52 protein-coding genes and 2 pseudogenes (2 of these 54 only partly in view) are annotated in these 57012 nt (G+C 72.7%); 28 read left to right on the top strand and 26 right to left on the bottom strand.

The window, feature by feature from the left end; genetic code table 11:
- The 3 genes from QP939_RS08735 to QP939_RS08725 all read left to right on the top strand — a co-directional run.
- Positions 1-601, top strand: partial view of a GMC family oxidoreductase gene (locus tag QP939_RS08735; protein WP_285456110.1) — the final stretch only. 1109 nt of this gene lie to the left of the window's left edge; only the last 601 of its 1710 coding nucleotides appear in the window; the start codon falls outside the window, past its left edge; the stop codon is at positions 599-601.
- Positions 602-611: 10 nt separating this feature from the next.
- On the top strand, positions 612-1322 hold the full coding sequence (locus QP939_RS08730; RefSeq protein WP_285456108.1) for a maleylpyruvate isomerase N-terminal domain-containing protein: 711 nt from the start codon (positions 612-614) through the stop codon (positions 1320-1322).
- Positions 1323-1415: 93 nt separating this feature from the next.
- The gene (locus QP939_RS08725) at positions 1416-2945 is read left to right on the top strand and encodes an FAD-binding oxidoreductase (RefSeq protein ID WP_285456106.1); all 1530 of its coding nucleotides are present in this window, start codon (positions 1416-1418) and stop codon (positions 2943-2945) included.
- Here the strand turns inward: QP939_RS08725 and QP939_RS08720 are convergent.
- Positions 2942-4387, bottom strand: a complete 1446-nt coding sequence (locus QP939_RS08720; protein WP_285456105.1) for an aldehyde dehydrogenase family protein — start codon at positions 4385-4387, stop codon at positions 2942-2944. The genes QP939_RS08725 and QP939_RS08720 overlap by 4 nt on opposite strands.
- Before the next feature lie 54 nt (positions 4388-4441).
- On the bottom strand, positions 4442-5476 hold the full coding sequence (locus tag QP939_RS08715; RefSeq protein ID WP_285456104.1) for a zinc-dependent alcohol dehydrogenase family protein: 1035 nt from the start codon (positions 5474-5476) through the stop codon (positions 4442-4444).
- Positions 5477-5550: 74 nt separating this feature from the next.
- Here QP939_RS08715 and QP939_RS08710 point away from each other — a divergent pair, with 74 nt between their 5' ends.
- Positions 5551-6159 carry a rhomboid family intramembrane serine protease gene (locus QP939_RS08710; RefSeq protein ID WP_285456103.1) on the top strand — a complete coding sequence of 203 codons (609 nt, stop codon included), beginning with the start codon at positions 5551-5553 and terminating at the stop codon, positions 6157-6159.
- Between the two features lie 15 nt (positions 6160-6174).
- On the opposite strand, the gene QP939_RS08705 is transcribed toward QP939_RS08710, so the two are convergent.
- A complete protein-coding gene (locus tag QP939_RS08705; RefSeq protein WP_285456102.1) occupies positions 6175-6723 on the bottom strand; it encodes a DinB family protein in 549 nt (182 codons plus the stop codon).
- A 108-nt stretch (positions 6724-6831) separates the two neighbouring features.
- Here QP939_RS08705 and guaA point away from each other — a divergent pair, with 108 nt between their 5' ends.
- A complete protein-coding gene (gene guaA, locus QP939_RS08700) occupies positions 6832-8388 on the top strand; it encodes a glutamine-hydrolyzing GMP synthase (protein WP_285456101.1) in 1557 nt (518 codons plus the stop codon).
- Positions 8389-8436: 48 nt separating this feature from the next.
- On the opposite strand, the gene QP939_RS08695 is transcribed toward guaA, so the two are convergent.
- The gene (locus QP939_RS08695; RefSeq protein WP_285456100.1) at positions 8437-8676 is read right to left on the bottom strand and encodes a hypothetical protein; all 240 of its coding nucleotides are present in this window, start codon (positions 8674-8676) and stop codon (positions 8437-8439) included.
- Positions 8669-9952: a PspC domain-containing protein gene (locus QP939_RS08690; protein ID WP_285456098.1), complete on the bottom strand. Its 1284-nt coding sequence runs from the start codon at positions 9950-9952 to the stop codon at positions 8669-8671. The genes QP939_RS08695 and QP939_RS08690 overlap by 8 nt, the downstream gene beginning before the upstream one ends.
- A 125-nt stretch (positions 9953-10077) precedes the next feature.
- Between QP939_RS08690 and QP939_RS08685 the strand changes: the two genes are divergently transcribed.
- Both QP939_RS08685 and QP939_RS08680 read left to right on the top strand, forming a co-directional pair.
- The gene (locus QP939_RS08685; protein WP_285456096.1) at positions 10078-11382 is read left to right on the top strand and encodes an ATP-binding protein; all 1305 of its coding nucleotides are present in this window, start codon (positions 10078-10080) and stop codon (positions 11380-11382) included.
- A gap of 19 nt (positions 11383-11401) precedes the next feature.
- The gene (locus QP939_RS08680) at positions 11402-12070 is read left to right on the top strand and encodes a response regulator (protein WP_491624967.1); all 669 of its coding nucleotides are present in this window, start codon (positions 11402-11404) and stop codon (positions 12068-12070) included.
- A gap of 2 nt (positions 12071-12072) precedes the next feature.
- On the opposite strand, the gene QP939_RS08675 is transcribed toward QP939_RS08680, so the two are convergent.
- On the bottom strand, positions 12073-13041 hold the full coding sequence (locus QP939_RS08675; RefSeq protein ID WP_285456094.1) for a DMT family transporter: 969 nt from the start codon (positions 13039-13041) through the stop codon (positions 12073-12075).
- A 104-nt stretch (positions 13042-13145) separates the two neighbouring features.
- Between QP939_RS08675 and QP939_RS08670 the strand changes: the two genes are divergently transcribed.
- On the top strand, positions 13146-14048 hold the full coding sequence (locus tag QP939_RS08670; RefSeq protein ID WP_285456093.1) for a LysR family transcriptional regulator: 903 nt from the start codon (positions 13146-13148) through the stop codon (positions 14046-14048).
- On the opposite strand, the gene QP939_RS08665 is transcribed toward QP939_RS08670, so the two are convergent.
- The 7 genes from QP939_RS08665 to QP939_RS08635 form a co-directional block, all read right to left on the bottom strand.
- On the bottom strand, positions 14045-15127 hold the full coding sequence (locus QP939_RS08665) for a serine/threonine-protein kinase (protein WP_285456092.1): 1083 nt from the start codon (positions 15125-15127) through the stop codon (positions 14045-14047). The two genes, QP939_RS08670 and QP939_RS08665, sit on opposite strands and share 4 nt — an antisense overlap.
- 13 nt (positions 15128-15140) lie before the next feature.
- Positions 15141-16754, bottom strand: coding sequence for a serine/threonine-protein kinase (locus tag QP939_RS08660; protein WP_285456091.1), 1614 nt, complete (start codon positions 16752-16754; stop codon positions 15141-15143).
- A gap of 215 nt (positions 16755-16969) precedes the next feature.
- Positions 16970-17830, bottom strand: coding sequence for a hypothetical protein (locus tag QP939_RS08655; protein WP_285456090.1), 861 nt, complete (start codon positions 17828-17830; stop codon positions 16970-16972).
- 258 nt (positions 17831-18088) lie between these two features.
- Positions 18089-19255, bottom strand: coding sequence for a hypothetical protein (locus QP939_RS08650; RefSeq protein WP_285456089.1), 1167 nt, complete (start codon positions 19253-19255; stop codon positions 18089-18091).
- Between the two features lie 516 nt (positions 19256-19771).
- Entirely contained in the window at positions 19772-20086 is a 315-nt protein-coding gene (locus QP939_RS08645) for a hypothetical protein (protein WP_206787823.1), read from the bottom strand.
- Positions 20087-20150: 64 nt separating this feature from the next.
- Positions 20151-20447: a chorismate mutase gene (locus QP939_RS08640; protein WP_285456088.1), complete on the bottom strand. Its 297-nt coding sequence runs from the start codon at positions 20445-20447 to the stop codon at positions 20151-20153.
- Positions 20448-20608: 161 nt separating this feature from the next.
- Positions 20609-21034, bottom strand: a complete 426-nt coding sequence (locus tag QP939_RS08635; RefSeq protein ID WP_285456087.1) for a DUF1707 SHOCT-like domain-containing protein — start codon at positions 21032-21034, stop codon at positions 20609-20611.
- Between the two features lie 231 nt (positions 21035-21265).
- On the opposite strand from QP939_RS08635, the gene pcrA reads away from it, so the two are divergent.
- On the top strand, positions 21266-23677 hold the full coding sequence (gene pcrA, locus QP939_RS08630; protein ID WP_285456086.1) for a DNA helicase PcrA: 2412 nt from the start codon (positions 21266-21268) through the stop codon (positions 23675-23677).
- Positions 23678-24439: 762 nt separating this feature from the next.
- Here pcrA and QP939_RS08625 read toward each other — a convergent pair.
- The gene (locus QP939_RS08625) at positions 24440-25120 is read right to left on the bottom strand and encodes a M23 family metallopeptidase (protein ID WP_285459697.1); all 681 of its coding nucleotides are present in this window, start codon (positions 25118-25120) and stop codon (positions 24440-24442) included.
- Positions 25121-26204: 1084 nt separating this feature from the next.
- On the opposite strand from QP939_RS08625, the gene QP939_RS08620 reads away from it, so the two are divergent.
- The 5 genes from QP939_RS08620 to QP939_RS08600 all read left to right on the top strand — a co-directional run bounded on the left by QP939_RS08620 (position 26205) and on the right by QP939_RS08600 (position 31460).
- The gene (locus QP939_RS08620) at positions 26205-28016 is read left to right on the top strand and encodes a hypothetical protein (protein WP_434219641.1); all 1812 of its coding nucleotides are present in this window, start codon (positions 26205-26207) and stop codon (positions 28014-28016) included.
- Positions 28013-28303 carry a hypothetical protein gene (locus QP939_RS08615; protein WP_285456084.1) on the top strand — a complete coding sequence of 97 codons (291 nt, stop codon included), beginning with the start codon at positions 28013-28015 and terminating at the stop codon, positions 28301-28303. Before QP939_RS08620 ends, QP939_RS08615 begins: the two co-directional genes overlap by 4 nt.
- Positions 28304-28420: 117 nt before the next feature.
- Complete coding sequence (gene sucC / locus QP939_RS08610; RefSeq protein WP_285456083.1) at positions 28421-29590, top strand: ADP-forming succinate--CoA ligase subunit beta; 1170 nt, start codon at positions 28421-28423, stop codon at positions 29588-29590.
- Between the two features lies 1 nt (position 29591).
- Positions 29592-30482: a succinate--CoA ligase subunit alpha gene (sucD, locus tag QP939_RS08605; protein WP_285456082.1), complete on the top strand. Its 891-nt coding sequence runs from the start codon at positions 29592-29594 to the stop codon at positions 30480-30482.
- A 210-nt stretch (positions 30483-30692) separates the two neighbouring features.
- Positions 30693-31460 (top strand): DUF5336 domain-containing protein, encoded by a 768-nt coding sequence (locus QP939_RS08600; protein WP_285456081.1) that lies wholly within the window; start codon positions 30693-30695, stop codon positions 31458-31460.
- Between the two features lie 40 nt (positions 31461-31500).
- On the opposite strand, the gene wzt is transcribed toward QP939_RS08600, so the two are convergent.
- Positions 31501-32238 (bottom strand): galactan export ABC transporter ATP-binding subunit Wzt/RfbE, encoded by a 738-nt coding sequence (gene wzt, locus QP939_RS08595; RefSeq protein WP_285456080.1) that lies wholly within the window; start codon positions 32236-32238, stop codon positions 31501-31503.
- A 72-nt stretch (positions 32239-32310) separates the two neighbouring features.
- On the opposite strand from wzt, the gene QP939_RS08590 reads away from it, so the two are divergent.
- The 5 genes from QP939_RS08590 (at position 32311) to QP939_RS08570 (ending at position 37477) form a co-directional block, all read left to right on the top strand.
- Positions 32311-32961, top strand: coding sequence for a TetR/AcrR family transcriptional regulator (locus QP939_RS08590; RefSeq protein ID WP_285456079.1), 651 nt, complete (start codon positions 32311-32313; stop codon positions 32959-32961).
- 60 nt (positions 32962-33021) lie between these two features.
- Positions 33022-34482: a cell division protein PerM gene (locus tag QP939_RS08585; protein WP_285456078.1), complete on the top strand. Its 1461-nt coding sequence runs from the start codon at positions 33022-33024 to the stop codon at positions 34480-34482.
- Between the two features lie 77 nt (positions 34483-34559).
- A complete protein-coding gene (purN, locus tag QP939_RS08580; RefSeq protein WP_285456077.1) occupies positions 34560-35177 on the top strand; it encodes a phosphoribosylglycinamide formyltransferase in 618 nt (205 codons plus the stop codon).
- Entirely contained in the window at positions 35167-36726 is a 1560-nt protein-coding gene (gene purH, locus QP939_RS08575; RefSeq protein ID WP_285456076.1) for a bifunctional phosphoribosylaminoimidazolecarboxamide formyltransferase/IMP cyclohydrolase, read from the top strand. Before purN ends, purH begins: the two co-directional genes overlap by 11 nt.
- Before the next feature lie 25 nt (positions 36727-36751).
- Positions 36752-37477, top strand: coding sequence for a hypothetical protein (locus tag QP939_RS08570; RefSeq protein ID WP_285456075.1), 726 nt, complete (start codon positions 36752-36754; stop codon positions 37475-37477).
- On the opposite strand, the gene QP939_RS08565 is transcribed toward QP939_RS08570, so the two are convergent.
- The 3 genes from QP939_RS08565 to QP939_RS08555 are packed head-to-tail and all read right to left on the bottom strand — an operon-like array spanning position 37474 to position 39249.
- Positions 37474-37980 (bottom strand): GNAT family N-acetyltransferase, encoded by a 507-nt coding sequence (locus QP939_RS08565; RefSeq protein WP_285456074.1) that lies wholly within the window; start codon positions 37978-37980, stop codon positions 37474-37476. The genes QP939_RS08570 and QP939_RS08565 overlap by 4 nt on opposite strands.
- Positions 37977-38723, bottom strand: coding sequence for a hypothetical protein (locus QP939_RS08560; protein WP_285456073.1), 747 nt, complete (start codon positions 38721-38723; stop codon positions 37977-37979). Before QP939_RS08560 ends, QP939_RS08565 begins: the two co-directional genes overlap by 4 nt.
- Before the next feature lie 46 nt (positions 38724-38769).
- Complete coding sequence (locus QP939_RS08555; protein WP_285456072.1) at positions 38770-39249, bottom strand: GNAT family N-acetyltransferase; 480 nt, start codon at positions 39247-39249, stop codon at positions 38770-38772.
- 217 nt (positions 39250-39466) lie between these two features.
- On the opposite strand from QP939_RS08555, the gene imuA' reads away from it, so the two are divergent.
- The 4 genes and pseudogenes from imuA' to QP939_RS08535 all read left to right on the top strand — a co-directional run bounded on the left by imuA' (position 39467) and on the right by QP939_RS08535 (position 46119).
- Entirely contained in the window at positions 39467-40177 is a 711-nt protein-coding gene (imuA', locus tag QP939_RS08550) for a DnaE2-dependent mutagenesis accessory factor ImuA' (RefSeq protein WP_285456071.1), read from the top strand.
- Between the two features lie 556 nt (positions 40178-40733).
- Positions 40734-42344 (top strand): DNA polymerase Y family protein, encoded by a 1611-nt coding sequence (locus QP939_RS08545; protein ID WP_491624966.1) that lies wholly within the window; start codon positions 40734-40736, stop codon positions 42342-42344.
- Positions 42345-42346: 2 nt separating this feature from the next.
- On the top strand, positions 42347-42814 hold the full coding sequence (locus tag QP939_RS08540) for a hypothetical protein (RefSeq protein ID WP_285456070.1): 468 nt from the start codon (positions 42347-42349) through the stop codon (positions 42812-42814).
- Positions 42815-46119 (top strand): annotated as a pseudogene (locus QP939_RS08535) (error-prone DNA polymerase). It abuts the gene before it with no gap.
- On the opposite strand, the gene QP939_RS08530 reads toward QP939_RS08535, so the two are convergent.
- Genes QP939_RS08530 through QP939_RS08520 form a run of 3 tightly spaced genes read right to left on the bottom strand, consistent with a single transcriptional unit; the run spans position 46112 to position 48090 of the window.
- Positions 46112-46840 (bottom strand): class I SAM-dependent methyltransferase, encoded by a 729-nt coding sequence (locus QP939_RS08530; RefSeq protein ID WP_285456069.1) that lies wholly within the window; start codon positions 46838-46840, stop codon positions 46112-46114. The pseudogene QP939_RS08535 and the gene QP939_RS08530 sit on opposite strands and share 8 nt — an antisense overlap.
- 31 nt (positions 46841-46871) lie before the next feature.
- A complete protein-coding gene (locus QP939_RS08525; RefSeq protein WP_285456068.1) occupies positions 46872-47300 on the bottom strand; it encodes an acyl-CoA thioesterase in 429 nt (142 codons plus the stop codon).
- Positions 47269-48090: an AraC family transcriptional regulator gene (locus tag QP939_RS08520; RefSeq protein ID WP_285456067.1), complete on the bottom strand. Its 822-nt coding sequence runs from the start codon at positions 48088-48090 to the stop codon at positions 47269-47271. Before QP939_RS08520 ends, QP939_RS08525 begins: the two co-directional genes overlap by 32 nt.
- A 75-nt stretch (positions 48091-48165) precedes the next feature.
- On the opposite strand from QP939_RS08520, the gene QP939_RS08515 reads away from it, so the two are divergent.
- Both QP939_RS08515 and QP939_RS08510 read left to right on the top strand, forming a co-directional pair.
- Positions 48166-48627, top strand: a complete 462-nt coding sequence (locus QP939_RS08515) for a VOC family protein (protein ID WP_285456066.1) — start codon at positions 48166-48168, stop codon at positions 48625-48627.
- Between the two features lie 21 nt (positions 48628-48648).
- On the top strand, positions 48649-49236 hold the full coding sequence (locus QP939_RS08510) for a pentapeptide repeat-containing protein (protein ID WP_285456064.1): 588 nt from the start codon (positions 48649-48651) through the stop codon (positions 49234-49236).
- Positions 49237-49377: 141 nt separating this feature from the next.
- Here the strand turns inward: QP939_RS08510 and QP939_RS52180 are convergent.
- Positions 49378-49521, bottom strand: a pseudogene (locus tag QP939_RS52180) (TNT domain-containing protein); the annotation flags it as partial.
- A gap of 77 nt (positions 49522-49598) precedes the next feature.
- Positions 49599-52313: a glycohydrolase toxin TNT-related protein gene (locus QP939_RS08505; RefSeq protein WP_434219640.1), complete on the bottom strand. Its 2715-nt coding sequence runs from the start codon at positions 52311-52313 to the stop codon at positions 49599-49601.
- A gap of 228 nt (positions 52314-52541) precedes the next feature.
- Here QP939_RS08505 and QP939_RS08500 point away from each other — a divergent pair, with 228 nt between their 5' ends.
- Positions 52542-53396: a bifunctional methylenetetrahydrofolate dehydrogenase/methenyltetrahydrofolate cyclohydrolase gene (locus tag QP939_RS08500; RefSeq protein ID WP_285456063.1), complete on the top strand. Its 855-nt coding sequence runs from the start codon at positions 52542-52544 to the stop codon at positions 53394-53396.
- Positions 53396-53719: a DUF3017 domain-containing protein gene (locus QP939_RS08495; RefSeq protein ID WP_285456062.1), complete on the top strand. Its 324-nt coding sequence runs from the start codon at positions 53396-53398 to the stop codon at positions 53717-53719. Before QP939_RS08500 ends, QP939_RS08495 begins: the two co-directional genes overlap by 1 nt.
- A gap of 50 nt (positions 53720-53769) precedes the next feature.
- On the opposite strand, the gene QP939_RS08490 is transcribed toward QP939_RS08495, so the two are convergent.
- Together QP939_RS08490 and QP939_RS08485 are read right to left on the bottom strand one after the other, a co-directional pair.
- Positions 53770-54951: an MFS transporter gene (locus tag QP939_RS08490; protein WP_285456061.1), complete on the bottom strand. Its 1182-nt coding sequence runs from the start codon at positions 54949-54951 to the stop codon at positions 53770-53772.
- 172 nt (positions 54952-55123) lie between these two features.
- Positions 55124-55447: an ArsR/SmtB family transcription factor gene (locus QP939_RS08485; RefSeq protein WP_285456060.1), complete on the bottom strand. Its 324-nt coding sequence runs from the start codon at positions 55445-55447 to the stop codon at positions 55124-55126.
- A gap of 108 nt (positions 55448-55555) precedes the next feature.
- Between QP939_RS08485 and QP939_RS08480 the strand changes: the two genes are divergently transcribed.
- Complete coding sequence (locus QP939_RS08480) at positions 55556-56734, top strand: MFS transporter (protein WP_285456059.1); 1179 nt, start codon at positions 55556-55558, stop codon at positions 56732-56734.
- A 102-nt stretch (positions 56735-56836) separates the two neighbouring features.
- Here QP939_RS08480 and QP939_RS08475 read toward each other — a convergent pair whose 3' ends face one another.
- Positions 56837-57012: the 3' portion of a DUF1918 domain-containing protein gene (locus QP939_RS08475; protein WP_285456057.1), read on the bottom strand. The gene runs 13 nt beyond the window's last position; the window shows 176 of its 189 coding nt (coding positions 14-189); its start codon lies off the right edge, out of view — the gene reads right to left on this strand; its stop codon occupies positions 56837-56839.

The following is a 57012-nucleotide window of genomic DNA, read 5'->3' as shown; positions in this document are numbered from 1 at the left end:
GCAGGCCGTGAGCTTCATGGTCAAGCACCCCGTCCAGACGGCGAAGCTGCTCAACGGCTACCGCTGGTCCGAGCGCACGGTGATCCTGCTGGTGATGCAGAGCCTCGACAACTCGATCACGACGTACACCAAGCGCGGCCTGTTCGGGCGGCGCAAGTACACGTCGAAGCAGGGCCACGGCGAGCCGAACCCGAGCTTCATCCCGGCGGGGCACGAGGCGAACGAGCGCACGGCCGAGCACATCGGCGGCATCGCGGGCGGCACGTGGGGCGAGATCTTCGACATCCCGCTGACGGCCCACTTCATCGGCGGCGTCCCGATCGGCGCGACGGCCGAAGAGGGCGTCATCGACCCGTACCACCGGGTGTTCGGCTACCCGGGCCTGTCGGTGGTGGACGGCGCGGCGATCACGGCCAACCTCGGCGTGAACCCGTCCCTGACGATCACGGCGCAGGCCGAGCGGGCGTTCTCGTTCTGGCCGAACAAGGGCGAGCCGGACCAGCGGCCCGCGCAGGAGGCGTCGTACGTCCGGCTGGAGCCGGTGGCCCCGAAGAACCCGGCGGTCCCCGCGGCGGCCCCCGCGGCCCTTCGGCGGTCCTAAGATCGAGGCCGTGACGACGGCATCCGAGAAGGCGCACGCGCTGCTCGACGGGGTACGGAAGCTCGACGACGAATGGGCCAGGGCCATCGGTGCCCTCGGTGAGCCCGAACTGCGCGCGCCCAGCGCGTTGCCGGGCTGGTCGCGGGCGCACGTCCTCGCCCACCTCGCGCGCAACGCCGATGGCCTGCGCAACCTGCTGACCTGGGCGAACACCGGGGTCGAGACACCGATGTACCCCAGTCCCGAAGCCCGCGACGCCGACATCGAGGCCGGGGCCCAGCGCGGGGCCGCCGACATCCTCGCCGACTTCGTCGCCTCCGCCGGGCGGTTCGAGCAGTACGCCGCCGCCATGCCGGACGACGCCTGGGCGCGGGAAGCCCGCAACCGGCAGGGCCAGCCGGTCACCGGGGCCGTCATCGTGCGGATGCGGCTTTCCGAGCTGACCATCCACCTCGCCGACCTCGACCGCGGCTACGACCTCGACCGCGTGTGCGGCCTGCTCGGCCCGCTCACCGAGGACGTCGTGCAGCACGCGATCACCTCGCGTGCCGCGCACCTGCCCGCGCTTCGCCTGGCCGGTGGCGGGTTCGAGTGGACGATGGGTGCCGCGCCCGGCGAGACCGTCACCGGCACCGAAGGCGAGCTGCTGGCCTGGCTCAGCGGCCGCTCCGACGGGTCCGCGCTGAGCGGTTCCGTGCCGCGCATCCCGGCCTGGTCCTGAACGCCGCGCCGCCGGGTGCCGTGTCCACCTTGGGCGGGCGCGCCGACCTAGACTGGCCGGATCCGAGCGACCCACGGGCCGAGGGAGTCCGCTGTGGACAGTGAGCACCACCTGGCGCAACCACCCGGACGGCCGCACGTCCTCCACCACGTGGACAGAAGGACGTTCCTCCGGGTGGCGGGTGTGTCGGCCGTCGGTGCCGTCGCCGCCGCGTGCGGGCCGGGCAGTCCCTCGGCGCCCGCCGCTTCGACGAGCGCGCCCCCGGCGACGACGTCCGGGCCGCCCGCCACGCGGCTGCCCACGGGCCCGCCGAACTGGGACGACCTGCGCACCCAGCTGACCGGCGGCCTGCTGCGCCCGGGCGCCGACGGCTACGACGCGGCCAGCCACGCGTTCAATCCGCTCTTCGACACCAACAACCCGGTCGCCGTGGCGGCGACGGCGACCGTCCAGGACGTGCAGGCCTGCGTCAAGGCGGCCGCCGGGCGCGTGACCATCGCCGCCCGCAGCGGCGGCCACAGCTACGCCGGCTACTCGGTACCCGAGGGTGGCCTGGTCATCGACGTGGCCGCACTGAACAAAGTGGACATCCAGGGCGACAAGGCCGTGATCGGCGCGGGCGCGAAGCTCAAGGACGTCTACGCCGCGCTCGGCCGGGCCGGGCGCGCGCTGCCCGCCGGGTCCTGCCCGACCGTCGGGATCGCCGGGCTGACCCTCGGCGGCGGCATCGGCGTGCTCTCCCGCAAGTACGGCCTGACCTGCGACCACCTAGCTTCCGCGCAGGTCGTGACGGCCGACGGCACGGTGCTGACGGCGTCCGCGGACTCCGAGCCGGACCTGTTCTGGGCGCTGCGCGGCGGGGGCGGCGGCAACTTCGGCATCGTCACCGAGCTGACCTTCGACACCGACCCGGCCCCGAACCTGACGGTGTTCTCGCTGCACTTCCCGGCCGGGTCGGCCGCCGACGTGCTGACGGCGTGGCAGCAGTGGATCGCCGCGATGCCGCCGGAGCTGTGGGCGAACCTGGTGCTCTCGGGCGGCTCGCCGGTCCAGTGCCGCGTCGGCGGCTGCTACGTCGGCGGCGCGTCGGGGCTGAACACGCTGCTCAACAACCTGGTCACCAACACCGGTGCCCGGCCGACCCAGCGGACGGTGAAGAGCTTCGACTACCTCGGCGCCATGAACTACTTCTCCGGCAGCTCGGCGCGGCAGTCGTTCATCGCGTCCTCGCGGATCATCACCAGCCCGGTCGACGCCGCCAAAGTCGTCGCACTCGCCGACGGCAGGCCCGGCACGGACCTGCTCATCGACGGCCTCGGCGGCAAGGTCGCGGAACCGGCGAAGGACGCGACGGCGTTCTGGCACCGCGACGCGCTCGCGAGCGTCCAGGTCTACGCCCCGGCGACGCCGAAGAACCGCTCGAAGGTCGAGCAGTCCGTCGGCGACGTCGTCGCGGGCCTCGCCGCGGCGGGCGCGGGCGGCGGGTACGTCAACTACATCGACCCCGCCCTGCCCGACTGGAAGACCGCCTACTACGGCGACAACGCCAAGAGACTGCAGGAGGTCGGGAAGAAGTACGACCCCTTCAACGTCTTCCGGTTCGGGCAGAGCGTCCAGTCCTAGAGGTCGATGCCGGTGAAGACCGTGACGCGCTCCTCGGTCAGGTCGTGCATCGCGGCGAGGACGCCTTCGCGGCCGACGCCGGAGCCCTTCACGCCGCCGTAGGGCATCTGGTCGGCGCGGTAGGACGGGACGTCGCCGATGATCACGCCGCCGACCTCCAGCTCCGCCGACGCGTGGAACGCCAGCTGGACGTCGGTGGTGAAGACCCCGGCCTGCAGGCCGTACGCGGATTCGTCGACCGACCGGAACGCCTCGTCCACACCGTCCACAACGGACACCGCGAGCACCGGGCCGAAGATCTCCTCGGCCCACGCCTTCGTGTCCGGCGGGACGTCGGTGAGCAGGGTGGGGGCGACGGTCGCGCCGTCGCGGGTGCCGCCGGTGAGCACCTTCGCGCCCGCCGCGACGGCTTCGTCCACCCACGCGACGATCCGCTCGGCGGCGGCTTCGTCGACGACCGGGCCGACGTCGGTGTTGCGGTCGTACGGGTCGCCGGTCCGCTGCGCTTCGACGGCCTCGACCAATGCGGGGACGAACTCGTCGGCGATCGCGGCGTCCACGATCACCCGCTGCACCGCGATGCAGGACTGCCCGGCCTGGTAGTTGCCGAAGGTCGCGATGCGGTGCGCGGCGCCTTCGGGGTCGGGCCAGTCGCGCAGCACGACGGCCGCCGCGTTGCCGCCGAGCTCCAGCACGACGTGCTTGCGCGGCGCGGCGTCCTTGAGCGACCAGCCGACCGGGCCCGAGCCGGTGAACGACACGACGGGCAGCCGCGAATCGGCGACGAGCGCCTGCGTCTCCTCGTTTCCCAGTGGCAGCACGGAAAACGCGCCTTCCGGCAGGTCCGTCTCGGCCAGGAGCTCACCGAGGATCAGGGCCGACAACGGCGTCCGCGGCGCGGGCTTGACGATGATCGGCGCGCCGATCGCCAGCGACGGCGCCACCTTGTGCGCCACCAGGTTCAGCGGGAAGTTGAACGGCGCGATGCCGAGCACCGGCCCGCGCGGGACGCGGCGGGTCAGCGCCAGCCGCGCCTCGCCCGCCGGGTCGGTGTCGAGGCGCTGGACGTCGCCGGTGAACCGGCGCGCCTCCTCGGCGGCGATGCGGAACACCGACACCGCGCGCTTGACCTCGGCCTCGGCCCACTTGAGCGGCTTGCCGTTCTCGGCCGTGATCACCTCGGCGATCTCCTCGGCCCGCGCGGCGAGCCCGCGGGAGACGTGCTCGAGCGCGCCCGCGCGCACGTGCGCGGGGGTGCGGCGCAGCTCCTTGGCGACCGAGACGGCGGCGGTGACCGCGCGCTCGACCTGCTCCGGCCCGGGCACGGCGACCGTGGCGACCTCGCTGCCGTCGTACGGGTGGTGCACGACGAGGGTGGTGGCGCCCGGCTCGGGGCGGCCGGCGATCCAGGCGGGGCGCGGCTCGGGGGTGATCATGTCCATGCGTACCAACGTAATCCGGATGGGGGCGCGCCGGGCGACCCCCACCCGGACGGGTCACGGCTTGATGAGCACCTTCAGCGCTTCGCGGGCCGCCATCGCGCGGTAACCGTCCGGCACGCCCTCGACGTCGATGGTCCGGTCGAAGACACGACCCGGCTGGTACTTGCCGTCGAGGACGTCCGGCAGCAGCTCCGGGATGTAGTGCCGCGCCGGGGCGACGCCGCCGGTGACGGTGACGTTGCGGCGGAACACGCCCACGCCGACGGGCGCGTCTTCGTACTGCGGCAGGCCGACCCGGCTGACCGCGCCGCCCGCGCGGACGACGCCGACACCCATCTCGAACGCGCCGAGCGTGCCGACGCACTCGAGGACGGCGTGCGTTCCGCGGCCGTTCGTCAGCTCGCGCACCTTCTCGATGCCCTCCTCGCCGCGTTCGGCGACGACGTCGGTGGCGCCGAACTCGCGGCCGAGGTCGGTGCGCGCCTGGTGGCGTCCCATGAGGACGATCCGGTCGGCGCCCAGCCGCTTCGCCGCGAGCACGGCACAGAGGCCGACGGCGCCGTCGCCGATCACCGTGACGTTCTGCCCCGCGCGGACACCCGCCTTGACCGCCGCGTGGTGACCGGTCGAAAAGACGTCCGACAGCGTCAGCATCGAGGCGAGCAGGGCGTCGTCGTCGGTGTGCGGGAGCTTGACGAGGGTGCCGTCGGCCTGCGGCACGCGCACGGCCTCGCCCTGGCCGCCGTCGACGCCCTTCGCGCCCCAGCCGCCGCCGTGCAGACACGAAGTCTGCAGGCCTTCGCGGCAGAACTCGCAGGTGTTGTCGGACCAGACGAACGGCGCGACGGCGAGGTCGCCCTTCTTGAGCGTGGTGACGTCGGCGCCGGTCTCTTCGACGACCCCGAGGAACTCGTGCCCGATCCGGCGGCCGCGCTCGCTGGGCTGCATGCCGGCGTACGGCCAGAGGTCACTGCCGCAGATGCACGACCGCACGACCCGCAGCACGACGTCGGTCGGCTCGGCCAGTTTCGGGTCCGGCACCGTCTCGACCCGGACGTCGCCGGCGCCGTAGATGACTGTCGCTCGCATGCTGGGGCCTTCCCGTGGGGGTTCGTGACAAACGTCGGGGGTGCGACGGCGGTGGCGCGCCTAGATTTTCGGTCATGACCACGCGCCCCGCATCCCGCAACCCCTTCGCCGCACTGGCCACGCGGGCCCGCCGCCCGTACCTGACGGCCGCGGTGTTCGCGGTGACGCTGGCCTGCGGGATCGCGCAGCTGGTGCACCCGCCGCTGTACGACGCGGTGCACCGCGACGCCGCGCGGATCGACGCGGGCGAGTGGTACCGCCTGGTGACGGGCATGTTCTTCCAGGACGGCTGGGCGTTCGGCCTGGTCTCGAACCTGGTCTGGCTGGCGGTGTTCGGCACGCTCGCCGAGCGCGTGTTCGGCCGAGCCCGCTGGCTGCTGCTCTACTTCGGCTGCGGCCTCTTCGGGCAGGTCATGAGCTACCTCTGGCTGAACCCGGTCGGCGCGGGCAACTCGATGTGCGTCGCGGGCCTGATCGGCGCGCTCGCGGCGGTGGTGATGGTGGCTTCGCGGCGCTACGGCGTGGTGTTGCCGGTGCAGTTCCGGGTGCTGGCGTTCGCGGCACCGGTGCTGGCCGTGGCCGACACGCTGGCGCACGACAACCACGGCCTCCCGCTCCTGCTGGGCCTGGCCCTCACCTTGTGCAGTCTGCCGCGGCTTGTCGTGAGTGTTCAGGGCGGTTAGAACCGCCCTAAACACTCACGAGCGGTTGCGGTAGAGGTCGCGCAGCAGGAGGACCTCGGCGCAGTGGTGGATCATCTCGCGGTTGATGTGCAGCACCAGCGTCGCCATCGGGTATTCCGCGTACGGGCCCTCCGCTGGGCCGCACGGGCGCGCGAACGCTCCGTCGTCGAGGGTCCGCACGCCCGAGATCCACTGCGCGTAGAGGTCGTCGAGCTGCGCCATGGCCTCGTCGGCGGTGCCCGGGTAGGCGTAGGTCTCGTAGCCGATCGGCGCGCCGCCGAAGTGCGACCCGATCCGCGCGCCGAGGACGCCCACCAGGATGTGGCCGAGCCGCCAGGCGATCGTCGTGACCGGCGGCGGGGAGGGCTCCGGGTAGGCCCAGTCGATCGTGAACGGGCCGGTGCCCGGCTCGTCGTCGGACTTCCGCGGCCGCACGGTCCAGCAGCCCGCGACCGGCTCCCACAGGTACTCGTCGTCGGTGAGGCCCTCGAGCTTCGGGCGCGTGTGCACCTTCCAGTGGAAGTCGAGCTGGTCGGTCAGTTCCTTCGTCCAGTTCACAGCCATACCGGGCACCTAGGCCCGATCGCGGACAGCACCGGCCCTGAATCCCGGGTGACCGGGCCCACCTGGGACGATGGAGGGGAATCCCGCTTCTCGCCAGGAGGTCGCCAGGTGCCCAACCCCACCGGTCCGGTTCTCGTCGTGGACTTCGGGGCGCAGTACGCGCAGCTGATCGCCCGGCGCGTCCGCGAGGCGCAGATCTACTCGGAGGTCGTCCCGCACAGCGCGTCGACCGAGGAGATCCTCGCCAAGAACCCCGCGGCGATCATCCTTTCCGGCGGCCCGTCGAGCGTGTACGCCGAAGGCGCCCCGAGCATGGACCCGAAGCTCACCGAAGCGGGCGTGCCCATCTTCGGCATCTGCTACGGCCACCAGCTGCTGGCCAGCGCGCTCGGCGGCGTCGTCGAGCCGACCGGCGTCCGCGAGTTCGGCCGCACCGAGGTCCGGATCACCGGCGACGGCGGCGTCCTGCACGCGGGTCTGCCCGCGCACCAGCCCGCGTGGATGAGCCACAACGACAGCGTCACCAAGGCCCCGGAGGGCTCGGTCGTCACCGCGTCCTCCGACGGCGCCGAGGTCGCCGGCTTCGAAGACGTCGAGCGGCGCTTCGCCGGCGTCCAGTACCACCCGGAGGTCGCGCACTCGCCGCACGGCCAGGAGGTGCTGCGCCGGTTCCTGCACGACATCGCGGGCATCAAGCCGCAGTGGACGACGTCGTCGATCGTCGAGGACCAGGTCACCCGGATCCGCGAGCAGATCGGTGACGGCCGCGCGATCTGCGGCCTCTCCGGCGGTGTCGACTCCGCCGTCGCGGCCGCGCTGGTCCAGCGCGCCATCGGCGACCGGCTGACCTGCGTGTTCGTCGACCACGGCCTGCTGCGCGCGGGCGAGCGCACCCAGGTCGAGCGGGACTTCGTCGCCGCCACCGGCGTCAACCTGGTGACCGTCGACGCGCGTGAGCGGTTCCTCGACGCGCTCGCCGACGTCACCGACCCGGAGCAGAAGCGCAAGATCATCGGCCGCGAGTTCATCCGCGTGTTCGAGCAGGCCGAGCGCGACCTCAAGGCCGAGGGCGACTACCGCTTCCTCGTCCAGGGCACGCTCTACCCGGACGTCGTCGAGTCCGGCGGCGGCGAGGGCACGGCCAACATCAAGAGCCACCACAACGTCGGCGGCCTGCCGGACGACCTGCAGTTCGAGCTGGTCGAGCCGCTGCGGCTGCTGTTCAAGGACGAGGTCCGCCGCGTCGGCCTCGAGCTGGGGCTGCCCGAGACGATCGTGCACCGGCAGCCGTTCCCCGGCCCCGGCCTGGGCATCCGGATCATCGGCGCGGTCGACCAGGAGCGCCTCGACACCTTGCGCGCGGCCGACCTGATCGCCCGCGAGGAGCTGACGGCGGCCGGGCTGGACCGCGACATCTGGCAGTGCCCGGTGGTGCTGCTGGCCGACGTCCGCAGCGTCGGCGTCCAGGGCGACGGCCGGACCTACGGGCACCCGGTGGTGCTGCGGCCGGTGTCGTCGGAGGACGCGATGACCGCGGACTGGACGCGTCTGCCCTACGACGTCCTGGAGCGGATCTCCACCCGCATCACCAACGAGGTCGCGGAGGTCAACCGGGTCGTGCTGGATGTGACGTCCAAGCCGCCGGGCACCATCGAGTGGGAATAGGACTCGAGGCCCCGGCGTGGGATCCGGGGCCTCGAGAGTTCTTTTCGGTCAGCGGCGGCGCTTGCCGAACGACGCGCCGAGGAGCATCAGCCCCACGAACACCGCGCCGCCCGCGACCACCCAGCGGAAGTCGAACCGCGGGAGCCAGCTCGCGCCGTCGGAGAGGACGTAGGCCGACACGAGCAGCGTCGCGATCCCGACGATCAGGGTGAAGACGTCCAGGCCGCCGCGGCGGGCGGGCTGGGTGTCGGCCGGTTCGTCGTAGGCGTAAGGGTTGTGGTCAGTCACGCCGCACCTCCACGTTGCCCACACTGTTCGACACGTGCAGGGTGATCTTCTGGCCGCCGACGCCGTCGGTGCCGTAGTCGGTCCCGGCGAGCGCTTCCTGGCTGACGCCGTTGGTCTCGCGGTTGAAGCACGACGTCTCGCCCGCGCCGGTGCGGCAGTCGTAGGTGACGTCCGCGGTGTCCGGCACGATGACCGTGGTGTCGCCCGCGCCGTTCGACACGGTCGTCGTGATCGGCGCGCCGAGCGGCAGCTTGGTCAGGTCGAGGTCGATGTCGCCCGCCGCGTGCTGGTACAGCGGCTGCAGCTCGGTCACCGCGTGCGGCGTGGCCCGGAGGTCGCCGACGCCGCCGCGGACGTCGAAGTCCTTGAACGGCGCCGCCGTCAGGACCATCCCGGCGATCGCGAGGGGGATCGCGAGCCCGATCAGGCCGCGCCCGCCGCGGGCGAACGCCCCGGCGACCAGGCCGATCCCGACGACGCCGAGCACCAGGCCGATGATGTGCTGCGCGGAGAACCAGTCGGCCCCGTTGAGCGCGGCGAGCACCCCGCCACCAGCGGTCAGCACCGCGAGCGCGAACGTCGCCGAGCCGACCTTCGAGCGCGGACGTCGTCGCGGCGCCCCGTACGACGGCGGCGGCGTCGGCCCCGGCGGCTCTTGCACGGGCGGCACGTCGGGCAGGTCCCAGCCGGCCGGGTCGGCGGCGAGCGGGTCCCAGCCCTGCTTCGGTTCCGCGGTCGCGGTGTCGGTCATCGTGAAGGCTCCGTTCCCGGTGAAGGCCTCGGTCCGCGACCGCGCGGCGACCGGCGCGGGCCGGTTCTCGTGCCCGCGGCTGCGGTGCAGCAGGTAGAGGGCGGTGGTGATGAGGGCGAAGCCGATCAGGCCGCCGCCGTCGAACCACGTGCTGCTGAAGGTGCCCCCGGCGCTGACCACGGTGAGCACCGCCAGCACGACGGCGAAGGCGGGCGAGATCGACGACCGGCCGCGGCCGATGAGGCTTTCGAAGCCGGACACCTCGTCACTCTCGCCGGGCAGGAACAGCCAGGCCAGCAGGTAGAAGGTGAGGCCGAAGCCGCCGAAGACGGTCGCGACCACCAGCGCGATCCGCACGACGACCGGGTCGATCCCGTAGCGCCGCCCGATCCCGGCGGCGACGCCGGCGAGCTTCCGCCCGACGTGCGGCCGCCGCGGCCGGCTCGCCCAGAAGTCCTTCACGGTCTCCTCGAAGCCGTTCAACGGACCCGGCCGCGGAGCCCGGGTCTCACTCGCACCACTCATACCGAAGAGCATGCGGCACGCGCCGTCGCCGGACATCGGGGAAGGTCCCTGAGGTTTCCCGGAGACCGGCGCCGGACCCGGAATTGGATCAGGGGTTTCCCCGATGCCACCCCGCGCTCGCCCGTGTGACCATGGACGACGTGCAGGAGTCCCTCGACCACGTGTCCGCCGAATCGACGGTCCCGGCCACGACCGAAACCGCGCCCAAGATGTTCCGGCGCCGGTCCGGGCGGGCCATCGCCGGCGTCGCCGGTGGGCTCGCCGACCACCTCGGGGTGCCCGTCCTCTGGGTGCGGACCGCGTTCGCGCTGCTGGCCGCGCTGAACGGGGCCGGCCTGCTCGCCTACGGCCTGCTCTGGGTCTTCGTGCAGCAGCGGTCCGAAGAAACCTCGGCCGCGCCGACGTCGAAGGAACGGCAGCAGGCGTTCGGCCTCATCGCGCTCGGCGTCGGTCTCGCCGTCGCCTCCGGGACGCTCACCGGGTTCATCAGCGGCTGGGTCGCCGTGCCGCTCGCGGTCGCCATGCTCGGTCTCGCGGTCGTCTGGCGGGAGGCCGACGAGTCGCAGCGCCGCCGCTGGCGGGTCGGGGCCAAGGACGGCTTCGCGGGCGCGTTCCTCGGCGGGGGCGGCTGGTCGGCCGCGATCCGGATCGTCGCCGGCGTCGCGCTGGTGATCACCGGCATCACCGTCGTCGTGCTGCGCAGCGGCACCCTCGACCAGGTCCAGTTCGCGCTGATCGCGGTCCTCGCGACGCTGATCGGGGTCGCCGTCCTGACCATCCCGTTCTGGCTGCGGCTGGTCCGCGACCTCTCCGACGAGCGCAAGGCCCGCATCCGCACCGACGAACGCGCCGAGATCGCCGCCCACCTGCACGACTCCGTGCTGCAGACGCTCGCGCTCATCCAGAAGCAGAGCGAGCAGCCGCGCGAGGTCGCCCGGCTGGCCCGCAGCCAGGAACGCGAGCTGCGCGGCTGGCTCTACGGCCCCAACGGGTACGGCAAGCCCGCCGAGAAGGAAGAGGAAGCGACCGGCCAGCTGTCCGAGGCGCTGGCGACGGCGTGCGGCGAGGTCGAGGACACGTTCGCGATCTCGGTCGGCCAGGTCGTGGTCGGCGACGCCGAGCTCGACGACTCGCTGGTCGCGCTGGTCCAGGCCGCGCGCGAGGCGATCGTCAACGCCGCCAAGCACGCGGGTGTCGAAGAGGTCAGCGTCTACGCCGAGGTCGAGCCGACGTCGGTGACGGTGTTCGTCCGCGACCGCGGCAAGGGCTTCGACCCCGACCTCGTCCCGGACGACCGCCACGGCCTCGCCGACTCGATCCGCGGCCGGATGACCCGCCACGGCGGCACGTGCAAGGTCCGCACCGCGCCGGGCGAGGGCACCGAGGTGCAGCTCGCCATGCCGGTGAAAGCGGGCAAGGGAGCGGCGTGAGGCGGCTATGCTCGACGACGTGACGGATACCCAGCGCGAACCGGTCAAGGTGTTCCTCGTCGACGACCACGCGCTGTTCCGCGCGGGGGTCCGCACCGAGCTGGACTCGATCACCGACGAGGTGCGCGTGGTCGGCGAGGCCGGTTCGGTCGCCGAGGCGGTCGCCGGGATCGCGCGGACCAAGCCGCAGGTGGTGCTCCTCGACGTCCACATGCCCGACGGCGGCGGCGCCGAGGTCCTGCGCCGGGTGCGCCCGGAGCTGCCGGACGTCGTGTTCCTCGCGCTGTCGGTCTCCGACGCCGCCGAGGACGTCATCGCGGTCATCCGCGCCGGGGCCCGGGGTTACGTGACGAAGACGATCTCGTCGAAGGAACTGGTCCGCGCGGTGGTCCGCGTCGCGGATGGGGACGCCGTGTTCTCGCCTCGGCTGGCCGGGTTCGTCCTGGACGCCTTCGCCGACCGCCCGGGTTCGGCCCCGATCAACGACCCCGAGCTGGACCTGCTGACGCCCCGGGAGCGGGACGTCCTGCGCCTGCTCGCCCGCGGGTACGCGTACAAGGAGATCGCGTCCGAGCTGTTCATCTCGGTCAAGACGGTCGAGACGCACGTGTCCAGCGTCCTGCGGAAGACCCAGCTGTCGAACCGCTACGAGCTGTCCCGCTGGGCTTCCGACCGCCGCCTCGTCTGAGGTCAGTCCGCCAGGGGAGCGAGAGGCCGGGGCGCGCGCCCGGCGGTGTCGTCACCAAGCCCATCCGCCTGGTCACCGGGCACGTCCAGGGCCCCTCGCTCCGGCTTCTGGAGGCGGGTCAGCGCGACCCCGCCGAGCACGACGAGCATCCCCGCGATCACCCGCGGGCTGAGCTGCTCGCCGAGGAACACCGCGCCCAGCAGCACCGAAACCACCGGCAGCAGGTACCCGACGACCGACGCCGCGACCGCTCCTTCGCTGGCCAGCAGCTGGTAGTTGAGCGCGAAGGCGATGCCCGTCGACCCGATCCCGAGCACGAGCACGGCGAGCAGCGGCCCGGCGGAGACGTGCACCGGCGCGAACCCGCCCGCCGGGAGCGCCAGCACGAGCATCCCGCTGGCCAGCACCATCTGCCCGGCCGAAATGGCGTACGGCGAATCCCCGGTGCCGGACAGGTACTTGCCCTCGTAGACGAACGCGAAGCCGTAGCTCGCGGCCGCCGCGAGGCAGGCCAGCGCGCCCCAGCTCAGCAGCCCCGACGCCTGCCACGGCGCGAAGATCAGCAGGATGCCGCCGAGCCCCACCAACAGCCCCGCCAAGCGCGTGCCCGTCATCCGCGACGACGTCCCCATCATCGGCGCGGCGAGCAGCACCCACAGCGGCGTCGTCGAGTTCAGGACGCCGGTGATGCCCGAGTCGACCGTCGTCTCGCCGATCGCGAACAGCAGGAACGGCAACGCGTTGTGGAAGAACGCCGCCACCGCGAGGTGCCCCCACATCCGCCGCCCGCGCGGCAGGCGTGCCCGCGCCAGCCGGCACAGCAGCAGGAGCATGACCGCGCCGAGCACGAGCCGCGCCAGGACCAGCTGCACCGGCGAGAACATCCCCAGCCCCAGCTTGATCCAGAAGAAGCTCGACCCCCACATCAACGCCAGTGCGGCGATCCGCAGCAGCGTCTTCGTCTCGCCCACCCCAGTTCCTCCTTCGCCGATCAGCGCCAGCTTCGCCCGCCGAAGACGTAAGGACAAGCGAAAATAACTGCAGGGACAGTTAAGCCCAGCTGTACGATCGGGCCATGCTCGACGTCCGCCGCATGCAGGTCCTCCGCGCCGTCATCACCAGCGGGTCGATCACGGCCGCGGCCCGCAACCTGGGCTACACGCCGTCCGCGATCAGCCAGCAGCTGTCCGCGCTCGAACGCGAGGCCGGTACCGAACTGCTCGAACGCGTCGGCCGCGGCGTCCGGCCGACCGCGGCGGGCTCGCTGCTGTCCGAGCACGCCGAAACGCTGAGCGCCGAGCTCGCCAAGGCCGAAGCGGCGCTGACCGAGCTCAAGGAAGGCCGCATCGGCCGCGTCGCCATCCGCTACTTCGCGACGGCCGGCGCGTCCCTGGTGCCGCCCGCGATCGCGGCCGTCCGCCGCGAGCACCCCGGCGTCCGGCTCGACCTCAAGCTCGTCGAACCCGACGACCCGATGGTCGACGTCGAGGCTGGCCACGCCGACGTCGCGATCACCGTTTTCCCGCGCAAAACGCCGCCGGGCAAGGGGGTCGAGCTGGTGCACCTGCTGGACGACCCGTACCGGGCCGTGCTGCCGAAGACCCACCCGCTGGCCCGCAAGCGCGTGCTGGACCTGACGGAGTTCGCCGAGGAGCCCTGGGTCGGCGTCGACGGCATGCCCGGCATCTGCCGCGACATCCTCGACAACGCCTGCGCGTCGGCCGGGTTCGCGCCGAACGTCGTCGTCGAGTCCGAGGACTACCAGACGGCGCAGGGGTTCGTGGCCGCCGGCATCGGCGTCGGCTTGATCCCGGAGCTCGGCCTCGGCGCGCAGCACCCGGGCGTGGTCGTGCGCAAGATCCGCAACCCGGAGCCGGTCCGCGCGATCCACGCGGCGGTCGCGACCCGGGCCTGGGCACACCCGGCCGTCCGCACGTTCCTGGAAGCCATGCGCGCGGCCACCGCCAAGGTGGCTTAGACGAAGAACAGCTCCGAGACGAGGATGCCGACCAGCACCGCGGCGAGGATCGCGGCCACCGTGATCAGCGTCTTCTTCGACACCGGGAGGTTCCACTCCTCGGCCTGCTGCGGCCGGGGCGCGGGCGGCGGCGGCGCGTACTGCGTCGCCTGCGGCACCGGCGGGATCTGCTGCGTCGCGCCCGCCATCGGGTAGCCGGGCGGCGGCGTCACCGGGATCTGCTGCTGGAACTGCGGCCCCGACGGCGGCATCGGCGGCGCCACCGGCGGACGGCCGACCGGCATGGTCGGCATCGCCGGGGCCGTCGGCGGGATGAACGCCGTCTCGCGGCCTTCGGTGATCGCCTTCAGCGAGCGGACCGTGTCCGCCATCGTCGGGCGCGTCGTCGGGTCCGCGCGCAGCATCTTGCGCAGCGCCTCGGTGAGCACGCCCGCGTTGTGCGGCGGCCGCTCGGACGACTGCCCGTCGTCCCCGAACGGCGGAACGCCCTCGACCGCCGTGTACAGCGTTGCGCCGAGGGAGAAGACGTCGGCGGCCGGCGTCGGGGGCAGCCCGCGCGACACCTCGGGCGCCACGTACGCCGCGTGCGGCCCGCCGCCGCTGATGCCGATGTCGGTGAGCTTGACACCGCCGTCGTCGGCCAGCAGCACCGTGCCCGGCTCGAGCGTGCGGTGCACGAACCCGGCCGCGTGGATCGCGGCGAGCGCGTTGCCGAGCTGGATGCCCAGGTGCGCGGCCTGGTCGGGCGTGAGCCTGCCGTGCTCGGCGAGGAACGTCGCCATGCTGCGCGACGGGATGTACTCCATCACCAGCCAGACGTCCTGGCCGTCGGGCAGCACGTCGAACACCTTGATCGCGCACGGGTGCTCGATCCGGGCGGCGTCCTTGCCCTCCTGCATGGCCGCCGCGCGCGCCTGCTCGGCGCGGTCGCCGGCGCCGACCGGCAGGTACATCCGCTTCATCGCGACGGTGCGGAACAGCCGCGTGTCGAACGCCAGCCACACGATCCCCGCGCGGCCACGGCCGATCGGCTGGTCCAGCCGGAACCGGCCGCCGACGATGGTGCCTTCGGAACTCAAATCTGATCCTCGATCATCCGCCAGCCGGAGGCTGCGTGCTCGACGAGCTTGACGGGGGCTCACTGGTCGTCGGTGGCTCCGACGTCGTCGGCTTCGTCGTCGTCGTCTTGGGTGTCGTGGTCTCCGCCGGTTCAGTGTTCCGCGTTGTCGTCCGCTTCGCCGACGTGGTCGCTTCCTCCGTGGTGGAGGGCAGGTCGACCGTGGTGGTCGGCTCCTCGGTCGTCGACGGCAGCGACTCCGACGTCGCGGCGGGCGTCGGCTTGCTGCTCGACACCGGCGCGGCGGGCGCCTCCGGGTTGTTCGGGCTCAGCAGCCAGACGGCGAGCGCGACCAGGCCCACCACGACGATCCCGCCGATGATCGCCGGGCGCTTCCAGGCGCCGGGCTTCTCGTCGTCCTCGTCCGGGCCGGTCTGCGGGCGCCGCGGCGGGGGCGGCGGCTCGTCGTAGTCGTCGTACTGGTCGTCCGCGTACGGGTCCTGGCCGTGCGGCGGCACCGGCACGGCGCGGGTCGCGGCCAGCCCCGGCGGCACCCCGCCGGCGGCGTACTGGTCGTCCTCGCGGTAGTGGTCGTAGCCGTCGTAGTCGTCTTCCGGGTAGCCGGTGGCTTCCGGGTAGTCGTCTTCGTCGTAGTACGGCACGGCCTGCGTCGGGGCCGCGTCGCCGGCCAGCGTGCCCGAGTGACCCGCGGGGATCTCGTCGAACATCTGGGTCGCGTTGGGGTCGGCGACGGCGGCCGCGCCGAGGACGCCGGCGGACGGCGCCAGCATCGTGTCCTCCGCCGGGCCGCCGAGCGGGGTCTCGCCGCGGGCGACGGCGGCAAGCAGCTCTTCGCACTCCTCCGCGGTCGGCCGGTGCTGGACGTCCGGGTGCAGCAGCACGGCCAGGACGCTGGCCAGCGGCCCGGACTGGCGCGGCGGGATGATCTGGCCGGCCGCGACCGCGTGCAGCAGGCTCAGCGTGTTCTCGGACAGCCCGAACGGCGGCTGGCCTTCGCACGCCGCGTACAGCGTCGAGCCGAGGGAGAAGACGTCGGACTCCGGCCCGGGGTCGCCGCCGATGGCGACTTCGGGGGCCAGGTAGGCGGGGGTGCCGGCGATCATCCCGGTCTTGGTGACCGTGACGTCGTCCTTGGCGCGCGAGATGCCGAAGTCGGTGATCTTCACGGTGCCGTTGCCGGCGAGCAGGATGTTGCCCGGCTTGATGTCGCGGTGCACGATGCCGACCGCGTGCGCCTCGCGCAGCGCCGCGGCGACCTGGGCGCCGATGCGCGCCACCTCGGTCGGCGGCAGCGTGCGGCGTTCCTGCAGCACGGCGGCCAGGCTGGTGGAGTTGAGGTACTCCATGATCAGGCAGGGCTGGCCGTTGTCGTCGGTGACGACGTCGAAGACGGAGATCGCGTTCGGGTGGTGCAGACGGGCGGCGATCCGGCCCTCGCGCATCGTCCGCTGGCGGGCGTCCTCGGCGTCGTGCTCGTCCAGGTGCGGCTGGAGGAGCAGCTGCTTGATGGCGACCGTGCGGCCCAGGACCTCGTCGTGCGCCTGCCAGACGGCCCCCATCGCGCCCGTGCCGATCCGGCCGACGATGCGGTATCGACCGGCGACCAGCCGACCCTCGTCGTCGCTCACGCGACCTCCCTTTGGGCTCCGACTTCACCAGGGCGTGAGGATCCCCGCCTGGTGACGCGGCCACGAGCACGCCGCTTCGCTGGAGCGTATGCACCTGTCGTGGCCTGTGGGACGGCATTTCCGAGACCGGCCCGTGACAAGGCTAGGCGCTCACTCTGCGCACACGAATCCGGTACGGGCACTTGAACCACGGGTGAAGGGGTGATCGCCCAGGGCTACATGTACTGGGCCGAGACGAGCTCGGCTTCGGTGATCAACCCGCCGGTGTCGGCGACCCGGAACAGCTGGGTCACGCGCACCAGTGCGCCGTCCGGGCGGCGCAGGGTCGCGACCGCGAGGATCGAGCCGTCCGGCTTGATCTGCGTGTCGCCCTCCTGGACGTCGATGGCGTCCATCGAGCTCCAGGAGCGGACCAGCTCGCCGGCCGCGCCGTCGGCCAGCGCGGGGCTCAGCAGGGCCAGCGCGTCCGAGGAGTCCCGCGCGATGGTGGCGTAGAAGTTCTTGACCGCCGCGATCTTCCGGCTGGCGCTGCGCTCGTCGGCCGCCTGGTCCGGCACCGGCGTCTGCTCGCTCGGCGCGGCCTGGGGCTGCGGGCTGCCGCCGGTCGACTCCGAGGCCGACGGGGCGCCGCCCGAGTGCGTGCCCTGCGTGGCCGGGCCGCGCTGCTCGGGCGCGCCGCCACCGGCCTGGTGCTGCGGGACGGCGAGGCCGCCGAGCTCCGCGGCGCCGCTGAAGCCGGCCGGGGTGGACTGGCCGCCGTCGGAGACGGCGCGGTGGGAGCTGGTCAGCATCGGCGCGGCGACCACGGCACCGGCGACGAGCGCGCCCGCGGTGACGAGCCCGGCCAGCTTGGCGCGGCGCGCGAAGCGGCTCTCCGGCTCGTCGGCGTCACGGGACTGCTCCGGCTCACGGACGGGCTCCGGACGCGGCGGCAGGAACTTCTGCGGGTCGCGGAAGACCTGCTCGAGATAGTCGCGGTCGGCGTCGCCGACGCCGTCGAGAATCTCGGCCGGGATCACGTCCTCGACGCGGACGGCGTGGGGTCCCTCACGCCGCGTGCGCTGCCGATCAAGCACGAAAGTCCTCGCTCTGGGGTTCCGGGGACGGCCACTCCGCCGTTCGGCGGGTGCCCGTTGGTCCGGTCGGCCGACTCGTGGCCGGTTCCGGATCCGCTGTCGTCAGGTAACCCTGTGCGGACGGCGATCACCAGGTTCTGTCGCCGGAATGCCGTCGCGATACGACGAGCGGCAGCTTATGTCACCCACCCGGACCAGGGATAACCGCTCGGCGCACCGCACGTGCATCGGAACGGGCGACCCGCACGTGCAGGCCCGTCACCGACCGTCAGAGGTGATCTTGTCGCCGTCCCCGAACGTCAGCGTGCGTTCCTCCATCGTCTTCGTCCCGTCGGTGTGCGTGATCTCGACGGTGTTGACGGTGACGCCGCGCTGCTGGTCGATGGTGATCTTCTTGACCTCGAAGTAGGCGATGCCCGAGTACCGCTCGGCGAGCGCCTGCGGGCCCTGGTCGTGCAGCTCGCCGGTGGTCACCGAAGACGCCGTCGCAGGGTCCGTGGTGACGGTGTTGAAGAACTTCTCCGAGTTGTCGCCCATGGTCTGGGCGTCCGGCGGGAACGAGTACCACCAGGGCGCCTTGGCCCCGGTTTCGCGCTGGGCGGGTGTGACCGGCGGCTTCCGCGGCGGCCCGCTCGGGGTGCTCGCCCCGGTGGTGGACGGCGTCGCGGTGCTGTCGGTGGGCGCGGGGACGGAGCTGTCGACCGGACCGGCGCCCCCGCCGGGGGTGGCCGTCCCGGCGGCGTTTTCGGGACGGGACGCGGATTCCGGGCCCGGCGCGGAGCCGCCCTCGGAAGGCTGGGGCAGCTCGCTCGTCGGGTCGATGACCGTCGGCGCGCCCTGGTAACCCGGCCACGCGCCCTGCACGGCCTGGTCCATCGGCGGCTTCCCGACCAGGAACGACCCGGCGCAGAGCAGCCCGACGACCACGGCGCCGGACGCGCCGGTGGCGAACCAGGCGGCCTTCCGCCACGTCTTCGGCGGGGTCACCGACGCGGGCACCGAGCCGATGGTGAAGCCGCCGAGGCCGTCGATCGGGGGCGCGGCGTAGATGCGGACGTCGTCGTCGTCCGGTTCGACCGGGCGGGGTTCGGGCGTGGCAAGGGAAACGCGGGTGCGCCGGGCGGCCTGCTCGGCGCGGGACTCGGTGACGGGCGCGGTTTCGGCCTCGTCGAGCGGGAGGCTGCCGTGCGCGGCGGGGAAGAGCGGGGGTGCGGGCCGCCGGTCACGCGGCTGCGGCAGCGACGGCTGGGGGAGCGGGAGCAGGCCGGAGACGGGCGGGTCGACCGGCGGCGCGCCCACCGCGTGCCGCCGCACGGGGCGGTGCGGGGGCAGGGGCGGCGTCCAGCTCTCCGCGCCACCGAGCCGGTGCCGTCCGGGGTGCGCGGGCGCGGTGGCGCGTCCGGGGTACTCCGTGCCGTTGCTCATGTGGGCTCGACCACCCGGCCGTCCGGTCCTGACGCCGCCGGGCCCCGGGTCGACCCGATCGGAGCATCCTCACGCGCGGAATCTCGTTCGGAATTCTGTGCAGATGCACGAGCATGCGAGAATCGACGCGCAGGGTCGTCGCCCCCGCGCGTCTCCCGGGCACCGCCCGACCCAGACGCAAGGGTCCTCACGGCCCCAACATTAGGAGCATCCGGCGGAGAAAGTCGCCCCCAAACCTGCAAGTTGCAGAGGTTTCACTCGGTCGGGCGCGACCGAACGGGCGATGGTGACGCTGCGGAGTTTCCGCGCGGCGCCACCGGTCCGCGCCGCAGGCGTTCGGGGGATTTCCGGTGCCGGGACGGCATTCGGCGCGGGAGGTCCGGCGGAGGCCGCCGCCGTAAGCCACGGCCGCGGCGCGCGTTCGGAGCCGCCTGCGGAGTTTCGCCGCCTTGACGCCACGCGGCCGGGCGGCGGTCCAACGGCTCACCCGCCGCGAGCCACGCCCCGGCGCGCCGCTCAGCCTCCGGTGCGATACCGGTCCCGAGTCGACTGCAGGGCCTTCGTGGCCACCACACCACTGCCCGCCGCGACGATGATCGCGAAGACGTCGAGCGTCGGCCCGCCCGCGGTGAGCAGCCAGGCGAACAGCGACGCCGCGGTGGTCCCGCCCGCCACCGCCCAGCGGCTGCGGACGTACTGCGCGACCGGCGCGCCGCCGGCGCGCTTGCCCGCCGCGTTGTTGAGCAGCGCCAGATATCCCACATGGCCCAGCGCGGCCAGCACGCTCGCGAGCGCGACGATGACGGCGATGAGGTTCACGAGCCAGTCCATGGCTCCAGTCTGCCCGCACCCGGGCGCCCGGTGCCTCGGGGAATACCCCGAATTCAGCCGGACGTCACCGGCCGAGCCTGCCCCGCCCGAGGTTCAGCAGCGCCATGGCGAGCTGACGGCCGTCCGGGCCGAGCTCGCGGTAGCGGGCGAGCACGTCCATCTCGCGGTTGTAGACGATGCGCGTGCCGCCGGCGGCCATCCGGGCGGCCCCGATCGTCTTGGACACCTCGATCCGGCGTTTCACCAACCGGAGGATCTCCTTGTCCAGCCAGTCGATCTCCTGCCGGAGCGACGCGATGTCGTCGCCGGCGGGGGTGTGCTCGGCGGGCTGCCCGTCGGCGTTCGTCGCTTGTGCGTTCATCGGGACCTCTTTCTCGAAGCCCGGAGCCGGCCCCAGGGACGGCGACAGCCCCGGGTCCGTGGACTCCGGGGCTGGCGTGATGGCGGTTCGGGCACTACGCGATCACGGGAGCCGGAGTCCGGGTCCCGTAAAAAAATCGCTCTGCGTGGTGCCGCACGGGTTCAGTATGGCACAGCCGCGCGGGGGCGTTCCCGTGCCGCGCGCACCCGAGCATGAACGAAGACGCTCACGGTGAGCCAGAACAGCGGGAACGCGGGCCAGAAGAACCCGGCGCCCAGCACCGCCCAGCGCACGATCACCAGCACCGCGACGGCGACCGCCACGGCGAGGTGCAGGCGCAGCGCGGGGTGGCGGCGCAACGCCTCCCGCGTCAGCGGGAAGCCGGGCCGGGGCGGGTCCGGCCGCGGCAGGTCGGCGGTGAGCTCGGTCAGCTCGTCCGTGAACCGCGCGGCGTAGACGCGGGTGAGGCGCTCTTCGACCTCTTCGAGGGTGAGCCGGCCTTCGGAGCCGGCGGTCTGGACGGCGGTGGCGACGCGCTCGCGGTCGGCGTCGGCGGCCCGGATGCGGGCGGTGGGAGTGGTTTCCATGTCCGTCGATGCTCCGCGCGCCGCGCCCGTCGCGCGTCGGACGCCAGGCGACACCTCCGGCTACGCCCGGCGCGGTACCCGAGCGGGCCGAAGGGGACTTTCCTCTCGTCACATGCGAGGAAAGTCCCCTTCAGCGCGTCAGATGCGATGAACGTCCCCTTCAGCCCGCTCGGGACGCGCGCCCCCGGACTCTGCCGGGTCCGGACCCGCCCGGGGTAGCGTGGACAGACGATGGACACCCTCTTCGATCTCCCCGCCGAGACCCCCGTGCGCAAGCCCGCCACCGGCGGGCAGGCCGAGCTGCTCGACGACCTGAACCCCGCCCAGCGCGAAGCCGTCACCCACGCCGGTGGCCCGCTGCTGGTGGTGGCGGGCGCGGGATCGGGCAAGACCCGGGTGCTGACCCGCCGGATCGCCTACCTGCTCGGGCAACGCCGGGTGCACCCCGGCGAGATCATGGCGATCACCTTCACCAACAAGGCCGCCGCCGAGATGCGCGAGCGCGTCGCCGCGCTCGTCGGGCGCCGCGCGAACGCGATGTGGGTGTCCACGTTCCACTCGATGTGCGTGCGGATCCTGCGCCGCGAGGCGAAGACGCTCGACATGTCGTCGAACTTCTCCATCTACGACTCCGACGACACCAAGCGGCTCATCACGCTGGTGGCGCGCGACCTCGACATCGACCCGAAGCGGTACGCCGCGCGCACGCTCGCCGTGCACATCTCGAACCTCAAGAACGAGCTGACCGACCCGGAGACGGCGGCGGCGAACGCGGGCAACGACCTCGAACGCCGCGTCGCCGAGGTCTACGTCGAGTACCAGCGGCGGCTGTCCCTGGCCAACGCGTTCGACTTCGACGACCTCATCATGCGCACGGTCTCGCTGCTGCAGGCGTTCCCGGCGGTCGCCGAGTACTACCGGCGGCGGTTCCGCCACGTGCTGGTCGACGAGTACCAGGACACGAACCACGCGCAGTACACGCTGGTGCGCGAGCTGGCCGGGACGGCGCCGAACGAAGCGGGTGTCGAGCCGGCCGAGCTGTGCGTCGTCGGTGACGCGGACCAGTCGATCTACGCCTTCCGCGGCGCGACGATCCGCAACATCGAGGAGTTCGAGCGGGACTTCCCCAACGCGCACACCATCCTGCTGGAGCAGAACTACCGCTCCACGCAGACGATCCTGTCCGCGGCGAACGCCGTGATCGAGCGGAACCCGAACCGCCGCGCGAAGCGGCTGTGGACGGACTCGGGCGACGGCGAGAAGATCGTCGGCTACGTCGCGGACAACGACCACGACGAAGCCGCGTTCGTCGCGGGCGAGATCGACGCGCTGGCGGAGAAGGGCGAAGCCGACTACTCCGACGTCGCCGTCTTCTACCGCACCAACAACCAGTCCCGCGTCTTCGAAGAGATCTTCATCCGGCTCGGCCTGCCGTACAAGGTCGTCGGCGGCGTGCGGTTCTACGAGCGGCGCGAAGTCCGCGACATGATCGCGTACCTGCGCGTGCTGGCGAACCCAGAAGACACGGTCAGCCTGCGGCGCGTGCTGAACGTGCCCAAGCGCGGCATCGGCGACCGCGCCGAAGCCGTCGTGGCGACGCACGCCGAGCGCGAGCGGATCTCGTTCGCGCAAGCGCTCCGCGACGCCGTCGACGGGAAGCTGCCGCTGCTGAACCCGCGGTCGGTCAAGGCGATCGGCGGGTTCGTCGCGCTGCTCGACGAGCTGGGCGAGCTGGTCGCCTCCGGCGCCGAGGTGCACGACGTGCTGGAAGCCGTGCTGGAGAAGACCGGCTACCGCGTCGAGCTCGAGGAGTCCGACGACCCGCAGGACCACACGCGCGTGGAGAACCTCGACGAGCTCGTCACGGTGGCGCGGGAGTTCGCCGAGATCACCGCCGAGGTCGCCGCGGACGAGAACGCCGAACTGGTCGTGGAGGACGGCGTTCCGGCGCCCGGCTCGCTGCCCGCGTTCCTCGAGCGCGTGTCGCTGGTCGCGGACGCGGACTCGGTCCCTTCGCCCGACGGCGGCGAGGAAGGCGACGGCGGCGCGGGCGTGGTCACGCTGATGACCGTGCACACCGCGAAGGGCCTGGAGTACCCGGTGGTGTTCTGCACCGGCTGGGAGGACGGCGTCTTCCCGCACATGCGCGCGTTGGGCGATCCGACGGAGCTGGCCGAGGAACGGCGGCTCGCGTACGTCGCGATCACCCGGGCGCGCCAGCGGTTGTACGTCTCGCGCGCGATCACGCGCTCGGCGTGGGGCCAGCCGTCGATGAACCCGGCGTCGCGGTTCCTCGACGAGCTGCCGCCGGACCTCGTCGACTGGCGGCGGCTGGAGCCCTCGAGCGCTGGGTTCGGCTTCGGTTCCGGCTCGCGGGGCACACCGCGCGCGGCGACGACGTGGGGCGGCCGCCGGTCGTCTTCGCCGTCTTCGCCGGGCACGTCGTCGTTCGGGAAGGGCTGGAAGGACACGGTGGCGCTGAAGCTGGACGTCGGCGACCGGGTCAGCCACGACAAGTACGGCCTGGGCACGGTGATCTCGTGCGACGGCGTCGGCCCCCGCGCCACGGCGACGATCGACTTCGGCGCGGCCGGGAAGGTCCGCCTGATGCTCATCGGCAGCGTGCCGATGGTGAAGCTCTAACACCCGTCCGAGTGAACCCGGCGGCGATCTCCCCGATCGCCGCCGGAATCGTCGTACCCACCCGGTACAACTGACCCCGTACTCGAACAAGAGTTCGACGGAGGGGGTAGTGTGGTGTGGACGCGGTGCTGTTTGGCCTGCTGGCCGAAGGGGTACAGAAATACCTGCGAGGAGTCCTGGGGTCGACGGTTCCCGATCGGGGTCGGGAGCCTTCGGGGGCTTCAGGAATTTCTTCGCGTGCGGGAGCGGAGGCGTGCCGGCTGGCCGCCGCTTGGCGAGCGCTGCTCAGGCAGCACGAGCTCGGCGCGGACGGGCGATGTGTCACCTGCGGCCGGGGACGCCGCTGGACGACGCGTCGCCGCGCCGCGCGTGTCCGCTCCGCGGGGGGCGCCGTGTCCTGGGGGTGGGTGCCGGTGCGCCGGCCCGCGGAACTGTGCACGGTGTGGCAGGTCGCCGTCGCGTACTTCATCCGCCGCTTGCCGGGCGGGCAGCGGTAGCTGGTTGCGGGCGCTGAGCGGCTTTTGGGGGGCCTTGAAGAGGCTGAGGGTGGTTCCGGGTGCCCGCGGGGGTTCCGGGCGGCCTGAAGGGATTTCGGCTGCGGACCGCCGGGCGGCGGCCGGGCGCACCGGTGTCCCGGCCGGAGCGGTGAGCGTCGCGGCCGAGGGACGTCGTCGGCCCTCGGCGGCGGATCATGGCTCTACAGCGGGGTTTCCTGCGTTGGCCGTTGTGGACGGCCGTGGTGAATCGGTCGGAGCGGCAGGCTCAGATGACGACGCCGCGCGCGGCCAGCCAGGGCCGGGGGTCGATCTTCTTGGTGCCGTTCTGCCAGACCTCGAAGTGCAGGTGCGGGCCGGTGCTCTGGCCGCGGTTGCCGATCTCGGCGATCTGCTGGCCGCACTTGACCTTCTGGCCTTCCTTGACCGAGAAGGAGTTCATGTGGCCGTAGACCTGGATGGTGCCGTCGTCGAGCTGGATCCGCACCCAGAGGCCGAAGCCGCTGGCCGGCCCGGCGTCGATCACGGTGCCGTCGGAGGCGGCGTAGATCGGGGTGCCGATGGAGTTGGCGATGTCGATGCCGAGGTGGCTCGTGCCCCACCGGGCACCGAAGCCCGAGGTGAAGGTCCCGTGGGCCGGGAGGCAGGTCTTGGGGCGAGCGGCTTCTTCGGCGGCCTTGCGGGCGGCGTCGGCTTCGCGCTGCTCACGGGCCTGCGTGACGGAGGCGCTGTCGGAGAGCTTCGCGGCTTCGGCGGAGGCGTCGACGGCGTGGCCGGTCGGCAGGAGTTCCGGGGCGCCCCCGGAGCCCGCACCTCCCGCGGTCAGCGAGGCGCTGGCGTCCTGGCTGTTGGCCAGGGGGGTGACGGCGGCATCGGAGTCCGTGACCGACTTCAGGGTCTGTCCCGCGGCGGCGGCGGCGAACGCACCAGCCGCGACGGCGGCGACCACGACACGGCCGCGAAGGGCCGAAGAGGGCGGGGCGATGCGGTGCGCACCCCGGACACGGACGACCGCGCCTTCGAGCGCGTCCTTCAGTGCCGGGGAAGGAGCTTGGCCGCCGGGGGAGCGGTGTGAAGCCAAGACAGGGCCTTCCATCGTCGGGGAGCCGGGTCGAGGACTGCGGGCGGGGGAACCCGGTGAGCCAACCTCGGGGGCGGTTTGCTCGTCGTCCTACTTCGTGACCTGACTGTAATGGGGACCGGGGGACAGTAACGAAGGGGCACCGCTGTAGGCAAGATCTGCCCCGCGCGTCGGCCGAACGGGTGGTCAGCGGAGCGCGCTCACCTGTGGGAATTACGCAAAGTCAGACGGGGTTTACTGCATTGGTTGTGACTTGCCTTACAGCCCTTGCGGTCGGTCGAATGCTCTCCACGGCGTCGGCGGCGGTTGGGGCCGGAATAAGGGTTTGCCTGCGGATGTTCAAGCCTTTTCGACACGTCCGGCCGCTGTCCCGCGTTCTCGGGCGCGGATGTGGTGCTGCATCGAGGCGGCCGAAGTCGACCGTTCATCGACGCAAGTGAACCGCTCGTCGACTGGCGGCCCAAGATCCGGTTTAGGTGCCGGATTTGTCCCCTTGCGCCCCGCTCCGCACCCGACTAAGCGGCCGATCTCCCACGCGGCGCGATCGCATCCCCCGTGACCCGGCGCCACCCGGCTCTGACAAACGGACGCCCGGGAAGCTCGCGGGGTTGCTCGCCAACTCGAGTCTCATCCGGCCCTGGCTCGCTCGGCGCCCTCCGGCCCGCGCCGATGCGCCAGCCGGAGCCACCCCCGCTCGCCCGGCAGCCCCGGCCCGGCCCGGCCCGCTCGACAGCTCGCACGTCCGGGATCGGCCCACTCGCCCGCATCCGCTCAGCTGCCCGCACCCCAAAACCCCGGCCAGCCCGCGCGGCGACTCGTGCTCCCGGCACTCTCCGGCCGCCCGGCCGCCACCCGACTCGGCGACCCGCGCCCCAAACCCACCCCATCCACTCGGCGACTCGCGCCCCGCTGGCCCCTCCGCCCCGGCCCGAACTTGCTAGCGTCGCTGGCAATGCCCCCACGCTCAGAACCGCCCGGCCGGAGCACCCCCGCCACCCCGCCGGATCCCGACTCCGCCCGTCCCACCGGCAAGCGGATGCCCACGCCTGCACAAACCCCCTGGCTCGACGAAGACACGCAGTCCCGGCCGCTGACCGTCGCGATCGGACTGACCGCCGCAGGCGCCCTCGCGCTCACCGTCGCCGCGCTGGTCCCCGTCTCGCCCGACGCCGCTCCCGGCTTCACCAGCTGGCCCTGGCTGGCCCTCCTCTTCCTCGCCCCCGCGGTCGCCGCGATCGGGGCCGTCGCGGCGAAAAAGCCCGGCATCGGCGGCGGCATCGTCCTCGGCCTGGCCGCCCTCGCACCAGGTCGCCTCCTCCTCGACCTGCAGTTCGCCGTCAACGGCCCCCTCACCATCCGCCCCGAGCTCTACCTGCCCGACCGGTTCGTCGGCGGCTCGGCCGTCGGCGCCGGGTTCTGGCTGCTGGTCGCCGGGCACCTCCTCACCATCGCCGCCGGTGTCCTCGCCTGGCGGGCCCAGCCCCGCGACGAGCCCGAACGACGACGCTGGCGGCTGCTCGTCCCGCTCCTCGCCGTCACGGCGTCGGTCGGGCTGCTGACCGCTCCCGTCCACTCCGACAACGGCTTCCTCCTCGCCCGCTCCGCCTTCGAAGGACCCTGGCCCGCCCTCGGCGGCTACCTCCTGATCGCCGCCGCGCTGCCGCTCGCCGCCGCGCTCGCCCTCGCCGCCCCCTCCGAACGCACCGCTCGCGGGACCCTCCTCGGCCTCACCGCCGGGGCCTTCGCCGTCGCCGCTCCCGCGCTGCTGGCCGGGCTCTTCCGGGCCGACCTGCACGTCACCTGGGGACCCTGTCTCGTCCTCGTCGCGACGGCGCTCACCGCCGCCCTCGCCTTCACCCGGCTCGCCGAGAAACCGAAGACCGACGCCGAAGTGCGGGTGCCCGGCCTCTTCTGGTGGCGGCTCACCACCGGCCTGCTCGGCCTGGCCACCGCGGCCGCCGCGGTCGTCGGCACCTTCGCGCCGCAGGTCGCCGTCACCGCGCTCAACCCCGGGGCCGTGACGCCCGTCAGCGCCGCCGCCGAAAGTCCGGCCCGGTGGTTCCTGCTCGTCGCCGCCCTTCTGGTCGCCGTTCTCTCCCTCGGCACTCTCGTGCCGAAGACCGCCGCCGCGGCGCGGCCCGTGCTGGGGCTCGCCTGGGCCGGGATCGTTCTGGCCGGGACCGCCGTCCTGAACACCGCCCTCACCGCCACCCAGGCCGGCAACCTCGCCGGGTTCGGGGGCACCGCCGCGCCCGCCTTCGGCTACGACCTCGGTGCCGGCGCCGCCTGGACGTTCGCCGCCCTCGTGCTCGCCGCCCTGCTCGCGCTCGCCGTCGTCGGGACCGGCGTCGTCGAACGCGAAGACGCCGGGAACAGCACCGCCGACGGTGGCCTGCTCACCCCCGTCGTCGCCGGGGCCGTGCTGGCCGTCGCCGCCTTCGGGCTGCCCGTCTTCAGCGTTCCCGGTTACGTCGCCCCCGGGCTCTGGTCGAACTTCGACACGCCGTCGTGGGGGCTGCTCACCGCCGTCGTGGTCGTCGTCGGGGCCGCCGCGCTCGCGCTGCGGTCGCGGCCGAAGCCCGCCGCCGCCCTGCTCGCCGGTGCCGCTCTGCTCACCGGGCTGCACGCCGCGGAACTGCCGCTCGTCGGCGGCGCGCTCGGCGACGCGAGCCCGTCGACCGGGTTCTGGGTCGCGCTCGCCGCCGTCGCGGCGTTGCTCGTCGGCGCGGGCATGGCCGTCGCGGGCGGGCGCGACCAGTCGTGATCCGCGTGCTCGTCGTCGAGTTCACCCGGCCCGACGCGGCCGCCGTCGCGCTCGGCCGCTTCCTGCGCGACGAAGGCGTCGAGGTCGTCCACGCCGGACCCGTCGACACCGCCGAGCAGATCCTCCGCACCGCCGAACAGGAGGACCCGGACGCGGTCGTCGTCCTCGGTGCCGAGCCGCCGAGCCTGCCCGGCTTCCGGGTCTTCACGACCGCCGCCGAAGCCGCGGAATGGGCCTCCGGTGGGCGGTCTCACACCGCTGACGCACCGTCTGACCGCGCACGGTGACCGACTTCACCAGGTGCGGAGTCCCCTGCGTCTGCGCAGGTCGCTAACCTCGACTGGTCCGACAGCGCGGTCCGGCAACGGACCACCACAGTGGCGTGTCGTCAGGAGACTGGAGTAGTGGACCTCTACGAGTACCAGGCGAGGGATCTCTTCGCCGCCCACGGAGTACCGGTTCTGCCGGGTGCCGTGGCTAGCACCCCCGAAGAAGCCAAGGCCGCCGCCGAGCAGATCGGCAACCAGGTCGTCGTCAAGGCCCAGGTGAAGACCGGTGGCCGCGGCAAGGCGGGCGGCGTCAAGCTGGCCCAGACGCCGGACGAGGCGAAGGAGAAGGCGGAAGCCATCCTCGGCCTCGACATCAAGGGCCACATCACGCGCCGCGTGCTCGTGGCGGAAGCGTCGGACATCGCGTCCGAGTACTACTTCTCCTTCCTGCTGGACCGGGCGAACCGCACCTTCCTCGCCATGGCCTCCTCCGAAGGCGGCATGGAGATCGAGCAGCTCGCCGTCGAGCGCCCCGAAGCGCTCGCGAAGATCCCGGTCGACGCGATCGCCGGGGTCGACAAGGCGAAGGCGCTCGAGATCCTGAAGGCCGGCAACTTCCCGGCCGACATCATCGACGAGGCCGCCGACGTCGTCGTGAAGCTCTGGGAGACCTTCGTCTCCGAGGACGCCACGCTGGTCGAGGTCAACCCGCTGGTCCGCGACCCGCAGGACAAGATCATCGCCCTCGACGGCAAGGTCACCCTCGACGAGAACGCCTCCTTCCGCCAGCCGGGCCACGAGGCCCTGGTGGACAAGGAAGCCGAGAACCCGCTCGAGGCGAAGGCCAAGGCCAAGGACCTCAACTACGTCAAGCTCGACGGCGAGGTCGGCATCATCGGCAACGGCGCGGGCCTCGTGATGTCCACTTTGGACGTCGTGGCGTACGCGGGCGAGAAGCACGGCGGCGTGAAGCCGGCCAACTTCCTCGACATCGGCGGCGGCGCGTCGGCCGAGGTCATGGCGGCCGGCCTGGACGTCATCCTCAACGACACCGACGTGAAGAGCGTGTTCGTCAACGTCTTCGGCGGCATCACCGCGTGCGACGCGGTGGCCACCGGCATCGTCGAGGCCCTGAAGATCCTGGGCGACGAGGCCACCAAGCCGCTGGTCGTCCGCCTGGACGGCAACAACGTCGTCGAAGGCCGGAAGATCCTGGCCGACGCGAACCACCCGCTGGTCACCGTGGTGGACACAATGGACAACGCGGCCGACAAGGCTGCCGAGCTCGCCGCGGCAGGTGCGTGAGATGTCGATCTTCCTCAACGAGAACAGCAAGGTCATCGTCCAGGGGCTCACCGGCTCCGAGGGCATGAAGCACGCCACCAAGATGCTGAAGTCCGGCACGAACATCGTGGGCGGCGTCAACGCCCGCAAGGCCGGCCAGACCGTCACCATCGAGGGCAAGGACCTCACGGTCTTCGGCACCGTCGAAGAGGCGATCAAGGAGACCGGCGCCGACGTGTCGGTCATCTTCGTGCCGCCGAAGTTCGCCAAGGACGCGGTCGTCGAGGCGATCGACGCCGAGATCCCGCTCGCCGTGGTCATCACCGAGGGCATCCCGGTGCACGACTCCGCCTACTTCTGGGCGCACGCGGTCGCGAAGGGCAACAAGACCCGCATCATCGGCCCGAACTGCCCCGGCGTGATCAGCCCCGGCAAGTCGAACGCCGGCATCATCCCGGCCGACATCACCGGCCCCGGCAACATCGGCCTCGTGTCGAAGTCCGGCACGCTGACCTACCAGATGATGTACGAGCTGCGGGACATCGGCTTCTCGACCGCGGTCGGCATCGGCGGTGACCCCGTCATCGGGACCACCCACATCGACGCCCTCGCGGAGTTCGAGAAGGACCCCGAGACCAAGGTCATCGTGATGATCGGCGAGATCGGCGGCGACGCCGAAGAGCGCGCCGCGGCGTACATCAAGGAGAACGTGACCAAGCCGGTCGTCGGCTACGTCGCGGGCTTCACCGCGCCCGAGGGCAAGACCATGGGCCACGCGGGCGCCATCGTGTCGGGCTCCTCCGGCACGGCCGCCGCGAAGAAGGAGGCCCTCGAGGCCGCCGGCGTCAAGGTCGGCAAGACCCCGAGCGAGACCGCCGTGCTCGCGCGTGAGCTGTACAACAGCCTCGGCTGACAACAGCGCGTAATCGCAGGTGAGGCCGGGTACCGCACAGGTGCCCGGCCTTCCGCGTGTTTTCGGACGAAACCTCCCGAGGTATTCACGCGTCTGGTGGGCTGACGGCGCAGGAGTGCGCTAGCGTTCTGCGCACACAAGCCGCCTCGTCTTCCCCCTGGGTGCCCGCGCGCGCCCGGAGTGCCGGTCGAACCGACAGGAGTGCATCCGATGACCTTCCCCAGCGGCGGGCCCGGCTACCCCCAGCAGGGTGGCGGCCAGCAGCCCCCCGGACCCCCGTCCACCGGTGGGTTCCCGCAGCAGCAGCACGCGGCGCACCAGGCGCCGTCGGGTGCCGCGGGCCTGCCGCAGAACCTGCCGCTGCTGCTCGCCCTGGTGGTGGCGGTCCTCGCGCTCGTGCAGTACTTCCTGGGCTTCTCCGACAGCGGCGAGGTCGGCCTCGGCGGGACGTACCTGCTGGCCGGTGGTCTGCTCGCCGGGCTGCACGCGCTGCCGAAGGGCCCGAAGACGCTGCCGTTCGCGGCGCTGTTCAGCGTCCTCGGCGCGCTCGACGTCCTGGACACGCTGGTCGGGATGCAGACGACGCCCGGCATCGTCACGGTCATCCTGATCCTGGGGATCCTGCAGATGCTCGTCGCGGTCGGCGCGCTGCTGCTCGAGTACGACGTGATCAAGCCGCCGGCGCCGAAGCCCGCCGCGCCGCCCTACAGCGGCCAGTACGGTCAGCCCGGCCAGCAGCAACAGCAGTACGGCCAGCCCGGTCAGCAGTACGGCCAGCAGCAGCCGGGGCCGGTCGCCCAGACCGGGGAGCCGTCGGCGCCGTTCTCGCAGCCGGGCCAGTACGGCTCGCCGAACCCGCCGTCGACCACGCCGCCGCCGCAGGCCACGACGTACGCCCCGCAGCAGGGCCAGTTCTTCCAGCAGCCGCCGTCGGACAACCCGGGCACGCCGCCCGGTGGTTTCGGCAAGTCGAACTGACAAACACCCGCTGTGACGCTCCGCCGTCACAGCGGGTGTTTCATTTCCCCTTGTAGGCACCGAGGACGTCGGCCAGCGAGCCGCTCATGCGGATCCGGCCATCGTCCATCCACAGCGCGGTGGTGCACAGCTCGCGCAGCAGTTCGTCGGAGTGCGAGGCGAACACCAGCACGCCGGCGCGGCGGGCGAGGTCGACCAGCCGCTGCCGGGCCTTGGCGAGGAACGCCGCGTCGATCGCGCCGAGACCCTCGTCGAGGATGAGGATCTCGGGGTCGATCGTGGTCACCACGCCGAGCGCGAGCCGGACGCGCATGCCCGCGGAGTAGGTGCGCAGCGGCAGGTGCAGGTAGTCGCCGAGCTCGGTGAACTCCGCGATGTCGTCGACGCGCTGGGCCATCTGCCCGCGGCTCATGCCGAGGAACAGCCCGCGGATCAGGATGTTCTCGTGGCCGGAGACTTCGGGGTCGAGGCCGACGCCGAGGTCGAACACGGGCGCGATCCGGCCGACGACGCGCGCGCTGCCCCGGGTGGGCTCGTAGATGCCGGAGAGCAACCGCAGGAGCGTGGACTTCCCGGCGCCGTTGTGCCCGACGAGCCCGACGCGGTCGCCGTCGCCGAGGGACAGCGTGATGTCCCGCAGCGCCTCGATGACGGGGGTCTTCGCTTCGGTGCCGATCTTGCCGCCGACCTTGCCGAGCACCCGTTTCTTCAGCGAGCGCGTCTTGGCGTCGAAGATCGGGAAGTCCACGGAGGCGCCCCGGACCTCGATGCTCACCATGCCGTCGTCCCTCCCGATCGCCGAATGCGAACGGAGATTATCATTCGCACCTGACCGGGTAACGTGCCGCCGGTGAGCCAGCCATCCGCCGAGCCGGGCTTCCGGCCGCCGCAGCAAGCCCGCAGCCGCGAGTCCCTGCAGAAGGTCCTCGCCGCCGCGGAGCAGGTGCTGGCCGGTGGCATCGAGGAGTTCACCGTTGGCGCGGTCGCCGAGCGGGCGGGCCTGTCGGTGGGCGCGATCTACCGCCGGTTCGCGGGCAAGGACCAGCTGCTGTACGCCGTGAAGGACCAGTTGCTCGGCGAGCTGGAGGCCGCGGTGGGCGAGGCGCTCAGCGCGTCGGCGGCGGAACTGGACGAGGTCGTCGCCGCGTTCACCCGGGCGCTGGCCCGCACCTTCGCCGAGCACGACCGGATCTTCCCGGAGCTGCTCGACGCCCAGCGCGCCGACGGGCGCGACCGCGGTCTGGCGGCACTGGCCGCGATCCAGCGCGTGTTCGTCGACGCAGTCGGCCCCTGCCTCGCCGAAGTCCGCCGAGAAGACCGTGAGGAAGCCGTCCGGATGGCGGCCCGGACGATCATCGGCGCGTGCGTGCACCGGGCCGCGACCTGCCGGTTCTGGTCCGACGGCCGGTCGTGGTCGGCGTGGGCGGCCGAGGCGGCCGCGATGGCGCTCGCCTACCTGCGGTCACCCGGCGAATCGCGGCCACCCGACCGGGTGGGTTAGCTTCGCCACGGTGTCCGGCGGCGGCGTGGCTCACCCGGTCGGAGCAGCCCGGGTGTCAGGGTGCGGATCATGGACGTGCTCACCGACTCGCGCGAAGAGCCGGTGAGCGACCTCGAGCCCGCCGTCGAACTCTCCCGGGCGGCGCGGGTGCGGGTGTTGCTCGCCGCCGCCCTCGGCCCGCTGGTCACCGGCTACGCCGCCGTCGCGACCGTGCTGACCCTGGTCACCCTGACCGCCGACCGCGCCGTCTTCTCCGGTACCGGTGTGCTGCTCGCCGCCGGGCCCGGCTGGCTCGCCGCGCACCAGGTGCGCCTCGACCTCGGCGGCCACCCGATCGGGGTGCTGCCACTGCTGCCTACGCTGGGTGCGCTCGCACTGGCCGCGCGGACGGCGTCGGGTGCCGCCCAGCGCCTCGGCTGCCGCTCGCCCCGCGAAGCGCTGCCGGTGTTCGTCACGATCACCGGCGCGCACGCGGTGTTCGGCCTGGTCATCGCGCTCGGCGCGCAGGGTTCGCCGGTGTCGGCGAACCCGCTGCTCGCCTTCGTCGTCCCCGGGCTGCTGGCCGCCGTGGCAGCCGGGACGGGCATCGCGTGGTGCTGCGGGTTGCCGGACGTCGTCGCCGATCGCCTCGACCCTCTCGCGCTGCGCGGGGTCCGGGCCGGGGCGATGGCCTTCGCGGTGCTGGTGGCCTGCGGTGCCGCCGTCTTCACCGTCGCGACCGCGCTGTCCTGGAAGACCGTGGCCGATATCTACGAGCCCGCGTTCGGCACCAGCTTCGGGCTCTTCCTGCTGTCGCTGCTCTACCTGCCGAACGCCGTGGCGGCCGGGCTCTCGTTCGTCACCGGGCCCGGCTTCTCGATCGGCGACCTGAACGTCGGGATGTTCGGCTACCGCGGCGGCGCGGTGCCCGGCGTCCCGCTGCTCGGCGGGCTGCCCGAGCACCACTCGGCGTGGTGGCCGGCCCTGCTGGTGCTGCCCGCCGCGACCGGCGCGCTGGTCGGCTGGTCGCTGCGCAAGGTCGACGCCGACCCGGCGCAGCGCATCCGCACGGTCGCGGTTGCCGGGGTGGTCGTCGCGCTCGGCTGCGTCGTGCTGGGGACGCTCGCCGGCGGACGCCTGGGCGACGGCCCGTTCGACCCGGTGAGCGTGCCGGTCGGCGTCGCCTCGATCGTGGCGTTCTGCTGGGTGGTCATCCCGGGGTCGTTCGTCGCGTTCTTCACGGGTGAGCACGAGCCACCGGCACCGCCGCCCGAAGCGCTCGAAGAGAACGAAGCCTTCGAGGACGCCGACGACGTCGACGCGGAAGAAGCGGCCGAAGCGGTCGAGGAGATCGAAGCGTCCGAAGAGGACGAAGAAGAACAGCCCGGCGAAGAGCCCGACGACGACACCGAGCTTTCACGTGAAAGCTCCACCACCGAGGACGCGGAGCTTTCACGTGAAAGCTCCGCCGAGCCGGACGAAGCTGTGACCGGAGGCACCGAGACCTGCGGTGACGTCGAGCCGGACGAGGCCGACCGTTAGGGTTGTCGTGACCTGGTGAAGCGCCGTGCGCCCGGCTGCGCACCGCCCGCGGCAAGGAGCCCGCTCTGTCTCAACGGTTGGAGCTGCCCACCCCGGTGAAGCTCGTCGTGCTCGCGTCGGGCTCCGGCACCCTCCTGCAGTCGGTGCTCGACGCCACCGCGCGGTCCGGCTTCCCGGCCAAGGTCGTCGCCGTCGGCGCCGACCGCACCGGCATCGAGGCGCTGACCCGCGCCGAACGCGTGAGCATCCCGTCGTTCACCGTCCGCGTCGCCGACCATCCCGATCGCGCGGCCTGGGACAAGGCGCTGACCGAAGCCGTGGCGGCGTACCAGCCCGACCTCGTCGTCTCCGCGGGCTTCATGAAGATTCTCGGCGAGCAGTTCCTCAGCCGGTTCACGGTGATCAACACGCACCCGGCGCTGCTCCCGTCCTTCCCCGGGATGCACGCGGTGCGCGATGCGCTGGAGGCCGGGGTCAAGGTCACCGGCTCGACCGTGCACTTCGCGGACGCCGGGGTCGACACCGGGCCGATCATCGCCCAGGAAGCGGTCGTCGTGGAGCACGACGACACCGAAGACGTCCTGCACGAACGGATCAAGGCCGTCGAACGCAGGCTGCTGGTGGAAACGATCGAGCGACTCGGCCGCGGTGGCTGCACCGTGGACGGACGAAAGGTGACATTTCGTGAGCACTGACCTGGGACGGCGCCCGGTCCGCCGGGCGCTGATCGGCGTCTCGGACAAGGCGGGCCTCCTGGACCTCGCGACCGGCCTGCACGCGGCCGGCGTCGAGATCGTCTCCACCGGCGGCACGGCGAAGGTCATCGCCGACGCCGGGGTCCCGGTCACGCCGGTCGAAGAGGTCACCGGGTTCCCCGAGTCGCTCGACGGCCGCGTCAAGACGCTGCACCCGCGCGTCCACGCCGGCCTGCTGGCCGACCAGGGCAACCCCGACCACGTCGAGCAGCTGCGCAAGCTCGACATCGCGGCGTTCGACCTGCTGGTCGTGAACCTGTACCCGTTCGCGCAGACCGTCGCGTCCGGCGCGAGCCCCGAGGACTGCGTCGAGAACATCGACATCGGCGGCCCGGCGATGGTCCGCGCGGCGGCGAAGAACCACGGCAGTGTCGCGGTCGTCGTCGACCCGGCCCGCTACGAGTGGGTCCTGGAGCGCGTCGCCGACGGCGGCTTCGACTTCGAGGACCGCAAGCGGCTCGCGGCGCAGGCGTACGCGCACACGGCGGCGTACGACACGGCCGTCGCTTCCTGGTTCGCCAGCTCGTACGCGCCCGCGGACGACGCCGGGTTCCCGGACTTCCTCGGCGCCACCTGGGAACGCGCCGACGTCCTGCGCTACGGCGAGAACCCGCACCAGAAGGCCGCGCTGTACAAGAGCCAGAACCCGGGCCTGGCGCACGCCGAGCAGCTGCACGGCAAGGCCATGTCCTACAACAACTACGTCGACACCGACGCCGCCCGCCGCGCCGCGTTCGACTTCGCCGAGCCCGCCGTCGCGATCATCAAGCACGCCAACCCGTGCGGCATCGCGATCGGCGCGGACATCGCCGAGGCGCACCGCAAGGCCCACGCGTGCGACCCGGTTTCGGCCTACGGCGGCGTCATCGCGACGAACCGGCCGGTCAGCCGCGAGGCCGCGGAGCAGATCGCCGAGGTCTTCACCGAGGTCGTGCTGGCCCCGGACTTCGACGCCGAAGCGCTGGAAATCCTGCAGCGCAAGAAGAACATCCGGCTGCTGAAGCTGCCCGAGGCCCCGGCGTTCCCGGTCGAGTTCCGCCCGATCTCCGGCGGCGTGCTGCTGCAGACCGTCGACGCGATCGACGCGCCGGGCGACGACCCGGCGTCGTGGACGCTGGCCACCGGTAACCCCGCCGACGAGCAGACCCTGCGCGACCTCGAGTTCGCGTGGCGCTCGCTGCGCGCGGTCAAGTCGAACGCGATCCTGCTGGCGAGCGACGGCGCGACCGTCGGCGTCGGCATGGGCCAGGTCAACCGCGTCGACTCCTCGCGGCTCGCGGTCTCGCGGGCGGGGGACCGGGCCAAGGGCTCGGTGGGCGCGTCGGACGCGTTCTTCCCGTTCCCGGACGGCCTGGAGGTGCTGGTCGAGGCCGGTGTCCGGGCGATCGTGCAGCCCGGCGGCTCGGTCCGCGACCCCGAGGTGATCGCGGCCGCGGAGAAAGCCGGTGTCACGATGTACCTGACGGGGACGCGCCACTTCGCGCACTGACCCGCGCTTCGAGAGGGAGGGCTCGATGCAGCAGCCGCCGCAGTACGGCCAAGGTCAGCAGGGGTACCCGGGCTATCCGCAGCAGCCCGGGTACCCGCAGCAACCCGGCTATCCGCCGCCCGGCTACGGCGCGCCGATGCGGCCGCCGAAGAAGAAGCGGACCGGGTTGATCCTCGGCATCATCGGTGCCGTGGTCGTGCTGCTGGGCGCGGGCATCCCCCTCGGCATCTTCGCGAGCGACTACTTCGCGAGCACCGGCGAGGCGCCGTCGTCGTCGCCGGTGCCCGCCGAGTGCCAGATCTCGGCGCAGGTGCTGGAGAAGGCCGGGTTCCCGAGCTTCGTCCTGGGCGGTCAGGGCACCCAGGACGTGCCGGGACTCAAGCAGCAGGGCTGCAGCTGGAAACCGGGTCCGGACGAGAACGTCCGTGACGCCACCCTGCACGTCCAGATCACTAAGTACTCCGGGGAGAACGCGCGCGAGCAGGCGAACGACATGTTCCTGCCGACCAAGCCGGAGATCGCTCCGACGGACGTCAAGGGCATCGGCGACAAGGCGGCCCTCGTCCGGCTGGCCACGAAGAGCGCGTTCAGCGGGGCCGAACTGCACATCCTCAAGGGCACGACCGTCGTCCTGGTCGAGGTGACCGGCTGGGACAAGGGTTTCTTCTCGAACTCGCCGATGCCGCAGCAGGAATCCGACGACACCGTGAAGGCCGTCGGCGCGGAGATCGTCAAGAAGCTGGGGCGTTAAGGGCGGAAGAGCGCGTAGACCACTTCGTCGCGCCAAGTCCCGTCGCGCCAGGTGACTTCGCGCATCACGCCTTCGCGGTGGAACCCGGCTCGTTCCAGGGTCTTCTGCTCGGCGACGTTCTCGCCGTCGGTGAAGGCCTCGAGCCGGTGTGCGCGGGTGACGGCGAAGAGGTGCGCGACGAGCAGCCGGTGCGCGGCGAGGCCGATGCCGCGGCCGCGGTGCTCCGGCAGCAGCGTCAGCCCGATCTCGAAGCAGCCGCCCGCGGGCCCGCCGCGGTCGGCGGCCTCCCAGCTCGCCATCCCGGCGACGACGTCGTCCGCCGTTACGGCCACCGCGGAGTTTTCGGCGCCGAGGTAGCCGTCTTCGGCCCAACGGCGACGGCGCGCCTTCGGGTCGGCGAACCCGGTCCACTGGTGGACGCCGAGCACGGCCGGATCGGTGGCGAACCGGTCGAGGACGGGCAGGTCCTCCTCGCGGAAAGGCCGCAGGTCGACGGCGTTCACGCGGGCGCGGGAAGCGTCCGGCAGAGCGCGGCCGGGAACTTCGGTTCGGCCGCGCGGATGTCGGCGCACCCGGCCGTGGTGACCTTGGCGAACGACGCCCACCCCGCGTCGGTCCAGCGGAAGACGGCCCGCGACGGCGGATCGGTCTGGCGCACCAGCAGGTCCAGCACGAGCCAGTCGGGCGTGCAGGTGCGTGTGGTGCCCGGGCTTTCGGCACCCACAGCGGACACCGCGGCGCCGATCCACGCCGGGTCGCAGTGGTCCGCGGGCGGGGCGCAAGCGCCCTGGGGGCCGCAGTGGCCCCAGCCGGCCCCGAGCTTGTGCCACGCATCGGCGTTGGCGTTGAGGATCACCGTGCGGTCCGCGACCGGGCCGGACGCGGTCAGCCGCAGCTCCGCCGGCACCTTGTCCTGGCAGCCGCCCGCCGCGGGCCGCGTCGAGTAGACGACGTCGGCGCGGATGTCGGTCTTCGACTCCACGACCTGCTCGATCCGCGGCTCCCGGACGCACCCGGGGTCCTTGCCGGGCAGCGCGACCTGCACGAACAGGCTGGCGTCGTCGGGGCCGGGGCGGATCCCGGTGACGTCGGCGCGGAACGACCGCCACTCCGCGCCGATGGTCGTCGGGCCGGGGGCCGCGGCCGTCGCGCCGGGCACGCCGCCGCCCGCGGTGAGCACGACGGCGGCCACCGCGCCCGCCACGACCAGCGCGCCGGCGAGCCACAGGATCGGCCGTTTGGTCATCACAACCCCCAGAAGTCCACCGGGCAATCTAGCCCACCCCGTGGCGTCAGACGGGCGGACCGGGGTTTTCGCGATCTTTTTCCAGGTACACGGCGCCGCGGATGTGGCCGTCGACGTCGGGGGCGTCGGTGAGCCGGTAGCCCGCACGCTGGTACATCGCGATGTTGCGGGCGCTGCGGGCCCCGGTGAAGAGGACGAACTTCCGCGCCTCGGCGGGAGCTTGCGCTTCGGAGTGCGCGAGCAGGCGGCGGCCGAGCCCGCGCCCGGCGAGGTCGGGGGCGACCATCAGCCGGCCGATCTCCCAGCGGTCGCCGTCGAGCCGGGCGCGCACGGCGCCGACGAGCCGGTGCTCGTGCCGCAGGACCCACACCGCCCAGGTCTTCGTCCAGTCGCGGACGTCTTCGAGGGTTTCGTGCAGGGCGGGGATGTCGAGGGTGTCGTTGAGGACGGCCTCCTGGACCCAGCAGCAGCGTTGCAGGACGAGCAGTTCGGGGCAGTCCTCGGGGCGGATGTCGGTGAGCTCCACGCGGTCTGTCTAGCTGCGGTTTCGCGGCCGGGCAAGCGGTTTTGAACGGACCCTTGTGGGTGACTTGACAGGGTGGCCGGTTGACGGTTGACTGGGTTACGTCGAACACGTGTTCGACGTGGAACCGCCGCCTTCCCCGCGGCGAACCAGTGCTGTCGGTCGTGTTTTGGGAGAGGCGTGGCCGCCGGCCTAGTCCGTTGGTGGGGAGGTGCGTGCGGTGACCGCTGTGGTGGAGCCGCCGGTGGCCCGGCTGGCGGCCCTGCCCGGGGTGAGCACGGCGAGCCGGGTGGCGGCCCAAGCCGAGCGGGCCAGGGTGACGGGAAGGGTGCTCCCGGTCGCCCCGGCGCTGGCCGAGCTGCTGCCGGCCGCCGGGCTCCGCCGCGGAAGCACGGTGGCGGTCCACGGCGCGAGTTCGCTGTTGCTGGCGTTGCTGGCGGCGCCCACGGCGGCGGGTTCCTGGGCGGCGGTGGTCGGCATGCCCTCGCTGGGCCTGGCGGCGGCGGCCGAGTACGGAGTCGACCTCTCGAGGCTGGCGCTGGTCCCGCGTCCGGGAGCGGAGCTGCCGGGGGTGGTGGCGGCGTTGCTGGACGGAGTGGACGTGGTGGCGGTCCATTCGGAGACGGTGCAGGCAGCCGTGGCGCGGCGGTTGTCAGCCCGTGCTCGCCACCGCGGCGCGGTGCTGTTGGCGGCTGGGGCTTGGCCAGGCGCGGACGTCGAGTTGTCGTGCCGGGTATCGGCTTGGGAGGGACCGGAGAGCGGATACGGGCACCTGCGCGAGCGACGGGTGGAGGTCCGAGCGCACGGCCGCGGTTCGGCGGCTCGTCCGGTGTCGGCGGTGCTCGAGCTGCCGGGTGCTGGGGGCGTGGTGACTTCGGCGGGGGCTGCTCGGGGTCTCGGGCGGGAACTTCGCGAGGAGGCCACGGCGTGACGGCGTTCGTGGTCGCCTTCGGAGCGGCTTCCGCGCGGGTCCGGGCCTATGAGGGCGCGGGCCGTCGGGGTGCGCGCCGAGTCTTCGGGTCTGCGAGGTGCTCGGCTGTGGGTGTGTGCCGAGGTTTCGAGTCTGCGAGCTGCCCGGCCGGGGGTGTGCGCCGAGCCTTCGCGCCCGCAACCCGCCCGGGCGTGGGTGTGTGCCGAGGCTTCGAGTCTGCGAGCTGCCCGGCCGTGGGTGTGCGCCGAGTCTTCGTGCCCGCAACCCGGCCGGGCGTGGGTGTGTGCCGAGGTTTCGGGTCTGCGAGCCGCTCGGCCGGGGGTGTGCGCCGAGCCTTCGGGCCCGCAACCCGGCCCGGCGTGGGTATACGCCGAACCTTCGAGTCCGCGAGCCGCTCGGCCAGGGGTGTGCGCCGAGCCTCCGCGCCCGCAACCCGCCCGGCGCGGTGCGCGTGTTTTCCGGCCAAGGGCCCCGGCTGTCCTGCCGAGCCCGCGAACCGGCCTTCCGGGCGCGGGTCCCTCCACCACCTCGGTTCGGCGGTCGTGCGGGAGGCGGCATGACCGTCCCCGCCCAGCGCGGCACCTCGCCCACCCCCACCCGGATGCTCGTCCTCTGGTGCCCGGACTGGCCGGTGGTCGCCGCGGCGGCGGTCGGCGAGGTTGCCGTCACCCAGCCCGCCGCCGTCTTCTCCGCCAACCGCGTCGTCGCCTGCAACGCCCCCGCCCGGCGCGGTGGCGTGCGGCGCGGCATGCGGCGGCGGGAAGCGCAGTCGAACTGCCCCGAACTGGCCGTCTTCGCCGCCGACGATGGCCGGGACGCGCGGCTCTTCGAGGCCGTCGCGCGGGCTGTCGAAGCGCTCGTCGTCGGGGTCGAGGTCGTGCGGCCGGGGCTGGTCGCCGTGCCCGTCGCCGGGGCCGCCGGGTACTTCGGCGGTGAACACGCCCTCGTCGAGCGGCTCGTCGACGAAGTGTCCGCCGCGGCCGGCGTCGAATGCCAGGTCGGGGCCGCCGAAGGCCTCTTCGCCGCGACGCTCGCCGCGCGGCACGGCGCCTTCGTCGAACCCGGGCGCGTCGCCGAGTTCCTCGCTCCGCTGCCCATCACCGAACTCGACCAGCCCGGGTCCGACCGCGCCGAGCTCGTGGACCTGGTGCGCCGTCTCGGGTTGCGGACGCTCGGGGCCTTCGCTGCCCTCGACGAACGCGACGTCGTCACCCGGTTCGGCACCGCCGGGACGCTCGCCCACCGGCTCGCTCGAGGACTGTCCGAACGGCCACCCCTGCGCCGTCGCCCGCCGCCGGAGCTGACGCTCACCGAGGAGTTCGATCCCGTCGTCGAGCGGGTGGACGTCGCCGCCTTCCTCGCCAAGGGCCTCGCGACGCGGTTCTGCGCCGCGCTGGCCGGGCACGGCCTCGCCTGCACCCGGCTCGGCATCTACGCCGTCACCGAAGAGGGCGAACACCTCGGCCGCGTGTGGCGGTGCGCCGAACCGCTGACGCCCGCCGGGGTCGCCGACCGCGTGCGCTGGCAGTTCGAAGGCTGGTTGCGCGCGGCGCCGGGCGCTCGCCCGACGTCCGGCGTGGTGCGGCTGCGGCTCGAACCCGAGGAGACGGTCGAGGGCCGGTCGCTGCAGCTGGACCTGTGGCAGAACGGCCGTTCCGACGAAGACGACGAACGCGCCGCCCGGGCGTTCGTGCGGGTCCAGGGCCTGCTCGGGCCCGAGGGCGTGCTCACCCCGCTGCTCGACGGCGGCCGCGACCCGGCGGGCCGAGTGCGGCTGGTGCCGTGGGGTGACCCGCGCGAGCGCACGACGCCCGTCGACGCGACCTGGCCGGGCCGGCTCCCGGCCCCTTCCCCGGCGACGGTCCTCGACCGCCCGGTACCGGCGCAGATCTTCGACACCGAGGGCCGCCCGGTCGGCCTCACGACCCGCGACCAGCTGACGGCGCCGCCTCGCCGCCTGACCATCGCGGGTGGGACGCACCGCGAGGTCACCGGCTGGGCGGGGCCGTGGCCGCTGGCGGGCGACCGCCGGAACCCGGGCCCGCGACGCGCACGGCTGCAGCTGGTGCTCGCGGGCGAGGGGAACGACGACCCACCCGAGGCGGTGCTGGTGCACTGCGCGGGCACGGAAAATCCACTGTGGACGGTCGAGGGAGTGTACGACTGAGCATGGACGAGAACTACGCACGGCGCCTGCGCGACTGGCTGCGAGCCGCCCCCGGCGCGACCCCCCGACCGGCCGAGGAACGCGACTGGCTGCGCGAGATCCCGCCACCCCAGTCCGGCGCGGAGGAGAGGTGGTCGGTCCGCGGCCAGCTGCCGGAATTGCCGGACTCGGACGAAGAGCTTTGCCCGGTGATCGCCCTGCCGGTTCCGCGAACATCCGACGAGAACGGCTGTCGCATGAGCGACGCCGAGGCGAGGAGCCGCTGGAACCACCCGTCCAACTGGCACCGCCGCCGCCAAGCCGAAGCCGAGGCTCAAGCCGAAGCGGCAGCCGAGGCCCAGGAGCGCAGCCGCTGGAACCACCCGTCCAACGGCGACCGCCGACGCGAAGCCGCAACCGAAGCCCAGGAGCGCAGCCGTCGGAACCACCCGTCCGCCTGGCGCCCCGAAGACGAGCCCGGGAGCCGCTGAATGGGCTGGAACAACCCTCCCGTCCGCTGGAAGGACCTCGCCCGCACCCTCGCGGGTGGCGTCCCGCCCGGCGACCACGGCGACAGCCCCGCCTGGGGCCGCCGCCGCGAGACCTACCGCCGCCCCGATGACCTCCCCGCCCGCAGCTCCGACGATGGCGGCGAGGCCGTCCGCGTCCCCTACGCCGAGCTGCACTGCCACTCCAACTTCAGCTTCCTCGACGGCGCCAGCCACCCCGAGGAGCTCGTCGAGGAAGCCGCGCGCCTCCAGCTCGACGCCATCGCCCTCACCGACCACGACGGCATGTACGGCGTCGTGCGCTTCGCCGAGGCCGCGCGGGAACTCGGCGTCAACACCGTCTTCGGCACCGAACTCAGCTTCGGCCTGGCCACTCCGCAGAACGGCGTCGCCGACCCCGAAGGCGAGCACCTCCTGCTCCTCGCCCGCGGCGACCAGGGCTACCGCGCCCTCTGCCGGGCCATCACCGCCGGCCAGATCCACGAAAAGGCCGAAAAGGGGCGCCCGATCTACGACCTCGGTGCGGTCGCCGAGGAGGTCGCCGGGCAGTGCGTGGTGCTGACGGGCTGCCGCAAAGGCGCGGTGCGCTCGGCGCTCGTCACGCACGGCCCGGCGGCCGCCGCCGAGCAGCTGGAAATCCTCGTCGACCGCTTCGGCCACGACAACGTCTACGTCGAGCTGACCGACCACCGTCAGCCGCTCGACAGCACGCACAACGACCTCCTCACGCAACTCGCCGAGGACTTCGGCCTCCCGACCGTCGCCACCACCGCCGCGCACTACGCCCGTCCCGAACGCGCTCCGCTCGCCGACGCCCTCGCCGCCATCCGCGCGCGGCGCGGGATCGACGAGCTGGAAGGCTGGCTGCCCGCCGCCGGGACCGCCTTCCTCCGCAGCGGCGCCGAAATGGACGTCCTGTTCCGCCGCTACCCGGGCGCCGTGCGCCGAAGCGCCTTGCTGGGCATGGAATGCGCCTTCCCGCTCAAGCTGATCGCCCCCGAGCTGCCACCTTTCGACGTCCCCGACGGCCACACTGAGACGACCTACCTGCGCGAGCTCACCTGGGAAGGCGCGAAGGAGCGCTTCAAAGGCAAGCCGCACGAAGAAAAAGCGGCCGAACAGATCAAGCACGAGCTCGCCATCATCGAAGAGCTCGGTTTCCCGGGCTACTTCCTGATCGTCTGGGACATCGTCCGGTTCTGCCGCGAGAACGACATCCTCTGCCAGGGCCGCGGCTCGGCCGCGAACTCAGCCGTCTGCTACGCCCTCGGCATCACCAAGGTCGACTCCATCGCCTACGAGCTGCTCTTCGAACGCTTCCTCGCCCCGGACCGGGACGGCTACCCCGACATCGACCTCGACATCGAGTCCGACCGCCGCGAGGAGGCCATCCAGTACGTCTTCCGCAAGCACGGCCGCCTCCGCACCGCGCAGGTCGCGAACGTCATCACCTACCGCGCCCGGTCCGCGGTCCGCGACGCCGCGAAGGCCCTCGGCTACTCACCCGGCCAGCAGGACGCCTGGAGCAAGCAGATCGACCGCTGGGGTTCCTTGCGCAGCACCGAAAAGGACCACGACCACGACATCCCGGACGACGTCGTCCAGCTGGCTTTCGCGCTCGAGGACTTCCCGCGTCACCTCGGCATCCACTCCGGTGGCATGGTCATGTGCCGGGAGCCGGTGAGCCAGGTCGTGCCCGTCGAGTGGGCGCGGATGGCCGACCGCAGCGTGATCCAGTGGGAGAAGGAGGACTGCGCCGCCGCCGGGCTGGTCAAGTTCGACCTGCTCGGCCTGGGCATGCTCTCCGCGCTGCACTACATGATCGACCTGGTCGCCGAGCACAAGGGCGAGCACGTCGACCTCGCCGAACTGGACCTCGCCGACGAGAAGATCTACGACATGCTGTGCCGCGCCGACGCGATCGGCGTGTTCCAGGTCGAGAGCCGCGCCCAGCTCGCGACGCTGCCCCGGCTGAAACCGACCGAGTTCTACGACCTCGCCGTCGAGGTGGCGCTGATCCGGCCCGGCCCGATCCAGGGCGGCTCGGTGCACCCGTACATCCGCCGCAAGCAGGGCCGCGAGGAGTGGTCCTACGACCACCCGCTGCTGGAGAAGGCGCTGCACAAGACCAAGGGCGTGCCGCTGTTCCAGGAGCAGATGATGCAGATCGCGCTGGACGTCGCGAACTTCACCGCGGCGGAGGCCGATCAGCTGCGGCACGCGATGGGGTCGAAGCGCTCGGATCGGAAGATGGACCGGCTGCGGGAGCGGTTCCTCGCGGGCGCGGCCGCGAACGGCGTCGACGCGGAGCTCGCGCAGAAGATCTTCTTGAAGCTGAAGGCTTTCGCGAACTTCGGCTTCCCGGAGAGCCACGCGCTGAGCTTCGCGCACCTGGTGTTTTCCAGCGCCTACTTCAAGTACTACCACCCGGACGCGTTCCTGGCGGGCCTGCTGCGAGCGCAGCCGATGGGCTTCTACTCGCCGCAGTCGCTGGTCGCGGACGCGCGGCGGCACGGCGTCACCGTGCACGGCCCCGACATCAACCGGAGCCTGCCGCACGCGACTCTGGAGGCGGGCACCGGGAAGTTCCACGACGTGCGCACCGGGCTGAGCACCGTGCGGCGGATCGGCGAAGACGTCGCCAAGCGGATCGTGGCCGAACGGGAGGCGAACGGCGCGTACTCCGACATGGCCGACGTCGCCCGCCGCGTGCGGCTGACCACGCCGCAGATCGAGGCGCTGGCGACGGCCGGCGCGTTCGCCGGGTTCGGCGGCGACCGCCGCCAGGCGCTGTGGACCGCGGGCGCGGTCGCCGGGGAGCGGCCGGAGAAGCTGCCGGGCCTGGTCGGCGCGCAGGCGCCGGTGCTGCCCGGGATGGACGGCCTCGACATCGCGGCGGCGGACGTCTGGGCGACCGGGGTTTCGCCGGACAGCTACCCGACGGAGTTCATCCGCGACCGCCTCGACGACTCGGCGTCGTCCCGGCGAGCGGGCTGGCCGACCTCGAAGACGGCGCGCGCGTGCTGGTCGGCGGCGCGGTGACGCACCGCCAGCGCCCGGCGACGGCGGCCGGCGTCACCTTCCTGAACCTCGAAGACGAGACGGGGATGGTCAACGTGATCTGCACGCTCGGGCTGTGGCAGCGCTACCACCGCGTCGCCCGCGCCAGTTCGGCGCTGCTGATCCGCGGGGTGGTGGAGAAGGCCGACGGCGTGGTGAGCGTCCTCGCCGACCGCGTGGAGGCGCTGCCGATGCGGATCAAGGCGAAGTCGCGCGACTTCAGGTGAGGGGGCGCCGCACGATCGTGATGATCTCCGGGCTGTCACCGGTCACGGGCGTGCGGTCCCAGTAGCCGTACTGCTGCTCGACTTCCAGCCCGGCTGCCTCGATGAATCCGCGCAGCGACGGGACGTCGAGGAACCGCAACGTGCTTTCGCTGTACCGCGGCGCGTCCCAGTTCGGGCTCTCGAAGGTCGTCTTGAAGTGGACGTACCCGTTCTCGAACGGCCCGGCGTCGTTCCACGACCGCACGTCGCCGGTTTCCCAGACGTGCGCGGGAGTCCAGCGTTCCCAGGCGCGGGCGGCGGGGTTGCGCGTGTCGAACCCGAACCGGCCGCCGGGCTTCAGCGCGCGGCGGACCGCCGAGAACGCCGTCCGCAGCTCGTCGTCGGTGAGCAGGACCTGGAACGCGTGCCCGGTCATCACGGCGAAGTCGAACTCGCCGTCCCAGGCGGCGGTCGACAAATCGCCGAGCACCCACTCGACATCGTCGCGGCGACGGGCCTGGGCGAGCATGCCCTCAGCCGGGTCGAGGCCGACGAGCCGACCCGCGTGACCGGACTCCCGCGCCCAGTGCAGCAGCGAACCGGTGCCGCAGCCGACGTCGAGCACGGCGTCGGCGGCCATGATCATCGGGAAGTAGAAGGCGTAGTCGCCGCTGCTTTCGCGCGGGTTGAGGCCGTCGTACAGGGCGGCGAGTTCGTGGTCGGCGAAGGCGTGGTCGGGCACGGCGCTACCGTAGTGATCGGCGCGCGAAAGATCACGCGGTTTTCGGGGCCAGGCCGAGCAGTTCGGGGTGCGCGGCCAGCTCCCGCCAGTGCGCGCCGGGGTCGGGCAGCAACCGCCGCCGGTCGAGGTCCAGCAGGCCCGACACGGACGAGACGGTGGCCACGAGCGTGCCGTCCGGGGTGTGGAACTCCTGCGTCACCCGCGAGGTTTTGCCGGTACCCCAACGGAATTCGCAGCTGATCGAGACGTCGCCACCCGCCACCAGCTCGCGGTGGAACCGCACGGTCGTCTCCAGGTTGACCGGGCCGATCCGGCGCGCGGCCAGCGCGGCGAGGTCGATCCCGGCGGCCTGCACGCACGACCAGCGCGCGTGGTCGGCGTAGGCGAGGTAAGCGGGGCCGCGGACGTGGCCGTTGGCGTCGATGTCGTCACAGCGCACCGGGATGGTCACTCGGAACATGAGGCCGATCGTGGCGCGCGAGCGGGGCGGACGTCTGGAACTTTTCGGCCACCCGCACCAGCGCGGCGGGGGAGGAGCCGGACAACCGGCGGCAGTCGCGCCCGAGGTGGGACTGGTCGGCATACCCGAGTTCGGCGGCGACGCGGGCCAAGGACGTCCGTCGCGCGGCGAGGGGTTCGAGCAGGCGAAGGAACCGTTGGAACCGCCGGATCCGGTGCACTTGTTTCGGTCCGGCGCCGACGGCGTGGACGAGGTGCCGCCGCAACGCGCGTTCGCTGACGCCCACAGTGTCGGCGACGTCAGACGTCCGGGTCGCCGTGCCGAGCGCGTGGACCGCGGCCAGCACCCGCCGGTCGGGTGTCACCCGGCGCTGCGCGACGAGCGTTTCGAGAATCCCGCGCTGCGCCTCGGGATCCGCGGTGTGCGCGAGGACGTCTTCCGCGCGGCGGGCGGCGGCGCCCCAGAGGTCGCTCAGCCGGGTCGGGCCCGCGGGCAGCTCCGGCATCGACGTGCCGAGCACGGCGGCCGCGGCCCCACAGCGCAAGCGAAAACCGACGCGCAACGCGGCCGCCGGGACCCACAGGCGCACGGGCGCCCCGGCGGTGACGACGACGGCGAGCGCGTCGCCATCCCAGACGAGGTCGGCGCAGCCGTCCGGAAGCACCCGCAGCGGCCGCGCCCAGCCGGTGTCACCGTGCCAGCCGCAGGCGAGCACACCGGCGAGCGCGGGCGGCGGCGCGACCTCGCGGTACACCGACCGCGCCGCCACCGGCCGCAGGGGAACTCCCATGAGCCCAGTATGCAGCGGTCAGGAGCTGACCTATTTCGCTCCTAACCTCGGGGCCACACCGAACGAGGAGGAAACATGGTTCCCGACGGCTACACGACGGTCACCCCGTGGATCATCGGCCGCGACACCGCCGCCCTGATCGACTTCCTGAAGCGCGCCTTCGACGCCGAGGAGATCGGGCGGGTCGTCGGGGAGGACGGGAAGATCGGGCACGCCGAAGTCCGCATCGGCGACGCCGTCGTGATGGCCTTCGACGCCCGCGACGACTGGCCCGACACCCTCGCGTTCCTGCGGCTTTACATGCCGGACAGCGAAGAAACGCAGCGGCGCGCGATCGAAGCGGGCGCGACCGAGGTGACACGCCAGACGGTGTTGTTCTTCGGCGACCGCGTCGGCCGCGTGCGCGACCCGTTCGGCAACCTGTGGTGGATCCAGACCCGGCTGGAAAACCTGGACGAGGCCGAGATGGCCCGCCGCGCGCAGCTGCCCGAGTACGTCGAGGCGATGAACTACGTCCAGGGTGCCCTGCCCCGGTAGGCGATGTGGCACCCTGGGGCCGTGCTGGAGACCGGGGAGGACTACCGCGAAGCGGTGTTGTCGGGGCAGTGGTGGGAAAAGCGCCGGTTCAGCGGCTGCGACTTCACCGGCGCGGACTTGAGCGGGCTGCGGACCCGCGGCTGCACCTTCGACGACTGCGTGTTCAGCAAGGCCGACCTCACCCGCTCGCGGCACGACGCGTCGGCGTTCCGCTCCTGCACCTTCGACCGGACCGTGCTCGTCGACAGCCGGTGGACGGGGTGTTCGCTGCTCGGGACGTCCTTCGCCGAGAGCGGGTTCGCCGGGATCGCGATCACCGACTGCGATCTCTCGCTGGCGTCGCTCGCGAAGGCGCGGCTGCGGCGGCTCGGCCTCTCCGGGCTGCGGCTGCGGGAGGCCAACCTGACCGAGGCCGACCTCACCGGCGCCGATCTGCGCGGCAGCGACCTCACCGGCGCCCGGTTGCAGGGCGCGAAGCTCGAGGGCGCCGACCTGCGCGGCGCACGCCTTGACGCGAACGCTCTCGTCCAGGCCGACTTGCGGGGCGCCGAGGTCGACGTCGAAACCGCCATCGCCTTCGCCGCCGCGCACGGGCTCGTCATCCGCTGAAAACGCGAAGACCGGCGGCCGAAGCCACCGGTCTTCGCGGGGTGCACTCAGTCGATCGGCGGTTCGCCCGGGTCGAGCTTCGATCAGGTCGCCCTCGGCGAGCAGCTCCTCGATCGACGCCGGCAGCAGGTACGCCGACCCGCCGCCGGGCTGGTTGAACCACGGGATCGCGACGCCCGCGAGCGTCTCCAGCGGCCGCTGCACCCGGTAGACGTGGTACGGGCGGTTCACCCACTCCGGCACCAGCGAACGCTCGGCGAACGGCGTGCCCGCCGCGTACGTCAGGTTGCCGTTCGGGCCGCCGAAGCGGTCCAGCTCGCTGCCCGCGGGCAGCTCGCGCAGCTCCTTGCCGCGGAACAGCGTCAGCGGCGGCTCCCCGGCCAGCGGCGCGATCGGCCACTGCTGGTTGCCGCCACCCCCGCCGTTGACGGCGGGCCGCGCCGGCTCCTCACGCCGCGGCGGCGTGGGCGGTGCGGGCGGCGGGACCGGCGGGGCACCGGCGCCCGGCGGCACCGGGGCCAGCACGGTCGGCGCCGACGGCGGCTCCCGTCGCGGCGGTGCCGGGGCGACCGGCGGCGGACCGGCGGGCTGCTGCGCCAGCTGCTGCGGCCCCGGTCCGGCCGGGACCGGCGCGGGCGGGGCGGGCTGGCGCGGCGGGGCCGGCGGCTCGTCGTCTTCGAGGTCGCCGAGAGCGCCTCGGCGCTGGTGAACGCCGTCTGCTCCTGCGCGGGCACCGGGTCGGGCTTGCGGACGGGGTACGACCCGGTCGCCACCTCCGGCGACAGCGTCGCGACGACCCGCTGCGGGGCCGGTTCCGGCTCGGGTTCGGGCTCCGGCGCGGGCGGCGGCTCCTCGGCTGGCACGTGGCCTTCGGGGTTGAGCAGCAGCTTCCCGAGCATGAACGCGGCCGCGTCCTCGGCGTCGCCGAACACAGCGGGGTTGCTGAGCTTGCCGTCGTACCAGCCGACGCGCCAGCCGTCGTCGACCTGCTCGACGCTCCACCCGTGCTCGGCCGGTTCGCCCAGCTTGTAGCCGCTTTCCGGGATCTCGAGCTCGTCCAGCTTGGCCTGCAGCCCGGCGAGCACCGGGTGGTCGGGCTGCTGGCGGCGCAGGGCCCGGCGGCCCGGCCGCGGTGCCTCCGGCGGCTCCGCCTTGGCGGCGGGCTGCGGCGCCGGGGGCTCGGGCACCGGCAGCACGCCGGGCACCTCGGGCTGGGTGATCATGGTCGGCGGGCCCGGGTCGAACGCGGGCTGCTCCTCGCGCCGCGGCGGCTCGAAGGCGTGGGCGGGTTCGTCCTCGTGCTCGTCTTCGTGCGGCTGCTCGTACCCGGCGTGCGCGGGTTCGGGCTGGCGGCTCTGGAAGGCGGGCTCGTCCTGGTGCGGCGGCTCGTACCCGGCGTGCGCGGGCTCGGCTTGGCGGGACTGGAACGCGGGCTCGCCCTGCCGCCCCTGGAAAGCATCGTCCTGGTTCGGCGCCTCGTACCCGCCGTGGGCGGGCTCGGGCTCGCGCGCCTCGTAGCCACCCTGCCGGGACTGGAACGCGGGCTCGTCCTGGGGCCCGCCGCGCCCCGGTTCGCCCTGCCGGGCCGGGAAAGCTTCGTCCTGGGGCGGCTCGTAGCCACCCTGCCGCGATGGGAGTGCGGCCTCGTCCTGCGGCTGCTCGTACCCGGCGTGCGCGGGCTCGTCCCCACGCGCCGGTTCGGCCTGCTGGAAGCCCGGACCCTCGTCACGCGGCGGCTGGAACGCGGCGTGCGCCGCCTCCTCGTCGCGCCGGGGGAAGGGCTCGCCGTCGCGCGGGGTCTCTTCCTCGTGCCCGATCGGCTGGTCGGGCACGTATTCCGCGGTCTCTTCGAGGTCCGGGACGCGGCCCGGTTCCGGCGCCGAGCCGTTCGTGCCCGCGGCGTGCTCGGCCTGCTGGTCGTAGTCCTCCTCGCCGTACTGGTCGTCCTCGGCGAAGCGGTCGTCGAACTCCTGGTCGTCGTAGCCCTCTTCGGCGTACTCGGCCTCTTCGGCGTAGTCGTGCTCTTCGGCCGGGGCCTCCGGCTCGGCCGGGGCGTGCACCGACAGCGGCGACTCCACCGGCGCGGGCGGCTCCTGGTGCTGCGGCGGAACCGGCGGCGCGACGGGCGGCGCGGCAGCCGCCGCGGCCACCCCCGGCGGCGGACCGGCGGGCGCCTGAGGCGGCGGCACCTGCTGCTGGGGCGGCGGGCCCTGCGGCGGCGGCCCGGCCGGGCGCTGCTGCTGGGGCGGCGGCTGGTTCCCCCGGGTGAGGTACCCCGCCGCGGCCTGCAGCGTGGGCTCGTCGACCGGCGGCAGCTTGAACCCGACCGCGCGGACGTGCTCGACCAGGTCCGGTTCGGGCGAAACGCCGTACTTGCGCAGGTAGAAGTCGACGGCGGCGGGCCAGATCCACTGGCCGTCGCTGTGGAAGGCGACCGGGACGGTCGCCTCCGGCGTCGCGGCCAGCCGGTCGATGTCGTAGCCGCGCTCGGGCACCACCAGCGGCGCGTTCTCCAGGTACTCCAGCAGCCGGTCCTGCTCCTCGATCTCGAGGTCGGGCCGGTTGATGACGGGGCGGCCGGCGGGGCCGACGGTGTCGAAGATCCGGGCGATCCGGAAGTGCGGTCCAGGCTGCTCCGGGCCGAGCCCGGACATCCGCCGGATCAGCCATTCGGGGACGTTCTCCTCGGTGCGCGGGAACATCCGCAGCTCGTCCGAATAGGCCTGTGGCGGCGGCGCGAGGTTCCACACCGGCTCGTCGCGGTTGTATTCGAGGTTGTAGCTGGACGGGTGGTCGAGCTGGTAGCGCGCGTTGAACCACGTTCCGCGGCCGTCGCGGTACATGCCGCCGCGCAGCCTGCCGAAGAGCGTCGCGATGTCGTGGGTGGCGAGCCACTCGTGCACCGTGCCGTCCTCGGTGACGATCTCGCCGGTGAGCTCGTGGTACCTCCCGACGGCTCGGTACTCCGCGGTGACCTTGCGCCAGTCGCGCGGGGCGGCACGGAGCAGGGCAAGGCCGATCTGCTTGACCAGGGTGTCCTGCTCGGTCGCGTTCAGCTGCGTCGTCGGTTGTGCCACGGGGACATTTTGACTGTTCGCGCGCGCGTGTGCACCCCGCATGTGGGTTTTGCCGCTCGGTGACCCGGTGGCACACGGTCTGACCTCGCGTGATGCGACGTGCCGTAGATCACAGCTTGATCGCGGCCGTCGTCGCGAGTGGACCGTGCGGGTAGCGGCCACTCTACGGGCTGCGACCGCCCGAGCCTGGAAGCGACGCGCGGGGGTCGCTTTGCCAGAATGGGCCTCGTGACGGCGAAGATTCTCGACGGCAAGGCCACCAAGAACGCCATTTTCGCGGAGCTCGAACCGCGCGTCGCGGCCTTGGCCGCGAAGGGGGTGACGCCGGGCCTGGGCACCGTCCTGGTCGGCGACGACCCGGGGTCGCACTCGTACGTGCGGATGAAGCACGCCGACAGCGGCAAGATCGGCGTCAACTCGATCCGCCGCGACCTGCCGGCCGACATCTCGCAGGAGAAGCTCGAAGCCGTCATCGACGAGCTGAACGCCGACCCGGCCTGCCACGGCTACATCGTCCAGCTGCCGCTGCCGAAGCACCTCGACGCGAACCGCGTGCTCGAGCGCATCGACCCGGAGAAGGACGCCGACGGCCTCGCGCCGGTCAGCCTCGGGCGGCTCGTGCTCGGTCAGCGGGGCGCGCTCCCGTGCACGCCGTACGGGATCATCGAGCTGCTCAAGCGCCACGGCGTCGAGCTGAACGGCGCGCGGGTGACGGTCGTCGGCCGCGGCATCACGGTCGGCCGCACGCTGGGCCTGCTGCTGACGCGCCGCAGCGAGAACGCCACGGTGACCCTGTGCCACACCGGCACCCGCGACCTGGCCGCCGAGGTCCGCCGCGCCGACATCGTCGTCGCCGCCGCGGGCGTGCCCGGGATCATCACGCCGGACATGGTGGCGCCGGGCGCGGCCGTGCTCGACGTCGGTGTGTCCCACGTGGACGGCAAGCTCACCGGCGACGTCCACCCGGGAGTCGCCGAGGTGGCCGGCTGGATCTCGCCGAACCCCGGCGGCGTGGGGCCGATGACCCGGGCGATGCTGGTGAGCAACGTCGTCGAGGCGGCGGAACGCTCGGTCCAAGGCTGATGACCATGACGGAGGACCGGCGGGACATCGGCGACCGCCGGAGCCGGACGGCCCGGTTCACCCAGCTGCCGTTCGCGGCGGTGCTGCTGGTGGTGGCCGTGGCGGCGCTGCGGATCGTCCAGTACCACTGGCGGGAAGGCGCGGCGCTGATCGGCGCCGCGCTCCTCCTCGCCGCGGTGCTGCGGGCGGTGCTGCCGACGGCCAGGGCCGGGCTGCTGGCGATCCGCGGCAAGGCCGTGGACATCGTGACGTACACGGGCCTGGCGGCAGCGGTGCTGTACGTGGCCCTGACGATCATCGGCGGCCCGTTCGGCTCCTCCTGACGGCCAAAAGCGGCACTTTCACGTGAAAGTGCCGCTTTTGACAGTGACTGTCAGGATGCCAGGGCGAGCTCGCGTCGTTCGGCTTTCGCCTCGCGGTGGTCCAAAGTGCCCGAGACGATCGCCAGCGTCAGGCCGAACACCGCCAGCAGGGCGCCGACCCAGTTGGGGGCGACCAGGCCGAGCCCGCCCGCGATGACCAGCCCGCCGAGGTAGGCCCCGATCGAGTTGGCGATGTTGAACGCGGACTGGACGGCGGCCGACACCAGGGACGGTGTGCCGCCCGCCTTCTCCATGATCCGCGCCTGCATCATCGGGCCGATCATGAACCCGGCGACGCCGACGAAGAAGATCGTGATCGCCGCGCCCACCTTGCCCTGCGCGGTGATCGTGAAGATCCCCAGCACCGACGCCAGCGCCAGCAGCGCGATGTAGAGGCTCGGCATCAGCGCGCGGTCGGCCAGGCGGCCGCCGAGCAGGTTGCCGATCGTCATGCCGACGCCCGCCAGCGACAGCAGCAGCGTCACGTTCGACGGCGAGTAGCCGGCGACGTCGGTCAGCATCGGCGTGATGTAGGACAGGCAGGCGAACACGCCGCCGAGCCCGAACGTGACGATCGCCAGCGCCAGGTGCACCTGCGGCCGCTTGAACGCGCCGAGTTCGCCGCGCAGCGACGCCTCGGCCGGCTTGCCCTGGTGCGGGACGAGCTTCGCGATCGCCGCGATGGCGACCAGCCCGATCACCGCGACGACGCCGAAGGTGGCGCGCCAGCCGACCTGCTGGCCGAGCAGAGTGCCGAGCGGCACGCCGATGACGTTCGCCAGGGTCAGGCCGAGGAACATCATCGACACGGCCTTCGCGCGCTGGCCAGGGCCGACCAAACTGGACGCGACGACCGCACCGGCGCCGAAGAACGCGCCGTGGGGCAGGCCGGCGAGGAACCGGAACGCCACGCCGAACTCCTGGGTGGGCGACAGCGCGAAGAGGGCGTTGCCCAGCGTGAACAGGCCCATCATGGCCAGCAGCATGGTCTTGCGCGGCAGCCGGACGGCGACCGCGGTGAGCAGGGGCGCGCCGACGACGACGCCGAGGGCGTAGGCGGAGATGAGGTGGCCGGCGGTCGGGATGTCGACGCCGAAGTCGGCGGCCGCCTGGGGCAGCACGCCCATCATGACGAACTCGGTGGTCCCGATGCCGAAAGCTCCGATGGCGAGCGCGAGCAGCGCGACGGGCACGGCACTCCTTCCCAGTGGGTAAACGATTACTCGGCCGATCTCTGGATCGGTTCAGTACGGGGTCATAAAGAAAGACAGCCATGCGGCCCCAGCGCCGTGAGCTGTCCTACGCACAGTCCAACCGACGAAGGGGGTCGTTGTCATCCCGATTTCGGGTGACGATCCACACGGCTCATCGTGGCGCGGCCAGCACGCCGTCGAGCAGGCCGGGGAACAGAGCGTCGAGGTCGTTGCGGCGCAACGAGTTGAACCGCGTGGTGCCCTCCTGGCGGCCGGAGACGACGCCGGCTTGGCGCAGGATGCTCAGGTGGTGGGTGATTGTGGACTTCGTCACCGGGACGGTCAGTCCGCCGCACGCGATCTCGTGGTCCGCGGCCGCCAGTTGCCGGACGATCGCCAGGCGCACGGGGTCGGCCAGGGCGCGGAGCACGCCCTCGACGGTGATCTCGTCCCGGGTGGGGTGGACGAGCGGCGGCAGCGCGGCGGTCTTCGACATGGGTCCATTGTACGACGGCGGTCGAAATTGTCGGGGCCGCGTAGTACGGTGATAGTCGAACTACGACGTTCATCGAACCAATCCCTGCTTCGCTTGGGGGCTCCACCCATGTCCGCACCCTCGTCCTCGAGGATCTCGGTCCTCGCCTTCGGCGCCTTCGGCGTCGGGACCAGCGGCTACATCGTCGCCGGGCTGCTGCCCGCGCTGACCGGTGAGCTGCACGTCTCGGCCACCGCCGCGGCCCAGCTCGTCACGGCCTTCGCCATCGCGTACGCGGTCGGCTCGCCGCTGTTCGCCGCCGCGACCGGCGCCTGGGAACGCCGCACACTGCTGGTCGCCGCGCTCGCCGTGACCGGGGCTGGCAACCTCTTCGCCGCGCTCGCGCCCGGCTATGGCTCGCTGCTGGTGGCCAGGGTGGTGACCGCGGTCGGGGCCGCGGTGTTCACCCCGGCGGCCAGCGCGGTCGCGGCCGAGCTGACCGTCCCCGAACGCCGGGGCCGCGCGGTCGCGCTCGTGTTCGGCGGCCTCACGGTCGCACTGATCTTCGGCGTCCCGCTGGGCAGCCTGATCTCCCAGCACCTCGGCTACCGGACGGCGTTCGCGCTGGTCGCGGCGTTCTCGCTGGCCAGTGCGCTGGCCGTGCAGGTCGCACTGCCCCGCGTCGCCGCGCCGCCGCGGGTGAGCCTCGCCGAGCGGTTCGCCGCCGGCCGCGACCCGCGGGTGCTCGTCATGCTGGCCACGACGGTCCTCGCGTGCCTGGCCGCGTTCATGGTCTACACGTTCGTCTCGCCGCTGCTGGCCGCGACCGCGGGCGTGCACGGCACGACGGTCACGGTGCTGCTCTTCTGCTACGGCATCGGCGGCGCGGTCGGCAACTTCGCCGGCGGCCGCGCGGCGGACCGCTGGGGTTCACGCGCCCCGCTGCTCGTGGTGACGGCGGCGATCACCGTCGTGATGGCCCTGCTGCCGATCGCCACGGCGACGACGGTCGGCGCCGCGGTGACGCTGTTCGTGTGGGGCCTGGCGACGTGGTCGTTCAACCCGCCGGTGCAGCACCGGCTGATCGAGCTGTCGCCGGGCCACGCGGGTCTGGTGCTGTCGCTCAACGCGTCGGCGATCTACCTGGGCGTCGGCCTGTCCGGCGTGGTCGGCGGGGCGGTGCTGACGTCGGGCGGGCCGCTGCTGCTGCCCGAGGTCGCGGCCGCGCTCACCCTGGCCGCCCTGCTGCTGATGGGCGTCGCGTGGGGGCGGGTCCGCGAACCCCGCGAACAGGTCGCCGTCAGCTAGCTCGGGTCCCAAGCGCCCCAAGGCGGCCTTGGTTGCGTCTTACGCACCGAAGGCCGCCTTGGTTGCGTCTGACGCACCGAAGGCCACATTGGGGCGCTTGGGCTAGTCGGCGTGGGCTTGGACTTCGCAGTCGGGGCCCGGGTACACGAGGGCCTCGTGGCCGTCGGCGAACCGCACGAGGTAGGGCGGGGCGCCGTCGGGCCCGCGGACTTCGAGGATCTCGCCGCGCTGCTCGGCCGACCCGACCGTCCGGCCGTGCACCTGGATTTCGTCTCCTG

Source organism: Amycolatopsis nalaikhensis (assembly GCF_030264295.1).
Classification (GTDB): Bacteria; Actinomycetota; Actinomycetes; order Mycobacteriales; family Pseudonocardiaceae; genus Amycolatopsis; species Amycolatopsis nalaikhensis.
Note: the sequence above shows the minus strand (reverse complement) of the source record. Positions and strands in the feature narration are given on the sequence as shown.

What these genes read in the sequence shown, in the direction of transcription:
- QP939_RS08515 (WP_285456066.1), top strand. Translation starts at nt 48,166, where the DNA reads ATGGTTCCCGACGGCTACACGACGGTCACCCCGTGGATCATCGGCCGC.
- QP939_RS08710 (WP_285456103.1), top strand. Translation starts at nt 5,551, where the DNA reads ATGACCACGCGCCCCGCATCCCGCAACCCCTTCGCCGCACTGGCCACG.
- QP939_RS08640 (WP_285456088.1), bottom strand. Translation starts at nt 20,447, where the DNA reads ATGAACGCACAAGCGACGAACGCCGACGGGCAGCCCGCCGAGCACACC.
- QP939_RS08485 (WP_285456060.1), bottom strand. Translation starts at nt 55,447, where the DNA reads ATGTCGAAGACCGCCGCGCTGCCGCCGCTCGTCCACCCCACCCGGGAC.
- QP939_RS08690 (WP_285456098.1), bottom strand. Translation starts at nt 9,952, where the DNA reads ATGAGTGGTGCGAGTGAGACCCGGGCTCCGCGGCCGGGTCCGTTGAAC.
- sucD (WP_285456082.1), top strand. Translation starts at nt 29,592, where the DNA reads ATGTCGATCTTCCTCAACGAGAACAGCAAGGTCATCGTCCAGGGGCTC.
- QP939_RS08520 (WP_285456067.1), bottom strand. Translation starts at nt 48,090, where the DNA reads ATGGGAGTTCCCCTGCGGCCGGTGGCGGCGCGGTCGGTGTACCGCGAG.
- QP939_RS08635 (WP_285456087.1), bottom strand. Translation starts at nt 21,034, where the DNA reads ATGGAAACCACTCCCACCGCCCGCATCCGGGCCGCCGACGCCGACCGC.
- QP939_RS08545 (WP_491624966.1), top strand. Translation starts at nt 40,734, where the DNA reads ATGACCGTCCCCGCCCAGCGCGGCACCTCGCCCACCCCCACCCGGATG.
- QP939_RS08720 (WP_285456105.1), bottom strand. Translation starts at nt 4,387, where the DNA reads ATGGACATGATCACCCCCGAGCCGCGCCCCGCCTGGATCGCCGGCCGC.
- QP939_RS08600 (WP_285456081.1), top strand. Translation starts at nt 30,693, where the DNA reads ATGACCTTCCCCAGCGGCGGGCCCGGCTACCCCCAGCAGGGTGGCGGC.
- QP939_RS08560 (WP_285456073.1), bottom strand. Translation starts at nt 38,723, where the DNA reads ATGACCAAACGGCCGATCCTGTGGCTCGCCGGCGCGCTGGTCGTGGCG.
- QP939_RS08705 (WP_285456102.1), bottom strand. Translation starts at nt 6,723, where the DNA reads ATGGCTGTGAACTGGACGAAGGAACTGACCGACCAGCTCGACTTCCAC.
- QP939_RS08650 (WP_285456089.1), bottom strand. Translation starts at nt 19,255, where the DNA reads ATGAGCAACGGCACGGAGTACCCCGGACGCGCCACCGCGCCCGCGCAC.
- QP939_RS08525 (WP_285456068.1), bottom strand. Translation starts at nt 47,300, where the DNA reads ATGTTCCGAGTGACCATCCCGGTGCGCTGTGACGACATCGACGCCAAC.
- QP939_RS08570 (WP_285456075.1), top strand. Translation starts at nt 36,752, where the DNA reads ATGCAGCAGCCGCCGCAGTACGGCCAAGGTCAGCAGGGGTACCCGGGC.
- QP939_RS08480 (WP_285456059.1), top strand. Translation starts at nt 55,556, where the DNA reads ATGTCCGCACCCTCGTCCTCGAGGATCTCGGTCCTCGCCTTCGGCGCC.
- pcrA (WP_285456086.1), top strand. Translation starts at nt 21,266, where the DNA reads ATGGACACCCTCTTCGATCTCCCCGCCGAGACCCCCGTGCGCAAGCCC.
- QP939_RS08670 (WP_285456093.1), top strand. Translation starts at nt 13,146, where the DNA reads ATGCTCGACGTCCGCCGCATGCAGGTCCTCCGCGCCGTCATCACCAGC.
- QP939_RS08715 (WP_285456104.1), bottom strand. Translation starts at nt 5,476, where the DNA reads ATGCGAGCGACAGTCATCTACGGCGCCGGCGACGTCCGGGTCGAGACG.
- QP939_RS08645 (WP_206787823.1), bottom strand. Translation starts at nt 20,086, where the DNA reads ATGGACTGGCTCGTGAACCTCATCGCCGTCATCGTCGCGCTCGCGAGC.
- wzt (WP_285456080.1), bottom strand. Translation starts at nt 32,238, where the DNA reads ATGGTGAGCATCGAGGTCCGGGGCGCCTCCGTGGACTTCCCGATCTTC.
- QP939_RS08495 (WP_285456062.1), top strand. Translation starts at nt 53,396, where the DNA reads ATGACCATGACGGAGGACCGGCGGGACATCGGCGACCGCCGGAGCCGG.
- QP939_RS08540 (WP_285456070.1), top strand. Translation starts at nt 42,347, where the DNA reads ATGGACGAGAACTACGCACGGCGCCTGCGCGACTGGCTGCGAGCCGCC.
- QP939_RS08620 (WP_434219641.1), top strand. Translation starts at nt 26,205, where the DNA reads ATGCCCCCACGCTCAGAACCGCCCGGCCGGAGCACCCCCGCCACCCCG.